This window comes from Lutimaribacter pacificus (assembly GCF_900142185.1).
Lineage (GTDB): Bacteria > Pseudomonadota > Alphaproteobacteria > Rhodobacterales > Rhodobacteraceae > Lutimaribacter > Lutimaribacter pacificus.
The window spans coordinates 1-55,846 of the sequence record NZ_FQZZ01000005.1; the positions used below are offsets into that span (position 1 = coordinate 1).

The following is a 55,846-nucleotide window of genomic DNA, read 5'->3' on the forward strand; positions in this document are numbered from 1 at the left end:
CCGCCCTCGGTGCCGATGATCCTTTATGGCGTCATCACCGAGACCTCGATCGGCGGGCTGTTCCTGGCCGGTATCCTGCCGGGCCTGATGATGGCCACGCTGCTGTCGGCCTCGGTCATCCTGCAGGTGGTGATGAACCCCGCCAAGGCCCCGCCGCTGACCGGGCGCGTCAGCTTTACCGAACGCATGAGCGCAAGCGCCGAGGCGCTGCCCACGGTGCTGATCGCGCTGATGATCATCGGGACGCTTTATGCCGGCGTTGCCTCGCCCTCGGAAACCGGGGCGTTCGGCGCGGTGGCGGCGGTGATCGTCGCGGTGGCGATGGGGCGGCTGAAATTCCGCTCCCTGCGCACGGCGCTGGAAAAGACGGTGCGCACCACGGGCATGTTCATGCTGCTGCTGGTGGGCGGGCTGTTCAGCTCGTTCATCCTGACCCGGCTGGGCGTGCCGCAGGAGATTTCGAACTACCTGACGGGGCTGGACGTCGCGCCCTGGGTGATCATCGTGATGATCAACGTGCTGCTGCTGATCATGGGGATGTTCCTCGATCCGCTCAGCATCCTTGTCATCATCGTCCCGATCTTCGTCGATACCATCGTGGGGCTTGGCTATGACCCGATCTGGTTCGGCATCGTCGTCACGATCCAGATCGAGATCGCGGCGATCACGCCGCCCGTGGGGCTTAACCTCTTCGTGCTGCGCACCGTGGTGCCGGACCTGTCGCTGGCCGACACCGCGCGGGGGGCGCTGTCCTTCGTGCTGCCGATGCTGGTCGGGATCGTGCTGCTGATGGTGTTTCCCCAGATCGCGCTGGTCCTGCCGGAACTTGCGTTCGGCAGGTGAGAAAATACCGCACGCGCCATGACGGCGCGTGCGGCACGGATATCGAAAACCGGAGAGCCACCGGCGCCGCGCCATGTGCCGCCCCGGCAAAACACACGAGGAGTGCACCATGAGTTTCGTTCATCCCGCTCTGAGAGAGTTCCTGGAAGCGTCGAAAGGCAAATCCGCGCTGGCCGACGCGCCGGTGCACGAGGTGCGCGCCGCCAATGACGAACGCGCACGCGCCCGGCCGCCCGGCCCGCAGATCGACACCGTCCGCGACATGACGATCACCGGGGATGACGGCCACCAGATTCCGGTCCGCCTTTATATCCCCGACGGGGCCACGGGCGTCATCGTTGCCTTTCACGGCGGCGGCTGGGTGGTCGGAAACCTTGATACGTTCGACGACACGGCGCGGAACATCGCCAACGATTCCGGCCAGGCCGTCGTCAGCGTCGATTACCGGCTGACCCCCGAGCACCGCTTTCCCGCCCAGATCGACGACGCCTGGGCGGTGACCCGCTGGGTGGCCGAACATGGCCACGAGGCCGGTCTGCCCGGCGACCGGCTGATGCTGATGGGCGATTCCGCCGGCGGCAACCTGGCCGCGGTGGTGGCGCTGATGGCGCGCGATGCCGGCGGGCCGGACATCCGGTTGCAGGTGCTTGTCTACCCGGCGGCGGATGCCCGGATGCAGGGCGACACGCTGGACATGTATGGCGACGATTTCTTTCTCACCCGGCGCGATATCTCTTACACGCTGGCCAGCTATGGCATCGGTTCGATCGTTTCGGCCGACGACTGGCGCGTGTCGCCGGTGCTGGCGGCCTCGCACAAGGGGGTTGCGCCCGCGCTTATCATTTCGGCCGAATGCGATCCGATCCGGTCGGACGGGGCCGCCTATGCCCGCAAGCTGCTGGAAGATGGCGTTTCGGCTGTGCACGTGACATATTCCAGCGTAACGCATCTGTTCTTCGGTATGCGTGGCGGGCTGGATGCGGCGGCCTACGCCCAGCGGCAGGCGGCCGACGCGCTGCGCGTTGCGGCAGAGTCCTGATTTTCGGAGGGGAAACCGATGAATACACATGTCAAAGACGCCGTGGGCAGCAATGTCAGGCGCGCCCGCAGCCAGCAGCTTGGCGACCTGTTGCGCCGCAGCGCCGCGCGGTCCCCGGACAAGCTGGCGCTGGTCTTTCGCGATCACCGCGACACGTTCCGCGACCTCGACGCGGTGGTGAACAGAACCGCGAACGCGCTGGCTGCCATGGGCATCGGCAAGGGCGAGCGGATCGCCATCCTGTCGCGCAACAGCCGCAGTTTCGTGATCCTGCGCTTCGCGCTTGCGCGGATCGGCGCGGTGACGACCCCGGTCAACTACATGCTGAACGCGCAGGACGTCGCCTATATCCTGGAACATTCCGGCGCGCGGGGGCTGATCTGCCAGGATTCGCTGTGCGCCACTGCCGATGCCGCGCTCGACGGGATCGCGGGCGGGCCCGATATCCTGCTGTCGATCCATCACGGCGGCGAGGCGGTGTCGGGGCGCTGGCAGCCGGTGGAGCCGCTGTTCGACCATCCCGACAGCACGGAGCCCTGGGCCGATCTGGGCGCCGGCGATCCGATCCAGATGATGTATACCAGCGGCACGGAATCCCGCCCCAAGGGTGCCATGCTGACCTCCGAGGCGCTTTACGCGCAATACATGACCGTCATCACCGATGGTGAGATGAATTCGGATACAATCGAACTGCATTGCCTGCCATTGTTTCACTGTGCGCAGCTCGACTGCTTCCTGACCGCCGACCTTTACCTTGGCGCGACCAGCATCCTGCATGACGGGGCCGATCCCGTGGCGATGTTCCGCACCATCCAGGAGGAAAAGGTTACCAAGCTGTTCTGCCCGCCGACGGTCTGGATCGCCCTGCTGCGGCATCCCGATTTCGACAAGTACGACCTGGGCAGTCTCAGGCAGGGCTATTACGGCGCTTCGATCATGCCCACGGCGGTGATCGAAGAACTGTCGCAACGCCTGCCGGACATGCGGCTCTATAATTTCTACGGCCAGACCGAGATGGCGCCCTGCGCCACCATCCTGCGGCCCGAGGAGCAGCTGACCAAGCTGGGCTCGGCCGGCCGGCCGGGGCTGAACGTGGAAACCCGCGTGGTCGACGACGAGGGCAACACCCTGCCGGTGGGCGAGGTGGGCGAGATTGTGCACCGCAGCCCGCACCTGATCCAGGGCTATTACAACGATCCCGAAAAGACCGCCGAATCCTTCCGCAACGGGTGGTTCCACAGCGGCGATCTGGGCCGGTTCGACGAAGACGGCTATCTTTACGTGGTCGACCGCAAGAAGGACATGATCAAGTCCGGTGGCGAGAACGTGGCCAGCCGCGAGGTGGAGGAGGCGATCTTTCGCCATCCCAAGATCGCCGAGGTCGCGGTGTTCGGCATCCCCCATCCGAAATGGATCGAGGCGGTGACCGCCGTTATCGTGCCCAAGGACGGCGAGACCCTGACGCTGGACGAGGTCGAGGCCTATTGCCGCGAAACCCTGAGCCATTTCAAATCGCCCAAGCATGTGGCGATCCGCGAGGGGCTGCCGAAAAACGCCAGCGGCAAGATCCTGAAGCGCGAGTTGCGGCTGGAATTCGCGGAGATTTTCGAGGTCTGACTGCAGGGATGATTAGGTAAATCAGTGGGTTGCAACGTGTTGCTCAACCAGTGCATCCGCCTGCAATAGTTGCGCGACAGAGGGCACCGCACGGTCGCGGTCGGGCGATCCGACGGCTGTGGCTGGCAGTTTATCGTGCCGCCACATCCTCCCTCAAGGCAGAGTGCTTGCGGCAGCCAATCGCCCGGCCGGGGGCGACCGTGCGATGCCCGGGCCGCTGCGCGGCTGCTCCGGGCAAGGTGCACCGTTCGAATTTCAGGTCGCGCGTTCAGCCCTTGCCCGGGATATTGCGCCGCATCGCCCATTGGTAAAGCCGGGGCGAGGCGCGCATGACCAGCGATGACAGCCGCGCCACCCGGCCCACCGGAATGAACTCCTGCCGCCGGTCGACGCCGCGCAGGATGGCGGTGGCGGCATCCGCGGGCGTCATCAGGTCCAGCCCGTCGGCGGCCGCGCCGGGGCGCATGATCCCGTCCGCCCCGCGCCCCGGCCGGCCGGTATTGGTCGCCACGAAGCTGGGCGCGGCAATCAGCGTGCGCACCCCGAAGGGCGCCTCTTCCGAGCGGAGCGAGCCGAAGAACCCCTCCATCGCGTGTTTCGACGCGGCATAGGCGGTGCGGTGATGCAGCGGCGCGAAGCCCGCGACCGACGAGATCGCCAGATGCGTTCCGCCGCTGTCCCGCAGGGCCAGCAGGAAGGCGCGGGCCATGTTGACGGCGGCGAAATAGTTGATTTCGAACACCCGCCTGTGGCTGGCCTCGTCGGTATCCGCGAAGGCGGCGATCTGCGTCACCCCCGCGTTATAGATCACCATGTCGATCGACGGGCGGGCCGCGATCACGCTGTCGGCGGCCTCGTGCAGCATCGCGGCATCGGTCAGGTCGAGCTGCACCGGCGTGCGGCTTTCCGACGCCTGCAGCCCGCCGGTATCGAGATCCATCAGCACGCAATGCCAGCCCCTTGCCTCGAGCGCGTCCGCCAGTGCCCGGCCCAGCCCGCCATTGCCGCCCGAAATCACCGCGGTCTTCACAGCCCGGCCTCCTTTTTCCACAGGTCGAACACACCGGCCGAGGTCAGTTCGGGGGTATAGCCGAATTCCTGTTTCAGCCTCCCGTTGTCCAGCACCGGCCGGTATTGCAGGAACCGGACCTGTTCGGGCCCATAGCGCGACAGCCGCAGGGGGCGGGCCAGAGCCAGCGCCAGTTTCAGCGACCAGGCCGGCAGTCTGAGCACCGGCTTGCCAAGCGCGCGCGCCAGTTCGTCCACCCCCATCCAGCCGTCGCCGGCCACGTTGTAGATCCCCGGCGGGCCGTCGCCTGCGGCCCGTTTCAGGATGCGGGCCAGGTCTTCGGTCCAGATAAAGACGAAGGGGCTGTCGCTGCCGCGGATCGCCAGCAGGCGCGTGCGGCGGAACAGGGCGGTGATCTGGTTCTCGACCCCGGCACCCAGCACCGTGCCCACCCGCAGCACCACCTGTTCCAGCCCGGGATGGGCCGCGCGCGCAGTGGCCAGCATCTCTTCGACCCGGCGCTTGTGGTCGGAATAGGCGAATTCGGGATTGCCCCGGCAGGGATCGGTTTCGCGCAGGGGCACCGGGTTGTCCGGGTGATAGCCATAGGCGGCGCCCGAACTGGTCACCACCAGCCGTTTCACCCCGTGCGCCACGCAGGCCGCCAGCACGTTGCCGGTGCCCGTGACATCGACCGCGAAGGTATCGGCGCGCGTCATCCCCGGCGGCGGCGTGACGATCGAGGCCAGGTGCACCACGGTGTCCGGCGCCGCCTCGCCGATGATCCGCGCCACGTCCGGGCCGGTCACGTCCAGCGGCACGAAGGGCACGCCGTCGGGGATCGCGCCGCGCGACAGGTCGGTGGCGATGACATCCTGCCCGGGCAGGTGCGCCAGCAGCGCGCGGCCCACCATGCCGGCCGCGCCGGTGACCAGGATACGGCTCATGGTGCGGCCACGGTGCGGCGCATCAGCGTGGCCAGCGCGATCCCCGAAATGGCGTGCCAGATGCCCCAGAAGGCCGCGACCACCGCCATGCCGCCCAGCCCGCCGAAGAACCCGAAGATCAGCGCCAGCCCCAGCCCCGAATTCTGGATGCCGGTCTCGATCGTCACCGCGCGCCGGTCGAAGGGGGACAGCCCGGTCAGCATGGCCAGCCCGTAACCGCCGCCGAGCGCCAGCGCGTTGTGCACGATCACCAGCCCGGCAATGCCGCCCGCATATTGCAGGAACTGCGCCCAGTTCGCCGCCAGCGCCACGGCGATGAAAGCCACGAAGATGCCCATCGACAGCCATTGCAGCGGCGGCCGCAACCGCCGGGTCAGGTCGGGGCGGCGGATGTTCAGCGCGACGCCCAGCACCAGCGGCAGCACCAGCATCAGGCCGACGGTGACGGCGATCTGCAGCGGGTCGATATGCGTGGCCCGCAGGATGCGGGCCGAGGGCTCGTACAGGCCGCCCCAGAAGGCGATGTTCAGCGGCGTCAGCACGATCGCCCCGATCGTCGCAAAGGCGGTCATCGACACCGACAGCGCCGCATTCCCGCCGGCGCGGTAGGTGATGAAGTTCGAGATGTTGCCGCCGGGGCAGGCGGCCACCAGTATCAGCCCCAGCGCGACCGACGGCTGCGGCCGCACCGCCAGAACCAGAAGGAAGGTCAGCGCGGGCAGCAGCACGAATTGCGAGGCCAGCCCGACCACCAGCGGCCTTGGCGCCTGCATCAGCAGCTTGAAATCCCTCGGTTTCAGATCGATGGCGATGGAGAACATCACCACCGCCAGCACCGCGTTCAGCACCATCAGCGAACCGGGCGTGAAATCCAGAACCGCGTCGTCCATCATGACCGCGCCCCGGCAAGCCGGCCGATCCATGCGCCGACGGCCCGGCGATAGGTGGCCTTGTCGACGTAATAGGCCATCCGGGGCAGGTCGATATAGCGCATGCCGCCGGTCGCGCGGGAGAACCCGCCCGCCTTTTCCGCCTGCAGCGCGCGGGCGGCCCCGGTGCCCCGGCGTATCCCGTCGATATAGCGCACGACCATCTCGGCCTGTTCGTGCCGCCCCTGCCAGCCCAGGCCCGACGCCTCGACCATGCCCAAAACGAACAGGTCGTCACGCTCGGGGTGCATGGCGTTGAGATAGAGATGCGGGGCGTCGCCCTGCCAGTTCAGCAGCGCGTTGTCGATAAAGGGGTAATCCAGCCTGTAGCCGGTGGCGGCAAGGATCATGTCGTAATCGGCGGACGTGCCGTCCCGGAACCGCACGGTCTTGCCCTCGAACCGCGCGATATCCGGGCGGATCGTGATGTCGCCGTGTCCGGCATGGTAAAGCACCAGCGAGTTCACGACCGGGTGGCTTTCGTAGAGCCTGTAATCGGGTTTTGGAAAGCCGTATTTCTGCGGATCGCCGACAAACCATTTCAGGATCGTCCCGTCCACGATCCGTTTCAGGGCCATCGGCAGCCGGATCGCGCCGCCCAGCGTGTCGGCGGGTTTGCCGAAGACGTATTTCGGCACGAAGTAATAGCCGCGCCGCATCGACAGGTCGCAGGACAGCCCGTGATGGATGGCGTCCACCGCGATATCGCAGCCGGAATTGCCGGCGCCGATCACCAGCACGCGCTTGCCCGCGAACTGGCGCGGATCGCGGTACTCCGAGGAATGGATCAGTTCGCCGGTGAAATCCCCCTCGAAGGCGGGCATGTTCGGCGTGCTGAGCGTGCCGTTGGCGATCAGAAGCCCGGCAAACTCCTCGCTGTGCTCGCCCGCGGCGTCGCGCCATGTCACCCGCCAGCCATCGCCGGGCCCGCCCAGCGGTGTGCAGGACAGAACCTCGGCCCCGAACCTGTAGTGCCGGTAAAGGTCGAAATGACGCGCGAAATCGCGGAAATACTGCTTCATCTCGCGGTGCGAGGGGTAGTCGGCCACCTCGTCGCGCATCGGGAAATCGGTGAACTCCGTCATCCGCCTGGACGAGATCAGATGCGCGGTCTCGTACATGGTCGAGCGGGGGGCGTCGATATCCCACAGCCCGCCGACATCGGAATGCAGCTCGAACCCCTGAAAACCGAGCCCGTGTTCGGCCAGCAGCCGTGCCGCTGCCAGCCCCATCGGTCCCGCCCCGATCAGGGCGAGCCGGTCGCGCGTTTCACTCATGCGTTCCTCCCGTTGCCGGCTTAGCTTGAACAAACGTTCGAAATAAGGCAAGATTATTCCATGCCTGTCAGCGAACTCATTGAAACGGATAGAAAAAGGGCCCCGTCCAAGCGGGCGCTCGCCACCCGGAACCGGGTGTTCGACGCGGCCGAAAAGCTGTTTGCCGAAAAGGGATTCGATGGTGCGACGATCCGCGACATCGCGGCCGAGGCGGGCGAACCCGTCGGCACGATCCATCACCACGGCGGCGGCAAGGAGGCGCTGTTTCACAAGGTCGTCGCACGCCGCGCCGGGGCGCTGTCGCAATCGCGCCTCGACGCGCTGGAGCGGCTGAGGGCCGGGGGGCAGGTGACGCTCGACACCGTGCTTTCGGCCTTTGTCCGCCCGTTTTTCGAGCTGTCGCGCGAAGAGCCGCGCTGGCGCAACTATGCCCGCCTTGTCGCCTATGTGTCGGCCGATGACCGCTGGCGCGCGATTTCGGCCGAGTGGTTCGACCCCACGGCCGAGGTCTTTCTGGCCGAGATCGTCGGCCTCGTGCCCGAGGCGCCGCGCCACGAGATCGCGGGCGGGTTCGTCTTTTGCGTCGCGTCGATGCTGGCCCTGCTGACCGCCCGGGGCCGTATCGCGGTGCTGGCGGGCGGGGATGCGGCGGAAGAGGCGCAGCTTGACCACCTGATCCGTTATTGCGCCGCGGGGATGGCGGCCGGGCAGGGCCGGTGAGGGCGGTTACAGCGATACGATATGGTTGTCCCACGCGCAGTCGAACCGGCCGAGTGCCGCCGGCGTGCCCGATCCGACCGAGATAAGCCCGCCCAGCCCGTCGCTGGCCAGGTAACCGCCCGGCCGCGGGGCGAGGCCACAGATATCTGACCGCGACACCGCACCCAGGAAATCCCCCCGGTCCGAGAACCTGTGCATCCGCCCGCCGCGCGGCGAGGTGATGGCGAATTCGCGCCCCTCGCCGTCGAAGGCGATGCTGCCGGCATAGCCCTGCATCGCCAGTTCGTCGGCCAGCGGCGCCTCGGCCAGAACCGGGGCCGCGCCCCTGCGGTGCAGCCCGGCCAGCGGCGGCGCGGCGCCCTGCGCGCCCTCCCACTGCATGGCGAAACCGACCAGCCCGTCGGCACGCACCGCAAGGTGGCGGATGGAATTCTGCCTGAAATCCGGCGCCATCTCGACCTGGTCGAGAACCGTGCCGGACAGGTCCAGGTAGGTCAGGTTCGGCCGCATCGTCGGGATGTTCAGCTTGGTGCGGTCGGTGGGGTCGGTGGCGATGCCGCCATTGGCGACGACCAGCGTTTCGCCGTCGGGCATCAGCCGCAGATCGTGCGGCCCGATGCCCGAGGACGCCATTTCGCCGATCCGGGCATATCCGGCACGGGTGTCCCAGACCCCGATCACGCCCCGGCTGTCCCCGCTCATCTGTTCGCAGGTGAACAGGGTATCGCCCCCGTTGGCAAAGACGCCATGGCCGTTGAACTGCCGCCCCCCGGGGGGAGCAAGGCGGTGCAGGATGTCGCCGCGCGCGCAGTCGATGACAAGGGCATAGGTGCCGGGCCTGCGGGCAAAGGCGACGGCCTCGGCGCGGCGGGGGTGGCCCGCCCCGGCATGGCCGCGGGCGGGCAGCGGCACGCGGAAGGTCGCGGCCCCGCCGGCATCGAGGCCGTAGAGCGCGAAACCGCCATCCGCGCCCTTCGCGGCGGCGATATAGGCCGGGCTGCCCGCCGCCGCCCAGCCCAGATGCGGCGCCGTTCCGGCGGCGAGAAGGGCGGCAAGAAAGCTTCGGCGGGTGGTCATGGGTCAGTCTCCGTCCTGGGAATTGAAACCGGGTGCGATGCCGAGCCGCACGCCGATCCCGGCCTCGATGGCGTCGCGCAGGCTGCGGATTGCCTGTTGCAGGATCTCGACATGCAGCCGTGCCTGCGGGTCGGTCACGGTCTGAAATGCCGGGTCGTCGATGACGGTTGCGGCCTCGTGCACGCGGGCCAGCGCGGCGTCGGTGGCGGGCAGCTCCCAGTCGGCCAGCGCCGCGGCAAGGTCGCGTGCGGCACCTGCGGCCAGAACCGCGTTGCGCAGGCTGCGCCCGGACCTCCATGCCTCGGCCCGCGCCGGGCGGGGGCGGTCGAACGTGCCCATCGGCCGCCCGAGCCGCTGATCGGCGGTAAACTCCAGCGACGACAGGATTTGCGTGTAAAGCGCGCGGATCGCCTCGTCGCCGGTCAGGTAGGTGGCGTTTCCGGCCTCTCCGGCGGTGCGGAGGGTGTCGGCGAACAACCCGGCCCAGCCGTCGGACAGGGCGCCGGCCTGGCGGTTCAGGTCCGCCGCGATGGTGGTGACCAGCGCGCAGGTATAGCTGCCCGCCGCGTAATCGGCGAAGGCGGGGTCGTATAGCAGCATTTCGATGGCGAAAAGCCCGCGCGCGGCGATCGACACGTCGGCATAGGATTGCGGGTCATGCGCGACCGGATCTTCGTCGGCGATCAGCCGGGCAAGGGTGCGGCCGGTGAACCCGCGCGCGTCGGGCCAGAACGCGACCGAAAGCGCGCCGGTCTCGGACGGGCCGAGCCGCAGGTCGGCAACCGGCATCCACGCATCGAACGCCGCCTGAAAGGCGGGCCGCACCGATGCGGCGCGGCAGTCGGCCTCTGCGCTTTGCGCCAGCGCCCCGGCGGCGGCGGCGAACGTGTCGAACCCCGGCAGGATATGCCGGTCAAGCGCCTCGTCCACACCGGCGGCGGCGGGTGTGGACAGGCCAAGGACAAGCGCCATGGCGGCAAGATGTTTCATAGGCTCTCCAGGTATCGGATCAGGGCGGCGCGGTCCTCGGGCGGCATGTCGACCACGGTATCGCGGGCCGCCTGCGCCTCGCCACCATGCCACAGCACCGCTTCGAGAAGCGAGCGCGCGCGCCCGTCATGCAGGAAAAAGCTGTGCCCCGAAACGGTTTGCGTCAGCCCGATGCCCCAAAGCGGCGCGGTGCGCCATTCCCGGCCGTTCGCGCGGCCCTCGGGCCGGTTGTCGGCCAGGCCGTCGCCCATGTCGTGCAGCAGCAGGTCGGTATAGGGCCAGATCAGCTGGAAACTGGCGGGATCGCCGCCTTCCAGCCGGTGGGTCACATAGGTCGGGCGATGGCAGGCGGTGCAGCCGGTGCCATAGAACACTTCCCGTCCGCGCAGCACCTCGGGGTCGTCCAGGTCGCGCCGCGCGGGCACGGCCAGCGTGCGGCTGTAGAACGCCACGAGGTCAAGGCCCGTCCGGTCGATCTCGACCCCGCCATGCTCGGGGTCGCCACCGTCGAGTGCCGCGATGCATGCGGTCTGCGCCGCGGTGCATTCGCCCGACCCGGCCGGGTGCAGCGGGTTCGAGATGCCGATATCGCCGGCGAAGGCCTCGGCCGTCTGTTCCAGGACCGTCGGATTGCCCGCCTTGTGCCCGAACCGGCCCAGCATCGGGCGGTCGTGGACAGTGGACCAGACGATCTGGGGATGGCCGGAAATCCCGTCGCCATCGGTATCGTCGGGATCGGCCCAGGCCAGGATATCCCCGGTCGGGATCGCTTCGAGCAGGCCCATGCCGATCATCTGCGGCGCCACGCGCGGGCTGAGCATCGCACCGGGATGGAGCGGGCCATAGCCCAGGTCGGCGGCGGTATAGGTGGGGCGGCGGAGCGTCGCCACCTCGCCGCCCGACAGCTTCACCTCGACCTCGTCATAGCGGATGTCGAGCCGGTATTCGGGCGTGTGGCCGGGCAGGCTGAAATCCTGCAACTGCCCGCCATAGACCGGATCGGGCGCGGTGGCGTGGGTGCCGGCGATATAGCGTTCGATCGCGTCCGCATCGGGGGCGGGGACCGAGATGCGCAGGAACATCGACACCGCGCCGTCCTTGGGGCCTTCGGGCGGATGGCCGCGCCCGTCCTTCAGGTGGCAGCGCTGGCAGGAGCGCGCGTTGTAGAGCGGCCCCAGCCCGTCCGACGCGATGGTCGAGGCGGGCGGCGACACCCAGAGCCGGCGGAACATGCCGTTGCCGACGCGGAAATCGAGCTCCTGCTCGAAGCTGAGATTGGCGGCGGGTTGCGAAAACGCGTCCGCCGTGTCGCGTGCACGCACCGTCTGGGCGCCGCCGGGGTTTTCCTCGAACGGCCAGGGGGCCGAGAAATCGCCGGGCGGGGCGGTGACGGCGGCGATGCGTTCGCGTTCGGCATCGGTGCGGGGCACCACGTTCAGGTGCGGGTCTTCGAGACCGGCCCAGGGCGGCGGGTCGATGGCCCCGGCCTTGCCGGCAAGGGTAAGGGCGGCCGCCAGCGCGACGGCCGCGACAATGCCGTTACTCGGCTTCATCCATTCGGGACGCATTGAGATGTGCATAGTTTTCCGCGCCGACGCGCTCGTGCAGGTCAAGTTGGGTTTCAAGGAAATCTATGTGGCCTTCCTCGTCGGCCAGCAGCTCTTCGAACAGGGATTTCGACACCCAGTCGCTGACCGAGGCGCAATATTCCCGCGCCTCGCGGTAAAGCGCCGCGGCCTCCTGTTCGGCGGCAAGATCGCATTCCAGCGTTTCCTTCGGTGTCTGCCCGATCCGCAGCGGGTCGAGCTTTTGCAGGTTCGGGTGCCCCTCCAGAAAGATGATCCGCTCGATGATCTTGTCGGCGTGGTTCATCTCTTCGATGGATTCCTCGCGGCTCTTGCCGGCCATGTGGCCGAGGCCCCAATCCTCCTGCAGCTTGTAGTGCAGCCAGTACTGGCTGATCGCGGTCAGTTCGCTGCGCAGCGCGCGGTTCAGATAGTCGATGACCTTAGCGTCGCCCTTCATGTGTCGTCTCCTGTGTGGCCGCGCGGCGCAGGCCGCGCAGGTGCATGGGTACCCCAAGATTGTCGTTCTTGCGCATGACATCGACGAACAGCGAGATACATCCGCCGCAATCGGCCGCCTTGCCCAGGGCGCGATAGACCTTCCTTGGTGTGATGATCGTATCGGAGTCGGACGCCCGCATCCAGTCGATCGCGGCGTGTATGTCGTGGTCGGTGATGTTCATGCAGTGGCAGACGATCATAGGCGACTCCGGGTCAGGGTGGGCCGGGGCGGCGTTGCGCCCCGGCCAGGCAGGTCATTCAAAGACGGCGGAGGGGTTGTCGAGGCTGTCGGAGCCTTCGAACTCGATCCCGCCGAGATCGAGCGCGGTGACGACCCGCTCGATCGAGCGGGTCTGCGCGATCAGCGCGTCCACACCGCCCATGATCAGCGCCTCGCCCGCGGCGTTGCCGCGCTCCAGCATCTCGTCATAGGCGAAACCGGCCTCGGCGGCGGTCTTGATGCGGCCAAGCGCCATCATCGTGCCGGACAGGCGCTGGCGCATTTCGGCATCCAGCGCGCCATCCTTCGCCGCCACCAGGTCGGACAGCGACGCGCCCGAGACCACGCTGCCGTCGATCCGCACGTAATTGCCGAGATAGACGTTCTGGATGCCCAGCCCGTCATAATAGTGGCTGTTATGGGTGTTGTCCGAGAAACAGTCATGTTCCTCTTCGGGGTCGTTCAGCATCAGCCCAAGCCGCATCCGCTCGCCCGCCTGTTCGCCATAGGACAGCGAGCCCATGCCGGTCAGGATCGCAGACAGCCCGGCCTGTTCGTCCTGCGTCAGTGCCGCGCGGGCCTCGCCGTCGCCGGCCCATTGCGCGGCCATCCATTCCAGGTCCGAGACCAGCAGCGCGGTGGCCGCCTTCAGGTATTCGCTGCGCCGGTCGCAATGGCCGCCGGTGCAGGCGTCGCCCTGCGCGAAATCGGTCCAGGGCCGGTTGCCGGCCCCGTCGTCATGGCCGTTCAGGTCCTGCCCCCAGAGCAGGAACTCGATGGCGTGATAGCCGGTGGCGACATTCGCCTCGATCCCGTCGGCCTCGTGCAGGGTGTCCTGCAGCAGGGCGGGGGTGATCTGCGATGCGTCGATCTCGGTGCCCGACAGGGTGAATGCCGGGTTGGCGATGACGTTCAGCGCGGCAAGCTGGTTCTCGCCGCCCGGCCTGCCATAGGTGCCGTCGACATAGTCGATCAGCCCTTCGTCCAGCGGCCAGGCGTTCACGCGGCCTTCCCAGTCGTCCACGATGGCGTTGCCGAAGCGGTAGACCTCGGTCTGCTGATAGGGCACGCGGGCCTCGAGCCACGCCTCGCGGGCCGCCTGCAACGTCGCGGCCGAGGGCGTGGCGATCACGGCGTCCACTGCATCCTGCAGGGCGCGCGCGGCGGTCAGGCTGTCCTGGTATTTCGCCTCGGCGATATCGGCATAGGTGCCAAGCACCTCGGCGGCGGATTGCGCCTGCGCCATGCCGGCAAGCCCGGCGGTAAGGGCCGTCGTGGCCAGAAATGTGCGGATCATGGTGAAGTCCCTTCGTTCATTCGTGTGTGCGCGCCACGGCGGCCCCGAAGTGGCCTGTCTGCCGGAATGAGCGATTGCCAGGGGCCATGACGTTTTCCCGACTCGGTTGCTGCCTGATATCTCTGACTTAAATAATCGGATATCGCAATACCAGACAAATAAACTCGGCTTTATTGTCGCGCCCCCCGGTGACGGGGGCGGGGGCTCGTTTTTCGTGTGTTTGCGTCATGGAAAACAACCGAAGACAGGGCGCGCGCAACTAAAACGCCGATATCGGCAAAAAATTCTTACCAATTCCGCCATGTTGCGCTAGATTTCGCTCGACCGGGGCGGCCACGCGGCTATCCGCCTGCGCCGCCCGGTTCTGAAAAGGGAGGAAAGTCATGAGCAACAGAACCACCACGCGGCGCGGCGCGCTGCGGGCTTTTGCCGGTGCAGGGGCCGCGACGCTGGCCGCACCGCATCTTGCGACGGCGCAAGGGCAGACGACGACGTGGAAGATCCAGACCAGCTGGCCCGGCGGCGCCGGCTTGCAGATCTTCAAGGACTGGTGCGCCACCATCGTCGAAAAGACCGGCGGCGAACTGGCGTTCCAGCCGTTCGGCGCGAATGACGTGGTCGGCGATTTCCAGCTTTTCGACGCGGTCAAGAACGGCGTGCTGGAGGCGGTCAACCCCTTCACCATCTATGCGCAGGGCATCATTCCGGCGGCCACGTTCCTGACCTCGATCCCGCTGGGGCTGCGTAACCCGCACGAGTTCGACGTGTTCTATTACGGGCTGGGCGGCATCGACATCGCGCGCGAGCTTTATGCCGCGCAGGGGATGCATTTCGTCGGCCCCGTGCATCACGGCGCGAACATCATCCACTCCAAGGTGCCGATCCGGTCGATCGACGATTTCGGCGGCCGCAAGATGCGCCTGCCCGGCGGCATGGTGGCGGAAATCTTTACCGCCATCGGTGCCGAAACCACGGTTCTGCCCGGTTCGGAAATCTTCCCGGCGCTGGAAAAGGGCACGATCGACGTGGCCGACTATGTCGGGCCGGCGGTCAACTATGCGCTCGGCTTCAGCCAGGTGACCGATTACATCGTGATGGGCCCCCCGGGGTTCATGTCGCTCTATCAGCCGGTCGATACCATGGACATCACCGTGGGCACGGCCGCGTGGGAGGCGCTGAGCCCGCAGATGCAGCAATTCGTCGAGATGGAAACCCATGTCTATTCGGACATGCACCATGCCGCGATCCAGGCCGCCGACCAGGAAGCCTGGGCCAAGTTCGAGGCCGACGGCACCGAGGTCACCCGCCTGAGCCAGGACGACGTGGAACTGATGACCGAGGCCGCGGTGCCGATCTGGTTCGACTACGCCAACCGCGACCCGCAGGCCGCGCGCGCGTTCAAGCTGCAGCTCGATTACATGATGTCCGGCTCGCTGGGCTATGTGGACCCGGCGCTGACGCAGGGGCTGGAACTCAAGCTCTGAGCGCCTGACCGCCGCAATCGTCCGACCCGCCCGGCGCCCGAACGCGCCGGGCGGTTTTCCCGAACTCCCAAACAACGAGGACCGCAATGCCGGGTCTCAGCTTTACGCTGCCGCATTGGCTGTACTGGGTGGGGCTGATCGTCTTTCCCATCGTCGCGATGGTTCTGTCGCGCCGCCCGCAGCCCGAGGAAAAACGCTATACCCTGCCGCTGGCCTACATGATCGCCGTCACCGGCGGGATCATCGGCCTGCACCGCTTTTACCTGAAAAGCCTGTGGGGCTTCGTCTTCATCCCGATCTTCCTGTTCGTGCTCTACGCCAACAGCCAGACGCAGGAGGCGCGTTCGGTGCTGTCGGACTATGCCAACCAGATGCGGGTGGCCGAACGCACGCTGGACCGCGAAGAGGGCCGCGTCGCCGAGGCGCGCGCGGGGCTGGCCGGGTTGCAGCAGGGCCTTGCAGAGGCGGAGGAGGGCAGCTTTGCCCAACGCAGCGCCGAACGCCGCCTGCAGCGCGCAGAGGAGACCATCGCCAAGGGCGAGGAGCGGCTGGCCGAGGCGCGCGCCACGGTAAGCGAGACCGGCCCGCTGCGCGACCAGGCCGCGGCGACGCGGGCATTCTGGAGTCAGGCGGCGGGATATGCCTTTTACCTGATCCTTGCGCTGGTGGTGATCGACCTCGTGCTTTTGCCGGGGCTGGTGCGGCGTGCCAATGCCAACCTGCCCGCGCATGAGGAACTGTCGGACGCCGAACGCGCCCTGCGCGCCGCCGAGGCCGAGGAAGGCCCCCGCCATGACAGCGACTATGCCGAGAACTGGATCGACCGGCTGTCGCTGTTCTGCGGCGAGTTCGTGGCCTACTGGGCCGTGATCGCCGTGTTCGTCTATTATTACGAGGTGATCGCGCGCTATGTCTTCGGCAGCCCGACGAACTGGGCGCACGAGGCGATGTACCTGATGTTCGGGATGCAGTACCTGATCGCGGGCGCCTATGCGATGCTGACCGAAAGCCATGTGCGCGTCGATATCTTCTATGCGCCGCTGCCGCCGAAGCGCAAGGCGTGGGTCGACCTGCTGACCTCGGTCTTCTTCTTCATCTTCGCGGGCACCTTGCTGGTGACCTCGTGGATCTTCGCGATGGACGCGATCGCCGTGCCCTCGGGCAATTCGGTCCTGTCGGACTGGGCGCGCGGGCAGATCGGGTTCGGCGAGATGCTGGCGGGCTTCGGCCTGAACCAGTGGACCAACCCCAACATCCGCTGGGGCGAAATCAGCTTTAACGAATGGGAGGTGCCGCTGTGGCCGATGAAATGGGTGATGGTCATGGGCGGCGTCCTGCTGGTTCTGCAGGGCATCTCGAAACTGTCGAAAGACATCCGTGAAATCGCGCGGGGGAACTGAGGCATGGGTATCGAAATCGAAATCGGGTGGCTGACACTCATCATGTTCGGCTCGCTTCTGGCGCTGCTGATGGCGGGGCTGCCGCTGGCCTTCGTGACCGGCGGGCTGGCCTGCGTGTTCCTGTTCATCCTGGGCGATGCGCGGGCGCTGAACATCGTGCCCAGCCGGATCTTTCCGCTGATGACCAATTACCAGCTATCGGCCATTCCGCTGTTCATCTTCATGGCGGCGATGCTGGAAAGGGCGGGTATCATCAACGACATGTTCGACGTGATCTACAAGGTCATGGGCGGGCTCAAGGGCGGACTGGCGGCGGCGACGATCATCGCCTCGACCATCCTTGCGGCGATGGTGGGCGTGATCGGTGCGGCTGTGGTGACGATGGGGATCATCGCGTTGCCGGCGATGCTGAAGCGCCATTACGATCCCAAGATCGCCATGGGCTCGATCATGGCCGGCGGCACGCTGGGCATCCTGATCCCGCCCTCGATCCTGGCGATCATCTATGCGGTCGTGGCCGAGCAATCGGTGGGCGAGCTGTTCATCGGCGCGGTCATTCCCGGCCTGCTGCTGTCGGGCATGTATATCGCCTATGTCGTCGCCCGGTCCTATATCAACCCGGCGCTGGGGCCCGCCATCCCGGTCGAGGAGCGCGTCAGCGGCGCCGAAAAGCTGCGCCTGATCAGCAAGATGGCCGCGCCGATCACGCTGGTCGTGGTGGTGCTGGGGATCATCTTTTCGGGCGTCGCCACCCCGGTCGAGGCCGCCGGCATCGGCACCTTCGGCGCCTTCATCGTCGCCGCCATCCACCGCAAGCTGGACTGGCCCACCGTGCGCGAGGCCTGCACCACCACGCTCAAGGCCAGCGCGATGGTGATCTGGATCATGTTCGGCGCCACGATCTTTGTCGGGCTCTATGTGCTGGAGGGCGGGCAGCAATTCGTGCAGGACGCGCTGGCCGCGACGGGGCTGGGGCCGTGGGGCATCCTGATTTTGATGCAGATTCTTCTGGTGATCCTTGGGATGTTCCTGGACTGGGTCGGTATCCTGCTGCTTTGCGTGCCGATCTTCGTGCCGATCATCAAGGCGCTGGGTGCGGCGGCCTTCGGCCTGAACAGCCCCGAGGACCTGGTGCTGTGGTTCGGGGTGCTTTACCTGGTGAACATGCAGATGTCGTTCCTGTCGCCGCCCTTCGGCTATGCGCTGTTCTACCTGCGCGGGGTGGCGCCGGACGAGATCCCGATGACGGATATCTTCAAATCCGCGCTGCCGTTCCTGGCGTTGCAGATCGCCGGGCTGGTGCTGTGCATGGTCTTTCCGCAGATCATCACCTGGCTGCCAAGGCTGGTTTACGGCTGACGGGCAGAACATGAGCGCCCCGCCGATCCGGCGGGGCGCTTCGGTTCGGGAGGGGCGGTGCAAAGCGAACGCTGTACCCCGCCCGGAACAGCCGCGCAGCGGCCCGGGCATCGCACGGCCGCCCCCCGGCCGGGCAATTGGCTGCGGTCTGCACTCCGTTTCGAGGGAGGAAGTGGCTGCGCGATAAATTGCCATCCACAAGCGTCGGATCGCCCGACCGCGGCCGTGCGCTGCCCTTCGGTTGCGCTCAGGTTGAAATGTCGGCCCGGGGCTCCGCGACGACCTCTGATTTTCGTGAAGCGGCTGTTCCGGGCAGGGCGCATCACCCACAGCCGCACCGCCTTAGCCCAGGTGCATCCCCGCATCCACCGTCAGCAATTCGCCGGTGACATGCCGCGAGGCATCGCTCAGCAGGAACAGGGCCGCGTCGGCGATGTCGTCGGGCCCCGAGGCGACGGACAGGGGCGTCGCGGCCTCGATCTTGCGCACGGTGTCGTCATAGCTGTCGGCGTCCATCGCATCCCTGAACCAGCGCGTGCCGATGAAGCCGGGGCAGATCGCGTTGACCCGGATCGCCGGTGCCAGCGCGCGGGCCAGCGACAGGGTCATGGTGTTCAGCGCCCCCTTCGAGGCGGCATAGGCCACCGACGACCCGGTGCCCTGAATACCCGCGATGGACGAGGTGTTGAGCACCGCGCTGGACCGGCCGCTGGCCTTGTGCGCGGCTTCGAGCAGCGGCCTGGCCGCCTGCAGCATCAGGTAGGGCCCGACCACGTTGACCGCGTAGACATCCATGAAATCGGCCTTGGTCAGCGCATCGAGATCGGCATGATCGCGTGCGTGCCGGGTGATGCCGGCGTTGTTCACAAGGATATCCAGCGCGCCCCGGTCCTGCGCCGCGCCAGCCAGGTCGCGGCAGCCCGCCGGGTCGGCCACGTCGGCCTGAACCACCGTGACCCGTGCCCCGGCCGCCCGGCACAGGTCGGCGGCCTCTTCGGCCTCGGTTGCGGAGCGCGCGTAGTTCACGATGACATCGGCGCCCCGTTCCGCCAGCTTGACCGCGATCGACCGTCCCAGCCCCGTGGCCGAGCCCGTCACCAGCGCCAGGCGCCCCTCCAGATCCGTCATCCTTCCCCCTCCGTTGCGATGCGGTTGCGGGGCCAGCTTGCCCCTTTCAGGCGCCGGATCAAAGTGCAAAGCGCCCTGGCGGTCCGGGGCAGGCGGGCAGGGGCGGGCTCAGGCGCTGCCATCGTCCCGGGCCAGATCGACCAGCGTGGTATGGGCGCTGGACCCCTGCCCAAGCCGCGAGGTGCCGGTGTCGCGCGTCAGCACGTTGGGGTTGCCATGCGGGTCGATATTGGTGCCCGGATCGCCGAACCACGCGCCGGTGGGCAGGGCGACGACGCCCCGCCGGATGCCGTCGGACAGGTGCGCGCGGGCACGGGCCGCGCCGCGGGCGTTGAAGACGCGGACCAGGTCACCCCCGGCGATACCGCGCGCCTTCGCGTCCTGCGGATGGATCACCACGGTCACGGGCCGCGCGCCGGGCCGGTCGGCCAGCGCGCATTCGAGCTGGCTGTGCAGCTTGTCGCCCGGCTGCGGCGAGACAAGGTGCAGCGGCGCGGCGTCGCCCGCACAGCCCAGCCATTCCGTCGGCGGCAGCCAGACCGGGTGGCCGGGGCAGTCGTCATAGCCGAAACCGTCAATGGTGTCGGAGAATATCTCGATCCGGCCCGAGGGCGTGCCCAGCGGCGCGGCATCGGGGTTTTCCCGGAACGGGGCGAACAGCGTCCGGTTCGGCCCCTCGGCCCGGATCGGCAGGCGCACCCAGTTTTCCCGTTTCAGCGTATCGAGATCCGGCACCTCGATATCCTGCGCCGCGGCAAGGGCGCGGAACTCGTCATAAAGTTTCGCAATCCACTCCCCGGCCTCCAGCCCGCCGGTAAAGACATCGCCCGCGCCCATGCGCCGGGCCAGTTCGGCAAAGATCGCGTAATCGTCGCGCGCCTTGCCCACCGGCGGGATCAGCTGGGGCATGTAGAACAGGTAATCGTCCAGGTTCGACCGCCCGATATCCTCGCGCTCATAGGGGGTGGTCGCGGGAAAGACGATATCGGCGCGTTTCGCCGTCGCCGTCCACCACGGTTCGTTCACGATCACGCAGTCGGGGTGCTGCCAGGCCTCGTGCAGCGCGTTCAGGTCCTGGTGGTGGTGATAGGGGTTGCCGCCCGCCCAATAGATCAGGCGGATATCGGGATAGGTGTCGCGCCGGCCGTTGAAATCGTAGGGCTGGCCGGGATGGCGCAGCATGTCGCCGATCCGCGCCACCGGGATCGTCTTTTGCACCGGGTTCTGGAATTGCGAAAAGGTCATGCCGCGCAGCCCGAGCAGCGATTTGCCCACCCCGCCGATCGCGCCATAGCCATAGCCGACACCGCCCCCCGGCAATCCGATCTGGCCCAGCATCGCGGCCAGAACGGCGGACATCCAGTAGGGCTGTTCGCCATGTTCGGCCCGTTGCAGCGACCACGCCACGGTGATGAAGCAGCGCGTCGCGGCCATGCGGCGGGCCAGTTCGCGGATCGTTTGCGCCGGCACACCGCAGATCGGCTCGGCCCAGTCGGGCGTTTTCGGCGTGCCGTCGACCTCGCCCATCAGGTAGGGGCGGAACCGCTCGAACCCGGTGGTGCAGCGATCGAGGAAGGCGTGGTCGGTCAGCCCCTCGCTTTCCAGCACATGCGCCAGCGCCAGCATAAGCGCCGTGTCCGAACCGGGCCGCACCGGCAGCCAGTCGCAGCCTTCGGGCGCATCCCCGCGCTGCGGCGCGATGTTGACGCAGCGCATCCCCTTCGCGGCGAAGCGATCGAACCAGCCTGCGGTTTCATGCTCGGTGACGCCGCCCATGCTGACCTGCGCGTTCTTGGGGTTGACGCCGCCGAACATCACCAGCGTTTCGGTATGGTTGTGGATCGTGGGCCAGCCGTCCTGGTGCTCGTAGAGCAACTGCAGGAAATCGACGCCGAACACATGCGGCATGATCGCCTGCGCGCAGCCCGTGGAATAGCTGCCGAAGGACGCGACATAGCCGCCGATACTGTTGAGAAAGCGGTGCACCTGGCTCTGCGCGTGGTGGAACCGCCCCGCCGATCCCCAGCCGTAGGAGCCGCCATAGATCGCCTCGTTGCCGTGGGTCTTGCGCACGCGGTCGATCTCGCGCGCGGCGATGTCCAGCGCCTCGTCCCAGGGCAGGTCGATGAACTCGTCCGCGCCGCGCCCGCTGCGGCTGCGGGTTTCCAGCCAGCCGCGGCGGATCGCGGGATGGGCGACGCGGCTGGCGTGATGCACGGCCTGCGGCAGGATGTCGGGAATGCCGGTCGGGTGGGGGTCATGCGCAAAGGGGCGGGTGGCGACGATCCGGCCATCGGCCACGTCGACCTCGAACGCGCCCCAGTGGCTTGAGGTGACTTTCGTTACGGTGCTGGCGTCCTTGGCCATGGGAACCCTCTTGTGTCCTGCCGCTGAGCGGCGCGCGCGAGGGCAGCGTAATCCTGTCGCGCGGGGAAATCCACGTCTCATGATACCGGCAGCGCGCCGTCGCCGGACGGAGCAGGGCAGGCGACGGCAATCCGGTCTGTATCCGCACATTTCGCTATCATGGCGGTATCTTTCCCGGCGGCGAGCGGCCGGGCGGCCGCCCGCTTCGCGGACCTGCGCGGGTTACGTCGCGTCGGGCCGGTTCCGGCACCGATTTGCCGGTATCGGATGTTGAAGGCGGGGCAAACTCGTCTATCCTGTTTGCCATCATGCCGGGCGATTGCCCGGGAAAACCAGGGAGTAACTCATGAAAAAGACAGCTTTTCTGGCGGCCGCGCTGCTGGCCGGCACCGCGATAGGTGCATCGGCCGAAACCCTGCGCTGGGCGCGGGCGGGCGATTCGCTCACCCTCGATCCGCACGCCCAGAACGAGGGCCCGACCCATGTGCTGGCCCACCAGATGTACGAGCCGCTGATCATCCGCGACATGACCGGCGCCTTCCAGGCCGCGCTGGCGACCGACTGGGCCCCGAAAGAGGGCGATCCGAACGTCTGGGTGTTCACCCTGCGCCAGGGCGTGACCTTCCATGACGGCGCGGATTTCACCGCCGAGGACGTGGTGTTCTCGATCAACCGCGCCAAGTCCGAGAATTCGGACATGAAGGAACTGCTGGGCTCGATCGCCGAGGTGCGCGCGGTCGACGACCACACGGTCGAATTCGTCACCGACGGGCCGAACCCGATCCTGCCTTCGAACCTGACCAACCTGTTCATGATGGACAAGGGCTGGGCCGAGGCGAACAACGCCGTCGACGTGCAGGACGTGGAAGGCGGCGAAAAGACCTTCGCCACCACCAATGTCAACGGCACCGGCGCCTACAGGCTGGTCAGCCGCGAACCCGACGTGAAGACGGTGCTGACGATCAACGAGGAGTACTGGGGCAAGGACGAGTTTCCGCTGGATGTGACCGAGATCGTCTATACCCCGATCCAGAACGCCGCGACCCGCGTTGCCGCGCTCTTGTCGGGCGAGGTCGATTTCATCCAGGACGTGCCGGTGCAGGATCTGGGCCGCGTGGCCGACACCGCCGGGCTGGTGGTCAAGACTGCGCCGCAGAACCGCACGATCTTTTTCGGCATGAACCTGGGCGCCGAGGACATCGCCAACGACAATGTCGAGGGCAAGAACCCGCTGGCCGACGTGCGCGTGCGCAAGGCGATGAACATGGCGATCAACCGCGATGCCATCAAGCAGGTGGTGATGCGCGGCCAGTCGCAGCCCGCCGGCATCATCGCACCGCCCTTCGTCAACGGCTGGACCGCCGAGATGGACGCGATCTCGACCGATGTCGAGGGGGCTAAGGCGCTGATGGAAGAGGCCGGTTATGGCGACGGTTTCTCGATCCAGCTCGACTGCCCGAACGATCGCTACGTCAATGACGAGGCGATCTGCCAGGCCACCGTCGGCATGATGGCGCAGATCGGTATCACCGTGAACCTGGATGCCAAGCCCAAGGCGCAGCATTTCCCGCTGATCACCAATGACCAGACGGATTTCTTCATGCTGGGCTGGGGCGTTCCGACCTACGATTCGGAATACATCTTCAACTTCCTCGTGCACACCCGCGGCCAGGAACGCGGCAGCTGGAACGCCACCGGCTTTTCCAACACCGAGGTTGACGGGATGATCCTGTCGCTGGCCTCGGAAACCGACCTGGACAAGCGTAACGCGGCGATCCAGTCGATCTGGGACGTGGTGCAGGAGGACACTCTGTACCTGCCGATCCACCACCAGGTGCTGAACTGGGGCATGAAGGAAAATGTCGGCATCGAGGTCAGCCCCGAGGACGACCCGAAGTTCAAGTTCTTCACCCTGAACTGAGCCGAACCCGGGCGGGCGCCGGTCCCGCCCGCGACGGCCGCGCCCGCAGCACATCGCAGGCGCGGCCTGCCGCCTTGAACGGGAGCGCCCGATGCTCGCCTATATCATCCGCCGCGTCTTTCAGTCGGTGCTGGTCCTTCTTGTCGTGGGGCTGGTGGCGTTCTCGATGTTCAGTTTCGTCGGCGATCCGGTCGACAACATGCTGGGGCAGGAACGCACCCAGGCCGATGTCGAACGCCTGCGTGACCAGCTTGGGCTGGACCAGCCCTTTGTCGTGCAATACTGGCGCTTTCTGGAACAGGCCGCGCAGGGCAATTTCGGGCTGAGCTACCGGCAGGGCCGTCCGGTGGCCGAAATCCTTATGGAACGGCTGCCCGCCACGCTGGAGCTGGCCTTCGTGTCGGGGCTGCTGGCGCTGGTCGGCGGCATTGCGCTGGGTATCTTCACCGCGATCCGAAGGCGCGGGGTATCGGCCAACGTGATCATGACCGCCTCGCTGATCGGGGTGTCTCTGCCCACCTTCCTGATCGGTATCCTGCTGATCTATGTCTTTTCGGTCGAACTGGGCTGGCTGCCCAGTTTCGGCCGGGGCGAGGTGACGCGGATCGGCGGCTGGACCACCGGGTTCCTGACCGAAAGCGGGCTCAAGGCGCTGATCCTGCCGGCGATCACACTGGGGCTTTACCAGATGACGCTGATCATGCGGCTGGTGCGCACCGAGATGCTGGAGGTGCTGCGCATGGACTACATCCGCTTTGCCCGCGCGCGCGGGCTGCGCGAGAAATCCATCAATTTCCGCCACGCGCTGAAGAACACGCTGGTGCCGGTCATCACCATCACGGGGCTGCAACTGGGGTCGATCATCGCCTTCGCCATCATCACCGAAACGGTGTTCCAGTGGCCGGGCGTGGGGCTGTTGTTCATCAACGCGATCCAGTTCGTCGATATCCCGGTGATGGCGGCGTATCTCATGATGATTTCGGTGATGTTCGTCGGCATCAACCTGATCGTCGACATGCTGTATTTCGCGATCGACCCGCGCCTGCGCGTCGACCGCACCGCCGGGGGGCACTGACATGGCCGAGATCCAACCCGAAATCCGCCCGTCGCGCCTGACCCGCGCATGGGACAGCGACCTTGCATGGTCGTTCCGCCACGCGCCGGTTGCGGTGGTGTCGGCCATCGTCGTGCTGGTGCTGATCGCCGGCGCGCTGCTGGCGCCGCTGATCGCGCCGCACGATCCGTTCAACCCCGCCACGCTGAACCTGATGAACGGCTTTACCCCGCCGGGGCAGGCCAACCAGTTCACCGGCGATCTGTTCCTGCTGGGCACCGACGACCAGGGCCGCGACGTGTTCTCGACCATCCTTTACGGGATGCGCATTTCGCTGTTCGTGGGCTTTTCCGCCGTGTTCCTGGCGATGGTGCTGGGGGTGATCCTCGGGCTGCTGGCGGGTTATCTCGGCGGCTGGACCGAAACCATCATCATGCGCATCGCCGACGTGCAGCTGACCTTTCCGGCGATCCTTGTGGCGATGCTGATCTTTGGCATCGCCAAGGGCATCACGCCGCCCGCATACCGCGACCAGATGGCGATCTGGGTGCTGATCCTGGCCATCGGTCTGTCCGACTGGGTGCAGTTCGCGCGCGTGGTGCGCGGCGCCACGCTGGTGGAAAAGAACCGCGAATACGTGCAGGCCGCCAAGCTGATCGGCCGCTCGCCCTTTGCCATCATGCTGCGCCACATCCTGCCCAACGTGCTGAACCCGGTGCTGGTGATCGCCACGATCAGCCTTGCGCTGGCCATCATCGCCGAGGCGACGCTCAGCTTCCTCGGCGTGGGCGCGCCGCCCACCAAGCCCAGCCTCGGCACGCTGATCCGCATCGGGCAGGAGTTCATGTTCTCCGGCGAGTGGTGGATCCTGTTCTTCCCCGCTGCGACCCTGCTGGCGCTGGCGCTGTCGATCAACCTGCTGGGCGACTGGCTGCGCGATGCTTTGAACCCGAGGCTCAGATGACAGACACACCCGTTCTTTCCGTCCGAAACCTCGTCGTGGAAATCCCCACGCGCCGCGGCATCCTGCGCCCGGTGGATAACGTCAGCTACGATATCCATGCCGGTGAAATCCTTGGCGTCGTCGGCGAATCCGGCGCCGGCAAGTCGATGACCGGCAACGCGGTGATCGGCCTGCTGGACCGGCCCGCGCGCATAACGTCGGGGGAAATCCTGCTGTCGGGGCAGCCCATCCACAATCTGAAGGGCGAGGCGCTGCGCCGCCTGCGCGGCAAGAAGATGGGGATGATCTTTCAGGACCCGCTGACCTCGCTCAACCCGCTTCTGACGGTGGGCGACCAGCTGACCGAAACCATCCTCGAACATCTGGGCGTCAGCCAGCAGCAGGCGCGCGAACGCGCCATCGCCGCGCTGGAAGAGGTGGGCATTCCCGCCGCGCGCTCGCGCATCGACAGCTACCCGCACGAGTTTTCCGGCGGGATGCGGCAGCGCGTCGTGATCGCGCTGGCGCTCTGTGCCGAGCCCGACCTTGTGATCGCGGACGAACCCACGACGGCGCTGGACGTGTCGGTGCAGGCGCAGATCGTGGCGTTGCTGAAACGGCTGTGCCGCGAACGCGGCGTGGCGGTGATGCTGGTCACGCATGACATGGGCGTGATCGCCGAGGCCGCCGACCGCGTGGCCGTCATGTATGCCGGGCGGCTGGCCGAGCTTGGCCCGGTGCGCGAGGTGCTGACCGCCGCGCGCCATCCCTATACCTCGGGCCTGATGGCCTCGACCCCGCTGGCCAGCCAGGGCCACGAACGCCTGCGCCAGATCCCTGGCGCGATGCCGCGCCTGGGCAACCTGCCGGATGGCTGCGCCTTTCACCCGCGCTGCGACTATGCGCAGGACCGCTGCCGCCGGGACCCCGGCCCGACGCTTGAAACCTGCGACGGGCGCGCGGCCTGCTGGTTCCCGCTGGGTGCCGAACGCAAACAGGAGGTGGGCGCATGAGCGCGCTGATCAAGGTCGATCACCTGACCCGCGTGTTCGACGTGTCGAAACCCTGGCTCAACCGCGTGATCGAACGCCTGCCGCGGGCGCTGCTGACCGCCGTGTCGGACGTGAGTTTCGAGATCGAGGAAAACAGCGTCTACGCGCTGGTGGGCGAATCCGGTTCAGGTAAATCCACCATCGGCAAGATCGTGGTGGGGCTGGTGCCGCCCAGCGAAGGCGCGGTCGAGGTCGAGGGCGTGGACCTTGCCACCGAAACCGACGCGGCCCGGGTCGAGGCGGTGCGCGCCGACATCCAGATGATCTTTCAGGATCCTTACGCCTCGCTCAACCCGCGCTGGCGGGTGCGCGACATCATCGCCGAGCCGGTGGCGGCCAAGGGCGGCGACACGCGGGGGCTGGCCGAAAAGCTGCTGGAGCAGGTGGGCCTGTCGGCAAGGGATGCCGACAAGTATCCGCACGAGTTTTCCGGCGGGCAGCGGCAGCGCATCTGCATCGCCCGCGCGCTGGCCTCGGGGCCGAAGATCATCGTTTGCGACGAACCCACCTCGGCGCTGGACGTGTCGGTGCAGGCGCAGGTGCTGAACCTGATGTCCGACCTGCGCGAAGAGCTGGGCCTGACCTATCTCTTCATCAGCCACGACCTGACGGTGGTGCATCACATGGCCGACCGGATCGGCGTGCTGTATCTGGGCCGGCTGGTCGAAGAGGCGCCGCGCGACCGGCTGTTCGACGACCCCAAGCACCCCTATACGCGGATGTTGTTCGACGCCGCGCCGCGCATGGATGCCTTCGGGCGCGAGGTCGATCCGCCCAAGGGCGAAATCCCCGACGCGATCAACCCGCCATCAGGCTGCGCGTTCCACCCGCGCTGCCCGCTGGCGATCGACCGGTGCAGCCGCGAACGCCCCGAGATGCGCCGCATCGGAGATACCCGCGTCGCCTGCCACGTGGCGGAGTAGGGCGCGCTCAGCCGGCGGCGCCCGAAATCTCCTGCATCGCGTCGAGGAAGCGCGCCACCTCGTCGGGGCTGTTGTAATGCGCCAGCGACACGCGCACGCAATCGGGCCGGTCCAGCGGTGTCAGGATGTTACCCGAGTAATGATCGGCCTTGCGGATATGCACCCGCACGCCGCGCGCCTCGAGCCCGGCCACGATATCGGCCGAGGCCACCCCGTCCAGCCAGAAGCCGACCAGCCCCTCGCGCGCGGGGTTGTCGATGCCGCCGATGACATGGACGCCGGGCAGGGTGGTCAGGCCCGCGTGATTGCCGGTGCCGTGCAGCATCGCCTCGGTCAGCGCGTGCTCATGCGCGTGGATCGCCGCGCCCGCCGCTTCCAGCCGGGCGCGGGGGGCGGTGGCGTCGCTCACCTCGCCGCCCAGCCAGTCGAGATAGGCCACCACATCCGACAGCGTGGCATAGGCCCCGGTATCGCGCGTGCCCAGTTCCCAGTTCTCCGACGGGCCGCCGGTCAGCGCCTCGTGGGGCAGGGCGGTCAGCCGGTCCGACACCCAGGCCACGCCATAGCCGTGCCGCGAAAACATTTTGTAGGGTGAGATCGCATAGCCGTCGACGCCCGCCGCCGTCAGGTCGATGGCCCCGTGCGCTGCGTGCTGGATACCGTCGACGATGATCAGGCACTCGGGGGCGGCGGCGCGGATCGCGGCGGCGATGGTGCCCACATCCACCCCCATGCCGGTGACCGGGCTGGTGTGCAGGATCGTCGCCACCGCCAGGTCGGGCCGCAGATGCGGGCGGTAGTGTTCCGCCGTAACGGTGCCGGTCGCATCGTCATGGGCCACCGCGATATAATCGCGCCCCGAGCGCTCGGCCCAGTGCCGCGCCGCGCTGCGCGAGGCGGGATGTTCCAGCGTCGATCCGATCACCGCGCCGGCGCCTGTGCCCATGCAGGCGGTGCGGATCATGCGATACAGCATCTCGGTCCCGCTTTCGCCCAGGACGATCTGCCCGCCCGGCGCATTCAGCAGCAGCGCCATGTCGGCGCGGGCCTTGGCGATCACCTCCATCAGGTGCCGGCTCATGGCGTTGGCGCGGCCCTGGTTGTCGGGGATCGCGGCGAACCGGGCCGTGGTCTCGACCACCGAATTCAGCGTCAGCGCGCCGCCCGCGTTTTCGAAGAACACGCGCGGCCCGGTCAGCGGGCAGGCATCGACATGGGCGAAACGCGCGCGGATGGCGCTCAGCAGGTCAGGGGCGAACATGGGGGGCCTTTCGATTCTTGCAGCCGTCAGAGTGGCGCGGAAAACAGGCCGGGGCAATCGCCGCCCCGGCACGGAATTTCCCCGCAATGGCGCGATCTGCGCACCAAAAGCGCCGCAATTCAATGGCAGTTTTCCGGCCCATGGAAAACCGCACCAAGGTTCATTTCCCTGCACGCACGGGAACGGTGCCCGCCCCGCGCCATGCACGGCTGTTCGAATTGCTGCGGCAGGCCGACATGGCGGCGCAGGCGCGCGCACGGATCGCCGCGAAACGGCGCCTGTCTCAGGGCCCGGCACAGATACTGTCGCCCGACGCGCTGGCCGCCACGCTGAGGGGGCAGGCGGCCTGACCGGGCTCAGCCCCGGAACCCGGTCGCCACCACGAATTTCTCGGAACTGTCCGCCCGGCTGGCGGGCGGCTTGACGTTGGCGACCTTGGTGAATTTCTGCTTCAGCAGTTTTTGCAGATCGCCCTCGGCCCCGCCGGCCAGCACCTTGGCGACGAAAGTGCCGCCCTCTTCCAGCACGTCGAAGGCGAAATAGGCCGCTGCCTCGCACAGCGCCATGATCCGCAGGTGGTCGGTCTGCTTGTGCCCCGAGGAGGCGGCAGCCATGTCCGACATCACCACGTCGGCCTTGCCGCCCAGCCAGTCCTTGACCTTGTCGTCGGCGCCGTCCTCCAGGAAATCGAGCTGGTGGATCTCGGCGCCCGCGACCGGTTCGACCTCTTGCAGGTCGATGCCGATGATGCGGCCCTGCGCCTTGCCGGATTTCTCGCCCAACGCGTTGATGCGCGGCACCGCGACCTGAATCCAGCCGCCCGGCGCGCAGCCCAGATCCACCACCCGCGCCCCCGGCACGAGAAAGCGGAATCTGTCGTCCAGCTCCATGATCTTGAAGGCCGCGCGCCCGCGATAGCCCTCCTTGCGCGCCCGCGCCACGTAGGGATCGTTCAGCTGCCGCTGCAGCCAGCGCGTCGAGCTGAGCTTGCGGCCGCGCGCGGTCTTGACCTTGACCTTCAGGTCGCGCTGCCCGCGCCCGGATGTGTTCTTGCCGGTCGGTTTCTTCGCCATCGCCCCTGCAACCCCTCAGAAAGGCCCGTCTTCCAGCACCCCGTCGGCGCTCATCTGGGCATAAAGCAAACCCTCGCGCAGGCCGCGGTCGGCCACGCTCAGCCGGTCGGTGGGCCAGCAGCGCAGCAGCGCCTGCAGGATCGCCGCGCCCGACATGATCAGCGCGTGCCGGTCCTGCCCGATGCGCGGATCGCGCCGCCGCCCCTCGGGGCCGAGCGCGAGGTAATCGCGGATCACCAGGTCGATCTGGTCACTGGTCATGCGCAACCCGTCCACCTTGGTCCGGTCATAGCGTTTCAGCCCCAGATGCGAGGCCGCCACCGTCGTCACCGTGCCCGAGGTGCCGACGATCTGGAACCCCGCGCGCGCCTGTTCGTCCTTGTAGGGGGCGAACTCGGCCAGGTTCTCCTCGAAGAACCAGCTCATCAGCGCAAAGCGCGCGGCGTCGTCCTCGACATCGTTGAACTGGTCGCGCAGCGTGGCCACGCCCAGCGGCACGCTGATCCAGTCCACCACCTTGGCGGCGGGAAACGGGCTGTCGGTGGGGTGGAACCCGGCGTGCAGCCGCATGATCGCGCGCGGCCGTTCGCGGTGCGGGACCGAGCTTATGTCGATCCATACCAGCTCGGTCGAGCCGCCGCCGATATCCACCACCAGCAATTGTTCCGTCTTGGTGCTGACCAGCGGCGCGCAGGAAATCACCGCCAGCCGCGCCTCTTCCTCGGGCTGGATGATTTCCAGTTGCAGCCCGGTTTCGCGCTGCACTTGCCGGATGAAATCCGTGGCGTTGCGGGCCCGGCGGCAGGCTTCGGTCGCCACCAGCCGCATGCGGCGCACCTTGTGCCGCTTCAGCTTCTGCTGGCAGATGCGCAATGCCTGCACCGTGCGCCGCATCGACGCCCGGCTCAGCCGGCCGGTCTGTTCCAGCCCGGCGCCCAGTTGCACCGACTTGGAAAAGCTGTCGACCACGTGGAACTGACTGCCCTTGGGCTGGGCGATCAGCATCCGGCAACTATTGGTGCCAAGATCCAGCGCGGCATAAAGCTCGGCCGTATCCGGCGGGGTCGGCGCGGGGGTTGCAACCGGTTTCGGGAACGCGCCCGCACCTTTGGGACGCTTGGGCGCCATGACTACACGCCCTCCATTTCGAGTTGGGTTCAAACTAGTGTCTTGCCGCGCGCCGTGCAAGCTCTGCCATGCGGGGCTCATAAAGATGTTGGCGATTTTGGGGGCGGCCCGCGGTGGCCAAAGCGGCGGCGCGCCTGCTATGTGCAAATGGTCGCAGAGTGGGGCGGGAATGTCGAAAACCGCCCTTATGTCGCAAACGCGCTGTCCTACAAGCGGATCACGGTAACAGGGGAATCACGCAATGCCCGAAGTCACGATCGTCTACTGGCGGGACATCCCGGCGCAGGTCATCGTCGGCAAGGGCCGTCGCGGGGCCAAGAAACCCTTGCCCGAACGGTTCGAACAGGCCATCGACCGCGCCGCCATGAAGGTGGGCGCCGCGGATACCGATGCCTACCTGGCCGAATGGCGCAAGGCGGCCCCCTATACCGTCGAGGGCGAGCCCGCTGAGGTCGCCGAGGCCGAGGCCGCGCGCCTTGAGGCCGAGTATGATCGGGACCGCATCAAGGCCCTGATCGCAAACGATGGTTGGGCATGAAACCCAAAGGCGTGTGGGAGGCCGCGATGGCTCTGCTGAATTTCAGGAAACGCGATGATGGCGCGAAACCCGTCAACCACGAGGTCGAGTCCTTTCTTCAGGGCTATTCGATCGAGGTGATGCCGCGCACCGCCGAGAAGGTCGATGATTTCCGCGAGATCCTGCCCGAAGGCACCCGCGTCTACATCGCCCATATCGAGGGCACGCCGATTGCCGACATGGTGGCCACCGCCAGGCGGCTGAACGCCGAGGGTTACAAGGTGATGCCGCATTTTCCCGCGCGCATCATCCGGGACGCGGCTGAGCTGGAAAACTGGATCGCCATGTACCAGGGCGAGGCCGATGTGAAACAGGCGCTGCTGCTGGCCGGCGGCGTGGCACAGCCGGTGGGCGATTTCCACTCTTCGATGCAGTTGATGGAGACCGGCCTCTTTGACAAGGCAGGCTTCGAGCGGCTGCACGTCGCGGGCCATCCCGAGGGCAACCGCGACATCGACCCCGATGGCGGCGACAAGGCCGTGATGGATGCGCTGCGCTGGAAACAGGCGTTTTCCGAACGCACCGATGCGCAGATGGCGCTGGCCACGCAATTCGCCTTCGACGCAAGGCCGATCATCGCCTGGTCCGACCGCCTGGCCGCCGAGGGCATCGCCCTGCCCATCCATATCGGCATCGCCGGTCCGGCCAAGCTGCAGACGCTGATCAAGTTCGCCATCGCCTGCGGGGTGGGGCCGTCGCTGAAGGTGCTGCAAAAGCGCGCGATGGATGTCTCCAAGCTGCTGCTGCCCTATGAGCCGACCGACGTGATCGCGGAACTGGCCGCGCACAAGGCCGCCAATCCCGGTTTCAACATCGAGCATGTCCATTTCTTCCCGCTCGGGGGTATCAGGACCAACGCCCAATGGGCCATCGACAATGGCGGCGCGGCAGCCGTGCCCGCCGCACAAACCCAAGGATAACAGGAAACATGACCCGCACCATCGTTGAGTCGAAAACCAAGACCGCCATCATCGGCTTCGATCAGCCGTTCTGCGTGATCGGCGAGCGCATCAATCCCACGGGCCGCAAGAAGCTGGCCGCCGAGCTTGAGGCGGGCGATTTCTCGACCGTAGAAAAGGATGCCGTGGCGCAGGTGGCGGCGGGGGCGAGCGTTCTCGATATCAACGCGGGCGTGGTTTACAATTCGAACCCCAACCCGAACGAAACCGAACCGCCGCTGATGACGAAGATCGTCGAGATGGTGCAGGGGCTGGTGGATGTGCCGCTTTGCATCGACAGCTCGGTGCCCGGCGCGCTCGAGGCCGGGCTTGCCGCGGCCGAGGGGCGTCCGCTGCTGAACTCGGTCACCGGCGAGGAAGAGCGGCTGGAACTGGTGCTGCCGCTGGTCAAGAAATACAACGTGCCGGTGGTGGCGATCTCGAACGACGACACCGGCATTTCCGAAGACCCCGACGTGCGTTTCGCCGTGGCCAAGAAGATCGTCGAGCGCGCCGCCGATTTCGGCATCCCGGCCCATGATATCGTGGTCGATCCGCTGGTGATGCCCATCGGCGCGATGGCGACCGCCGGCCACCAGGTCTTTACCCTGGTCCGCCGGCTGCGCGAGGAACTGGGCGTCAACACCACCTGCGGCGCCTCGAACATCTCGTTCGGGCTGCCGAACCGGCACGGCATCAACAACGCCTTCCTGCCGATGGCGATGGGGGCGGGCATGACCAGCGCCATCATGAACCCCTGCGCGCTGCCGGTGGGGGCCACGAAGATCGCCGAGAAACGCGCCGAGGTCGAGGCGGCGGGGATCGTGCTGCCGGCGGATATGGACGACGAGGCATTCTGCCAGATGTTCGGCCTGGGCAGCACGCAGTTCCGCGCCGGCAAGGAGATGGAGGCGATCCGCGCCGCCAACCTGCTGACCAATAACGACCCGCATGGCGGCGAGTGGATCCGCTTCAACAAGGCGCCGGGCGAAGACGCCGCCGGTGGCCGGGGCGGCCGCCGCGGGGGCGGGCGCCGCCGCCGCGCCTGATCTGCCGCGACGCTGACCGGAACGGCCCCGCCGACGCGCGGGGCCGCTTTGTTTCCGGTGTGCGATACCCGAACGCTTTACCCCGCCCGGAACAGCCGCGGCCCTGCGATGCCCTTCGGTTGCCGATCATCCGCACGATGGCGGTAAGCGACCGCAGGCCGGGCCGATGGCCCGTCGCCTCAGGCCAGGTCCAGGTCGCGCGCCAGCATCGCCGCGTGGGTGCGGTTGCGCGCCTGCAATTTGCGGCAGATCGTTTTCACATGCAGCTTGATCGTGACTTCCTGGATATTCAGGTCGCGGGCGATTTCCTTGTTGGACTTGCCCTCCATCACGCCGCGCAGCACGTCCATCTCGCGCGGGGTGATGTGCACCGCGCCGCGGGTCCGGTGTTCGCTGTCCAGGAATTCCTGCGGGCGATAGCTGTGCCCGGCCATCATGTGCCGCACCGCCGCGATCATCGTGTCGGGGTCGATCGACTTGGGCAGGAAGCCCTGCGCCCCCGCCGCCAGCGCCCGGCGGGCAACCTCGGGCGGGGCGGTGCCCGACAGGATCGCCACGGGGCCGGGGGCGTTGGCCTCGATCGCCCTGGTTAGGCCGGCCGGCAGGCTCATCCCCGGCATGGTGTAGTCCAGCAGCACAAGGTCGAACGGGCCGCCGCGCGCGATCGCGGCCAACGCCTGGTCCAGCGTGGCGGCCTCGACCACGTCATATCCGGTCGCGTCCTGCAGGTAGCTGACCAGGGCGGCGCGCACGAGATCGTGGTCATCTGCGATCAGAACCGTCGCCATGCCTGCCCCTCCCTGCCAATACGGTTCCCTATTCGTTAGCATAGGTATCTGGACGAACGCCGCAACACCCATGAATATCCTCCCCTATGTGGAACGGGTGACATTGTGAAGACGGGTAAAGTCATGCGGCTGATACTGGCATTCGCAATCATGGTGCTGGGTGCAACGGCGCCCCGGGCCGAGATGCCGGCAAAACTCCTGCTGTCCGCGCCCGAGGGGCGGATGCTGCTGGAAATCGTGATCACCGACCCGGCGCCGGGTGCGGGGGCGGCACGGACCGTGCGGCTGGACGAGGCGATGCTGCGGTTTCTGCCGTCCGAGGCGTTTTCGACCAGCACGATCTGGACCGAGGGCGTGCAGCATTTCCGGGGCGTGCGGCTGAGGACGCTGATGGATTGCCTCGGTATCCGCGACGGTGTGCTGACCCTGACCGCCAAGAACGAATACCTGGTCGAGATCCCGATGGCCGAATTGCGCGGCGACGGCGCGCTGGTCGCCTACGAGCGCAACGGCCGGCCGATGGAGACACGCGACAAGGGGCCGTTATGGCTGGTCTATCCCTATGATGCCGATCCGGCCTTCCGAACCGAAACCGTCTATGCCCAAAGCATATGGCAACTGGACCGGATCGAGGTGACGCCCTAGGCTGGGCATGGCGTGCGGAGGCTAGGATGCCCGATTTCAAGACACGCCTTCGGCGATTGCGACGCGGCTGGATGCCGATCTCGGTCCTGCTGGCCGGGATCGCGCTGCTCGTGGCGGTGGGGCTGAGCCTTGGCTGGCGCGGCACGCAGGAGATGCGGCTGCTGGCCGACAGCCAGAGCGACGAGCTGATCTGGACCGTGACGCAGGCCGAGGTCGAATTCCTGGAATTCGAACGGGTGATCCTGCGCCAGATGATGCGCGGCGATGGCGATGCCGCGGCGCTGCGCGACGCCTTCGACGTCTATTACAGCCGGCTGACGACCCTGCGGGTCTCGCCGCTCTATCGTGACTATATCGAGGCGGCGGGCCAGCGGGTGCGGCTGGCAGAGCTGGGCGTGCGCAGCGATGCGCTGCTGCCGCTGATCGACGCCGACGACGCGACGCTGTTGGCGGGCGCCGACAGGCTGCTGGTCTCGGTGGACGGGATGCGCCGGGATCTGCGCAGGCTCGGGTCGCGGGTCATGCAGACGGTGGCGCAACGCCGCGAGGAGATGCGCAAGGGGATCTACGCCGTGATGCGCGACCTGGCCATCGTGGTGGTGGCGCTGCTGGCGTCGATGGGCGTGCTCAGCCTGCTGGTCTGGCGGCTGTTCCGTTTCCTGCGCGCCCGCGCCCGCGAGATGCGCCAGACCAGCACGCGGCTGTCCACCATCGTCACCACCTCGCAGGATGCCATCGTGGTGACCGATGACGACGACCGCATCACCGAGTTCAACGCCGCCGCCGAGGCGCTGTTCGGCCTGGGCCGCGCCGTTGCGCTGGGGCAGCCGATCGGGCGGCTGTGCGATGTCGCGGCGCTGGACGGGCAGGTGCGGCGGCAGCGCGTCACCGGGTTCCGCCGCGAGGGGCGCGAGGTGCCGCTCGAAGCTTCGCTCGGGGTCGAGGGCACGCCCTTCGGCCGTATCCGGGTCTACGTGTTCCGCGACATCACGCACCGCCTGGCGATCGAGGAGGACCTGCGCCAGAGCCGCGACCAGGCGCTGGCGGGCGAACGCGCCAAGGCGCGGTTCCTGGCGGTGATGAGCCACGAGATGCGCACGCCGCTGAACGGCATCATCGGCGCGATCGGGCTGCTGCGCGACGAGGTGCGCGAACCGCGCGCGCGGCAATATCTCGATATCCTCGAAAGCTCGGGCGAAACGTTGCTGTCGCATGTCAACGACGTGCTCGACATCACCCAGCTCGAGGCGGCGAATGTCGCGCTGGCGCGGCAGGTTGTCGATCTCGACGCGCTCAGCCATTCGGTGTTGCGCGGCTTCGAACCGGCGGCGCGGGCCCGTGGCGTGCGGCTGGAGCGCATGGTGCACATGCCGGGATCGCCGCTGGTGCGCGGCGACCGGGCGCGGCTGCGCCAGATCCTGACGAATCTCGTGGATAACGCGGTCAAGCACACCTCGGACGGGACCGTCACGCTGGACGTGTCGGGCGGCGGCCCCGGCACGCCGCTGGTCGAGATACAGGTCTCCGACACCGGCACCGGCATCGCCCCCGGCGATCGCGGCCGGATATTCGAGGATTTCGTGCGGCTGGAACGCGACGACACCGTGGCGCCTGCCGGCACCGGGCTGGGGCTGGGGATCACCCGGCGGCTGGTCGAGGCGATGGGCGGCGAGATCGGTGTCGAAAGCGAGCCGGGCGAGGGCAGCCTGTTCTGGGTCCGCCTGCCGCTGCCCGCCATGGCGGCCGAGGCGGTGGCGGCCGATCCGGTCACGGAAAGCGGCGACAGCCGCATCGCGCCGCTGCGCGTTCTGGTGGTCGAGGACAACCCGGTCAACCGCTTCATCCTGCGCGAGATGCTGGAAAAGGACGGCCACCTTGTCGACGAGGCCGAGAACGGCGCCGCCGGGCTGGAGCTGGCCGACCGGAGCGGTTTCGACCTGATCCTGATGGATATCGCCATGCCGGGCATGGACGGCGATGCGGTGACGCGCCGCATCCGGGCGGGTGGCGGGCCCAACGCGGCAACGCGGATCGTGGCGCTGACCGCCCATGTGCAGGCCGCCGAGAACCCCGAAACCCGCGCCGCCGGTTTCGACCAGGTGGTGACCAAGCCGGTGACATGGCCGGTGCTGCGCGCCGTCCTGCGCGGGCAGGCGGCACCCGTCACCCCGCCACCCGGCACCCTGCCGCTGCTCGACACGCAGGCACCGGTGGCGCTGCAACGCAGCCTGGGGCCGGGGAAATACGCGGCGTTCCTGCGCGATTTCCGGGCCGGGGGCGCGGAGCTGCTGCGGATGCTCGACAGCGGCGACACCCCGCCGGACCCGTTGCGCCGCAAGATCCACGCGCTTGCGGGCATGGCCGCGATCGTCGGCGCGCGGCGCCTGCACGGGGCACTGTCGGATCTCGAAACCGCGCTGGCCGGGGGGCAGGATACCGCCGCACCCGCCGCCGGGATCGCGCCGCTTTTCGCCGACACCGCCGCCGCCCTGCCGGATTGAGGGGGCAGTTGGCGTCCCGGTCGCATTCCGTTTTGGTCGTTGCGTCGGGTATTGGCGTGATCGGGCGCTCGAACGCCGCACCCGGCCCGGAACAGCCGCGCAGCGGCCCGGGCATCGCACGGCCGCCCCCCGGCCGGGCGATTGGCTGCCGTCATCGCTCCGCTTTGAGGGAGGATGCGGCTGCACGATAAAATGCCAGTCACAAATGTCGGATCGCCCGACCGCGGCCCTGCGCTGCCCTCTGTCGGGAAAGGCCCGAACGCCGCTGAATGCTTGCTGTCGTCGCGGATCTTGAAACATACCGGATCTAGAGCAGAACCGACACTTTCCCGCACCGCCTGGCGACATGCACGGATCGGCGGCAATACCGCATCGTCACGACGGCAGAGAAATCGGCCATAAGTGGCGGAGAGACAGGGATTCGAACCCTGGGACCCCGTGAAGGGTCAACGGTTTTCGAGACCGCCCCGTTCGACCACTCCGGCACCTCTCCGCGGGGGTCTGGGGGGTGCGTTTAATCGGCTTTGCCACGGGGTTCAAGGGGCGTTTTGACATTGCCTGCGATTTCAAATGCCTTACCCTTGTCACCATGCGTTCAACACATGGCGGACACCCCATGATCCATCGCCTTTCCTCACTCTTTCCGGTGCTTTTTCTGGCTGTCGCGCTGACAGGCGCGGCCCTTGCCGGGCCCGCGCGGGCCGCCGACCGCGACCGGATTGAGGCGTTCCTGACCACCACCGGCTTCGACGTAGCGCTCGATTCCATCGCTTTGTCGGCGGAAAGCGCCCCGGCGATGCTGGGCCGCGACGCGGGCGATTTCGGCGCCCAGTGGACGCGGCTGGCCGACCGGGTGTTCGACACCGGCGCGATGCACGAGATGGCGGTCGGCATCCTGACCGAAACGCTGGACCAGGAGGATCTGGCCCATGCCGTCGAATTCTACGCCGGCGATCTGGGTCAGCGGCTGGTCGTGGCCGAAAATGCCGCACATATGATGCGCGAGGGCGAGGGCAAGCTGGACCAGGGGCAGGAGATTTTCGCCGCGCTGGTGGCCGATGGCAGCCCGCGTGTCGGCCTGTTCCAGCGCATGAACGACGCGATCAGCGGCGACGACAGCGCGGTGCGCGCGATCGAGGAGATACAGGTGCGGTTCCTGATGGCGGCCTCGGCTGCCGGGGTGCTGGACCGGCCGCTGGACGAGGGCGCGCTGCGCGCCGCGCTGGCCGAAGGGCGCGATGCGCTGCGGATCGAGCTGCGGGCCAACTCGCTGGCCGGGGCGGCCTTTACCTATCGTGACTTTTCCGACGACGACCTGCGCGCCTATGCCGAGGCGCTGGAACATCCGCGGATGCGGCGCGTCTACGAATTGCTGAACGCCGTGCAGCACGAGATCATGGCCAACCGGTTCGAGGTCCTGGCCGCCCGGATGGCCGATCTCGATCCCGGGCAGGAGCTTTGATGTCACGCGCCGCGGGGGTTCGCCTGCTGTTGCTGGCGATCCTGGTCGCGCTGCCGCTGCGCGCGATGGCGGCGGATATCGACCGGCTGTTCGCCGCGATGCAGGTCGACCGGCTGATCGACGTGATGCGCGACGAGGGGCTGGCCTATGGCGACAGCCTCGAGCAGGACATGCTCGGGGGCCACGCCGGGCCGGGTTGGGCGGGGCTGGTCGGGCGCATCTACGACACCGATAAGATGCGCGCGGTGGTGCGGGCGCATTTCGCCGACAGTTTCGGCGATGCCGACAGCGCGCCGCTGATCGCCTTTTTCGAAAGCGAGGCCGGCCGCGCGCTGGTCGAGGCCGAGATCGAAACCCGCGAGGCCTTCATGCTGCCCGGCGTCGAGGAGGCGGCCCGCGCGCTCTGGCGCGAGGCGGACAAGGCCACGCCCCGGCAGCGGCTGATCGCGGATTACGTCGAGGTGAACGGCCTGCTGGAATACAACGTCGCCGGCGCGCTGAACGCCAATTACCTGTTCTTCCTCGGCCTCGTCGAAGGCGGCGCCGTGGACATGAGCGAAGAGGATATCCTTGCCGATGTCTGGGCGCAGGAGGACGAGACGCGCCACGACACCCGCGAATGGCTGTTCGCCTACCTGTCCATGGCCTACGAGGATCTGCCGCCCGCCACGCTCGAGGCTTATGTCGCGCTGTCGCGCAGCGCGCCGGGCCGGGCGCTCAACCACGCGCTTTTCGCGGGGTTCGACCGGATGTATGGCGAGCTGTCGCTGTCGATGGGCCTGGCGGTGGCCAGCCGCATGGCCACCGGCGAGGAGTTGTGAGGCCGGCGCCGGTACTCTGCCGATAATCCCTTGACTCGATCCCGGCGATAGGGGACAAGCGCGCATCCGGGCAGGGGCGACTCTGCCCGTATCTCTTTTGACGATGCCCACAAAGGGCACGCTGTCCGCGGCGGCACGAGTGCCAGAAACGCCCGCAAGGGGGCCCCAGGACGCGGCTAATGAAAGGAAGAAACCGATGTTTGCGGTTATGAAAACCGGCGGCAAACAATACAAGGTCCAGTCGGGCGATATGCTCCGCGTGGAAAAACTTGCCGCCGATGCTGGCGAAACCGTCCAGTTCAACGAAATTCTGATGCTGGGTGGCGACAAGACCGTTGTCGGCGCCCCGCTGGTCGACGGCGCCGCCGTCCAGGCCGAGGTGATCGACCAGGTCAAGGGCGACAAGGTCATCAACTTCGTCCGCCGCCGTCGTAAGCATTCGTCCAAGCGCACCGTGGGTCACCGCCAGAAGCTGACCCTGCTCAAGATCACCGAGATCCTGGCATCGGGCGCGGACAAGACCGGCGTCAAGGCCGCCGTGGGCGCAGGCTCGGTCGCGGGCGTTGCCGCCGCTGCCGCAGCCCCCAAGAAGGCCGCGCCGAAAAAGGCTGAAAAGCCCGCCGCGAAAAAGGCCGCTGCCCCCGCCGCTGCCGGTGCGGACGACCTGAAGCAGCTGTCGGGCGTCGGCCCCGCGCTGGAAAAGAAACTGCACGAGGCAGGGGTGACCACCTTTGCCCAGATCGCGGCCTGGACCGAAGAGGACATTGCCGCGATGGACGAGAAACTGTCGTTCAAGGGCCGGATCGAGCGCGAAGGCTGGGTCGATCAGGCCAAGGAACTGACCGGGAAATAAGGAGACAGACCCATGGCACACAAGAAAGCAGGCGGTTCGTCCCGTAACGGGCGCGACTCGGCAGGTCGTCGCCTCGGCATCAAGAAATTCGGCGGTCAGGACGTGATCCCGGGCAACATCATCGCGCGCCAGCGCGGCAACAAGTGGTGGCCGGGCGAAGGCGTCGGCCAGGGCAAGGATCACACCATCTTTGCCACCGCCGAGGGCCGCGTGAAGTTCCACAAGGGACTCAAGGGCCGCACCTTCATTTCGGTACTGCCGGAAGTGGAGGCCGCAGAGTAAGCCGACCTTAACGGTTCAATCATTAGGGGATCGGCTGACCGGCCGGTCCCCTTTTTCGTTGCAGGAGGCAAGCGACCCATGGGCGTTGCCGTGATGAATTTCCTGGTCTTCGGCGCCAGCCAGGTCGGCACGCCGGGCCCCGCCAACATGGCGCTGATGGCGACCGGTGCGCGCTTCGGCCTGCGCGCCGCGCTGCCTTTCGTGGCCGGCGTCGCGCTGGGAAAACAGATCATCATATGGCCCATCGGGTATGGCCTGATGGGGGTGGCCGCGCGCTATCCGTGGGCGTTCACGGCGCTGAAATGGGCCTCGCTGACCTATATCTGCTGGCTGGCCTGGAAGGTGGCGAACCTGCGCCTTGCCCCCGGCGTGCAGGCCGACACCGCGCCGGGCTTTCTGGCCGGTCTTGCCGTGCATCCGCTGAACCCCAAGGCATGGGCGATGATCGTCACCGGATTTACCAATTTCGTGACACCGGGCACCGGCACCTTGCAGGCCACGGCGACAATCGCCATCTGTCTGTTATCGTTGCAGATTATCCTGCACCCGATCTGGACATTCGCGGGCGACCGGATCGCCCGCACGGTCGCGGGCACCCCCGCGGAACGGTATTTGATGTGGACGCTTGCGGCGCTGACCGTCGCCTCCGTCCTTGTGGTGCTTTTCGGAGGAGAAAGCGCATGAATATGGAGCTTACCCCAGACCAACCCCGGATCGACGCCGACGGTTTCGTGCTGCGCCCGCTGCGCCGCTCGGATGCCGGGCTGATCGCGCTTTATGCCGGCGATGCGCGCGTGGCGCGGATGACCCGCTCGATCCCGCATCCGTTTCCGCCCGGCGCGGCCGAGGCGCTGATCCAGCGCGCGCAGGCGCCCGACCGGGCCGAGGATGTGTGGGCGCTGGACGCCAGCGCCTCGGGCGGGGCCGAGGTGATGGGCCTGTTCGGGCTGGAACGGCTCGACCGCGCCCAGTCCGAGGTCGGGTTCTGGGTCGCGCCCGCGTTCTGGAACACCGGGGTCGCCTCGGCGGCGCTCAAGGCCGTGATGGCGGCCAATCCGCATCAGTCGCAGACCCTGTTTGCCGAGGTGTTCCAGGACAACCCCGCCTCGGCGCGGGTGATGACGAATGCCGGTTTCGCCTATCTGGGCGACGCCGAAACCTTCTCGGTCGCGCGGGGGGCCAAGGTGGCCACCTGGACCTATACACGAAAACTCAGTTGAGCAGGGCACGGCCTTTGCGATAGACGCCGGACACGAAGGAGTGTTCCATGAAGTTCCTCGATCTCGCAAAGGTCTATATTCGCTCAGGCTCGGGCGGGAACGGCTGCGTGTCGTTCCGGCGCGAGAAATATATCGAGTTCGGCGGCCCCGATGGCGGTGACGGCGGCGATGGCGGCTCGGTCTGGGTCGAGGCGGTGGACGGGCTGAACACGCTGATCGACTTTCGCTACCAGCAGCATTTCTTTGCCGATAACGGCCGCCCGGGCATGGGCCGCCAGCGCACCGGCGCCGATGGCAAGGACGTGGTGCTGCGTGTGCCCGTCGGCACCGAGATACTGGACGAGGACCAGGAAACCCTGATCGCCGACCTGACCGAGGTGGGCGAGCGGGTGCTGCTGGCCAAGGGCGGCAACGGCGGCTGGGGCAACCTGCATTTCAAGACCTCGACCAACCAGGCCCCGCGCCGCGCCAATCCGGGGCAGGAGGGCGTCGAGCGCACGCTGTGGCTGCGGCTTAAGCTGATCGCCGATGTGGGGCTGGTGGGCCTGCCCAACGCGGGCAAGTCGACCTTCCTCGCCGCCACGTCGAACGCGCGGCCCAAGGTGGCCGATTACCCCTTTACTACGCTGCACCCGAATCTCGGCGTCGTCGGCATCGACGGGGTGGAATTCGTCGTGGCCGACATCCCCGGCCTGATCGAAGGCGCAAGCGAAGGCAGGGGGCTGGGCGACCTCTTCCTCGGCCATGTCGAACGCTGCGCGGTGCTGTTGCACCTGGTCGACGGCAGCTCGGGCACGCTGATCGAGGATTATCGCACCATCCTGGACGAGCTGGCCGCCTATGGCGCGGGGCTGGCCGACAAGCCGCGCGTGACGGTGCTGAACAAGATCGACACGCTGGATGACGAGGAACGCGCCTTTTTGCGCGACGAATTGCAGGCGGCGGGCGCCGGGAACGTGCTGCTGATGTCGGGTGTCTCGGGTGAGGGCGTCGATGCGGTGCTGCGCGCGCTACGCAGCCATATCGACGCGGGCCGCCTGCGCCAGACACCCGCCGCGGAGGATGCGCCGTGGCAACCCTGAGCGACGCGCGCCGCATCGTGATCAAGATCGGCTCGGCCCTGCTGGTCGACCGGGCCACCGGCGATCTGCGCGCCGACTGGCTGCGCGCGCTGGCGCAGGATGTCGCCCGGATCAAGGCGCGCGGCACCGATGTCGTGCTGGTCTCGTCCGGCTCGATCGCGCTGGGGCGCGGGGTGCTGGGGCTGAACGCGCGCGACCTGCCGCTGGAGCAAAGCCAGGCCGCCGCCGCCGTCGGCCAGATCCGCCTGGCCCGCGCCTACGAAGAGGCGCTGGCCCCTCACGGCCTGACCACCGCGCAGGTTCTGGTGACGCTGGAAGACAGCGCCAACCGCCGCCGCTACCTCAACAGCCGCGCGACGATGGAAACGCTCTTGTCTCTGGGCGTGGTGCCCATCGTGAACGAAAACGACACCGTGGCCACCGACGAGATCCGCTATGGCGACAATGACCGGCTGGCCGCGCAGGTCGCCGTCACGGTCGAGGCCGACCAGCTGATCCTGCTGTCGGATGTCGACGGCTTCTATTCCGCCAACCCCCAGACCGACCCGGCCGCCCGCCGCTATGACGTGATCGACGCCATCACCCCCGAGATCGAGGCGATGGCCGGCGAGGGCGTGTCGGGCCTGTCCAAGGGCGGCATGGTGACCAAGCTGATGGCCGCCCGGATGGCCACCGCCGCGGGCTGCGCCATGGCGATCACCGAGGGATCGGTCATGCACCCGCTGAGCGCGCTGGAAAACGGCGCCAACGCCACCTGGTTCCGCCCGCAGGGCGATCCGCAGGCCGCGCGCAAACGCTGGATCGCGGCGATGAAACCGCGCGGCCAGATCACCGTGGATGCGGGTGCTGCCCGTGCGCTGGCGCAGGGGCGCAGCCTGCTGCCCGCCGGCGTGGCGCAGGTCTCGGGCGAGTTTGGCCGGGGCGATCCGGTGGCGATCTGCGACGCCGGCGGGCGCAAGCTGGGCCAGGGTCTCAGCCGCTATACCGCGACCGAGGCGCGGGCGATCCGCGGCCTGCGCTCGGACGCGATCGAGCCGGTGCTGGGCTACCCGGCGCGCGCCGCTTTGATTCACCGCGACGATATGGCACTTTAAGGCGCCTTCATCGTTCCCGAAATACTCCCGCCGGAGGCGTCCGGCACCAGACGCAAGGGCCCGAGCCATGAAAGACCTTGAAAACATCCCCGCCCTGATGGCCGATATCGGCCGCCGCGCGCGCGCCGCCGCGTCCGAGCTGGCCTTTGCCCCGGCCGAGGCCAAGCGCGCCGCGCTGATGGCCGCCGCCGATGCGGTCTGGGCGCGGCGGGACGAGATCGTGACCGAGAACGCCCGCGACCTCGATTATGGCCGCGACAAGGGCCTGAGCCCGGCGATGATGGACCGGCTGATGCTGGACGAGGCGCGGATTTCCGGCATCTGCGACGCGCTGCGTTCGGTCGCGGCGCAGGACGATCCGGTGGGCGCGGTCCTGGCCGAATGGGACATGCCCTCGGGGCTGCATATCCGCCGCGTGCGCACGCCCCTGGGCGTGGTCGGCGTGATCTATGAATCGCGCCCCAACGTGACGGCGGATGCCGGGGCGCTCTGCCTCAAGGCCGGGAACGCGGTGATCCTGCGCGGCGGCTCGGAAAGCTTCCATTCCTCCGCCGCGATCCATGCCTGCCTGGTCGAGGGGCTGCGCGCCGCCGGCCTGCCCGAGGACGCGATCCAGCGCGTGCCCACCCGCGACCGCGCGGCGGTGGCCGAGATGCTGACGATGACCGATTACATCGACGTGATCGTGCCGCGCGGCGGCAAGGGGCTGGTGGGCCTCGTGCAGCGCGAGGCGCGCGTGCCCGTCTTTGCCCATCTCGAAGGGATCGTGCATGTCTATGTCGACAAATCCGCCGATCCCGAAAAGGCGATGCGCGTGGTGATGAACGCCAAGACCCGCCGCACCGGCATCTGCGGCGCGGCGGAATGCCTGCTGATCCACCGCGATATCGCCGACGGCCTGGGCGCCGAACTGATCCGAGCGCTGATGGAGGCGGGCGTGCGTGTCCACGCGGGCGACGGGTTGCCCGGCACCGACCGCGCCACCGATGCGGACTGGGGCCGCGAATACCTGGACATGGATATCGCCGCCCGGATCGTCGACGACGTGGACGGTGCGATCGACCATATCCGGCGCTACAGCTCGCACCACACCGAATGCATCATCGCCGAGGATGCCGCCGCCGTGGCGCGGTTCTTTGAACGGATCGACAGCGCGATCCTGATGCACAACGCCTCGACCCAGTTCGCCGACGGGGGCGAGTTCGGCATGGGCGCCGAGATCGGGATCGCCACCGGCAAGATGCACGCGCGCGGCCCCGTCGGGGCCGAGCAGCTGACCAGCTTCAAGTATCTTGTCGACGGCGACGGCACGACCCGCGCCTGAGCCGGTGGTTCAGAACCTGATCGCAATCTCCTCGGGCCCGATGCGGGTCCGGGGGCGGGCGCCGATATCGTCCAGCAGCAGCGGCAGCAGCGCGAACTGCACCTCGGACGGGGCGACATCCGCGCCGGGGCGGTTCAGCGCATCCCACAGTTTTTCGTCGATCAGCAGCTTGTCCGACCGCCCGGTGACCGCCCATGTCGCCCCCTCGCGGGTGACGGTGATCGTGCCGCCGAAGGGCAGGGCGTTTTCCAGGCACATGATCGCCAGGAATACCAGCCGCACCTCGGCCCGCGCCACGTCGCCCGCCACCTGCCAGCGCAGCTCCTGCCGCGCGGCGCCTGCCAGATCGCCGAGGATGCCGCGCAATTCGGTTTCACCGATGGTCTGGCCGTCCTCCGCCGCGCCAAAGGCCACGCGAAAGAACCGGATACGCGCCTGCGCGTTGGCCAGGCTGTCATTGACCAGCGACATCTCGGGCCCCTGGCCGCCGCCCATCCGCATCAGCTCCAGCCCGTTGCCGATCGCGCCCACCGGGCTGATCAGGTCATGGCAGATGCGCGAGCCTACCAGGGCCGCCAGTTGCGCGCTATGTTTCGACATTATGCACCTCCGGGGAAAGGCATGGCCATGGACGACCTGAATGGATTTCTTGAACCGGGAATGCTTGTCCGCCACCCACAATGTCCCGACTGGGGCGTGGGGCAGGTGCAGTCACGGATCGGCACTCGCATAACCGTCAACTTTCCAGACGCGGGCAAGGTGGTGATCGACGGTGCCCGCGTCGCACTCGAACCCGTCCTTGATGACTGAACCGGGTTAACAAAGGGTTAGCATTTTCGCTTTGCAGGGCAAGACCCTTGCCGATGTTGCGTTTCAACGGGGTCTTGCCTACACACGCGCAGATATCTCCGCAGGACCCGCACCCGACATGCCAATATCGCATGAGCCCCGCTTTGCCGTAACCCTTGCCGCCGACGAGGCCGATCTGCGCGCCGCGCAGCGCCTGCGATACGAGGTGTTCGTTGCGGAACTGGGCGGCGGCGGCGCGATGGTGGACCACGAAAACCGGCTGGAGCGGGACAGGTTCGACCCCTTTTTCGACCACCTGATCCTGCGTGACGACGCGCGCGCGCCGGGTGATCGGGTGATCGGCGTCTATCGCCTGCTGCGCGACGATCAGGCGGCGCGGATCGGGCAGTTCTATTCCGAGGACGAATACGACCTGTCGGTTCTCAAATCCTCGGGCCGGAAACTGCTGGAACTGGGCCGCTCCTGCCTGCACCGCGATTATCGCGGGGGTATGGCGATGTTCCACCTTTGGAATAGCCTTGCCTCGTATGTATCTGATCATGAAATAGAAATCCTGTTCGGCGTGGCCTCGTTCCACGGCACCGACCCGGATGCGCTGGCGGCGCCGCTGTCGCTTTTGCATCACGGCCACCTGGCCCCGCCCGACCTGCGCGTGCGCGCCCGGCCCGAGCATTTCACCGCGATGGACCGGATCGCGGCGGAGGCGCTGGATCGCAAGGCGGCGGTGCTGGAAATCCCCGCATTGATAAAGGCTTACCTGCGGCTCGGCGGCTTCGTGGGCGAAGGTGCGTGGATCGACCATGCGTTCAACACCATTGATGTCTGCCTGATCCTCGACACCGCACGGATGAGCGACCGCCAGCGCGCGATCTATTCCAGGGGTCGGGGTGCGTGATGCCGGAATGGGACATGCCGCCCGAGCCGGCGTTCGGGCCGATCCCTGTCACGGGCTGGGTCAGGGTGGTGCTGCGCGGTGCGGCGCTGATCGCGGTGATCGGGGTCAGCCTGCTTGTGATGCTGGTCGGGCATCACCTGGTCGAACGGCCGTTCTACGGTAAGAAACGCCCGCTAACCCCTTATATAACAATGTTTGTTTCCCGATCCGCCCTTGCCATTCTCGGCATCGGCTACAGCCGCCGGGGCGCGCGGATGGACAAGCGCGGGGCGGTGGTGGCGAACCATTCCTCGTGGCTGGATATCTTCACCCTGAACGCGGGCAAGCGGATTTATTTCGTGTCCAAGGCCGAGGTCGCGGGCTGGCCGGGGATCGGCACGCTGGCAAAGGCCACCGGCACGGTGTTCATCAACCGCGACCGGCGCGAGGCGCGCAGGCAGCAGGATATCTTCGAGGAAAGGCTGCTGGCCGGGCACAAGCTGCTGTTCTTCCCCGAGGGAACGTCGACCGACGGTATGGTGGTTTTACCTTTTAAAACAACGCTTTTCCAGGCGTTCTTTTCCGATCACCTGCGCCATGAGATGCATATCCAGCCCTGCACCGTGGTCTATCGTGCGCCAGATGGGGCCGATCCGCGATTCTATGGCTGGTGGGGCGAGATGGATTTCGGGCCGCACCTGCTGCGGGTGCTGGCGGCGGCGAAACAGGGCTCGGTCGAGGTGATCTATCACGATCCGGTGCGGGTGGACGATTTCCCGGACCGCAAGTCGCTGGCCGCCCATCTGGAAGAGGTGGTTCGCGGCGGGATGCCGCCCGACAGGCGTTAACCTGCGCGATCCGGCGTCGAAACCGCGCGGTTCCTGACGGAATGTTAACGGGAATCGCGCGGTTCTGGGGGGAAACTGCGCGGTTTCGGGTCGCGAGTCCGTGGTTTCGGGTGACAAAACCGGCCCGCTGGCCGCGTTTTAGGGAAAACCGCGCGGTTCCTGACGCAAACCGCGCGCCCCGGTCAGCCCATCGCCGCCTTCAGCGCCGCCAGTTCCGAGGCCGGATCGCCCGCGCCCCAGATCTCGCTGCCGATGGCAAAGAAATCGGTGACCGGGGTCAGGTCGCGGATGATGTCGGGCGTCAGCCCGCCCTCGGCCACCACGGGCAGTTCGATCATCAGCGACCACCATTCGAAAAGCTCGCGTTCGGCAAGCCGCCCGTCGCCGAGGCTGGCGCCGGAGAGCGGGCCGAAGCTGATGTAATCGGCCCCGGCCTCGCCCGCGTTCATGCCGTCATGGCGCGAGGCGCCGCAGAAGGCGCCGACGATGGCATCCTCGCCCAGTTCCTTGCGGGCCTTGCGCATGTTGCGCGCGCCATCGGGCAGGTGCACGCCGTCGAGGCCCAGCCGTTCCACCATCAGGATATGGCTGTCGATCACCAGCGCCACGTCGCGGGCATGGGTCACCTCGCGCAGCGCGTCGGCGGCGCGGGCGATGCGATCCTCGTCGCGGGTGGCGAGGGCCAGGCGCACGCAGGCGATATCGTGGCTGTCCAGCACCCCGGCAAGCTGGTCGGGAAACCGGCTGAGTTCGAATTCGGGCGGGGTGACGAGATAGATCTGCGGTTGCTCGGCCTGGGCCATGATGCGCTCCTGCACTGGGTCTGGCCCCTATAGCGCGGAAAAGGCAGGTGCGCCAAGGGGGTTAGGCCGATGCACGGCGGCGGGGTCTTTTCACCCGCGCGGCTTTCCCCTAACAGGGCGCGTGACCCCGATGACGGAGCGAGAGATGCCCACCGATCCACAGCAACCCGCCTTTGTGCTCGTGCGCCCGCAGATGGGCGAGAATATCGGCGGCGCGGCGCGGGCGATGTGGAATTTCGGGCTGGACCGGATGCGCATCGTCGCCCCGCGCGACGGCTGGCCCAACCAGCGGGCCGTGGCGATGGCCAGCGGCGCGGGTCGCCTGCTGGACGAGGCGATGCTGTGCGCCGACCTGCCCGGTGCGCTGGCCGACCGCACCTATACCTATGCCACCACCGCGCGGGTGCGCGGGCTGACCAAGCCGGTGTTCAGCCCCGAGGCCGCGATGAAGGACGCCGCCGCCCGGATCGCGGCGGGCGAAAAGGTGGCGGTGATGTTCGGGCCGGAACGCGCGGGGCTGGAGAACGAGGATATCGCGCAGGCCAATGCCATCGTCTCGGTCCCCGTGAACCCGGAATTCCCGTCGCTTAACCTGGCGCAATGCGTGTTGCTGACGGGCTATGAATGGCGCCGGCAGGTGGCCGATATCGCGCCGGTCAGCGACGACATGGGCCGCACCGACTGGGCCACCGGGCTGGAGGTGGAAAAGCTGGCCGCCCATTACGAGGAGCGGCTGGAAGAGGCGGGGTTCTTCTTTCCCGAGGAAAAGGCCGAGGGCATGAAGGTGAACCTGCGCAACCTGTGGTCCCGGATGCGGATGACGCGGGCGGATGTGCAGATGATGCACGGCATCATGCGGCAAATGGTGCGCTGGAAAGAGCGCGGATAAGGCGCATCGCACTGGACGGCGCGGGGGCCGCGCCTTACCTTGCGCGCAAGTCACTCGGAGGCAGGGAATGAGCGGAAAACGCAGCATTTTCGAAGAGGTCGAGAGCCGCGAGGCGGTGACCGAACCGCAGGGCGGTTTCATCGACAAGGCCGCGCGGCGCGGCGCGCGCGGGGCGATCCGCGCGTGGCTGATGGTGTTGTTCGCGCTGGTCATGGTGATGATCGCGGTGGGCGGGCTGACCCGGCTGACCGACAGCGGGCTGTCGATCACCGAATGGGCGCCGATCCGCGGCGCGATCCCGCCGATGACCGAGGCCGACTGGATGGCCGAGTTCGAGAAATACAAGGAAATCCCGCAATTCCGTATCCAGAATCAGTGGATGGAGCTGCACGATTTCAAGATGATCTACTGGTGGGAATGGGGCCACCGGCAGTTGGGCCGGGTGATCGGGCTGGTCTGGGCGCTGGGATTCCTCGGCTTTCTGCTGGCGCGCAGGATACCGGCGGGCTGGACCGGGCGGCTGCTGTTCATCGGCGTGCTGGGCGGTGCGCAGGGGGCGATCGGCTGGTGGATGGTCGCCTCGGGGCTGAGCGGGTCGATGACCAGCGTGGCCAGCTATCGCCTTGCCACGCACCTGGGGCTGGCCTTCGTCATCCTGGGGTTCATCGCGTGGTACGTGTTCCTGCTGGGCCGCGAGGAGCGCGAGTTGATGCAGGCGCGGCGGCTGAAAGAGCCGCGGCTGTGGGGGATGGCGACCGGCTGGCTGCATTTCGCATTCCTGCAGATCCTGCTGGGGGCGCTGGTGGCGGGGATCGACGCCGGGCGGTCCTATACCGACTGGCCGCTGATGGGCGGGCAGGTGCTGCCGCCCGATCCGTTCCTGTTCGAGCCGGTATGGCGCAACTTTTTCGAAAACCCCGGACTGGTGCAGTTCATTCACCGGATGGTGGGGTATCTTCTGCTGGCGTTTTCCGTGGCGGTCTGGCTGCGTGGCCGCAAGAGCGCGCATGGCGTCACGCGCACGGCGTTCAGCGCCGCCTTCATCGCGCTTTGCGCGCAGGTGGTGCTGGGCATCTTCACCGTGGTGACGGGCGCGCCCTGGCAGGTTGCGATCGTTCATCAGGTGCTGGCGGTGATCGTCTGGGTGCTGATCCTGCGGGCACGGTTCCTGTCGGGCTATCCCGTCGCACAATCCATCCGGGGGTAATCCATGACCGCATTCGACGATCTGATGGCGTATGAGCGCCAGACGCAGGCGCTGGCACAGGTGGCCGGGCGGCTGGGCTGGGACCAGGAAACCGTGATGCCGCGCGGCGCGGGCGCGCAGCGGGCCGAGGAGACGGCGGCGGTGGCCGCCATCCTGCACGAGCGCCGCACCAGCCCCCGGCTGGGCGATTGGCTGGCGGCCGTCGACGACACGGCGCTGGATGCGGTGGGGCAGGCGCAGATGCGCCATATCCGCCGCGACTATGCCCGCGCGACGCGGTTGCCATCCGATCTGGCGGCCGAGATCGCGCGCACCCGGAGCCTTGCGCATCAACGCTGGGCCGAGGCGCGCGAGGCCGAGGACGTGGCCCATTTCCTGCCGATGCTGGCGCGGATGATCGACCTCAAGCGGCAGGAGGGCGCGGCGTTGTCGGCGGGGAGCGATGCCTATGACGCGCTGTTGCAGGATTACGAGCCGGGCGCGACCGCCGCCGGGCTGGAGGCGATGTTCGGCGCGCTGCGCCCGCGGCTGGTGGACCTGCGCGCGGCCTGCCTGGACAAGCCCGCCCCGGCGGGGCTGGCGGGCGATTATGACGAGGCCGCGCAGATGCGCCTGTCGCGGGTGCTGGCCAAGACCTTTGGCTATGACATGGCGCGCGGGCGGGTGGACAAGGCGGTGCATCCTTTCAGCTCGGGCTCGGGCGACGATGTGCGTATCACCACGCGCACCAACCCGGCCGATCCGTTCAACTGTTTCTATTCCACCATCCACGAAGTCGGCCACGCCGCCTATGAGCAGGGGATCGACCCGGCCTATGGGCTGACGCCGCTGGGGCAGGGCGTGTCGATGGGGGTGCACGAATCGCAATCGCGCATCTACGAGAACCAGCTTGGCCGCTCGCGCGCGTTCACCGGCTGGCTGTACGAGCGGATGCGCGAGGCGTTCGGCGATCTGGGGCTGGCAGATGCCGATGCGTTCTATGCCGCCGTGAACGCGCTGCAACCGGGGTATATCCGCACCGAGGCCGACGAGGTGCAGTATAACCTGCACGTGTTGCTGCGTTTCGATCTTGAGCGTGACCTGATCGCCGGAAAGCTGGAAGCGGCGGATCTGGAAGAGGCGTGGAATGCCCGGTTCGCGACCGATTTCGGCTATGCGGTGGACAGGCCGTCGAATGGCTGTTTGCAGGATGTGCACTGGTCCGAGGGGCTGTTCGGGTATTTTCCGACCTACACACTGGGCAATGTCTATGCCGGGTGCCTGATGAAGGCATTGCGCGTGGCCGTGCCCGACTGGGAGGGGCACCTGGACGAGGGGGATCTTGGTGCGGTGACCGGCTGGCTGCGCGAGGCGGTGCAGCGCCACGGCGGGCTTTACGAGCCGCGCGAGGCGATCGCGCGGGCCTGCGGCGAGGAACCGAACGAGGGGCCGCTGCTGGATTACCTGGAAGAGAAGTTCGGCGCGCTTTACGGGCTGTGAGGGGGTAAATGGAGCACCCGGCCCGGAACAGCCGCGAAGCGGCCCGGGCATCGCACGGTCGCCCCCCGGCCGGGCGATTGGCTGCCGCAGGCGCACCGCTTTGAGGGAGGACGTGGCTGCGCGATAAAGTGGCAGCTACAGAGGCAGGATCGCCCGACCGCGGCCGTGCGATGCCCTTCTGTTGCGCGGCTGTTCAGGGCAAATGACGGATACGGCGGTTTATTCCTCGCTTCCGCCTTCGCCCTCGTCCTCGTCGCCCTGATCGGCGATCCAGGCGACGCTGACCACCTCTTCCTTGCGGCCGAGGTTGAACACCTTGACCCCGCCCGCGCTGCGCGAGCGGAAGGAAATCCCGTCGACAGGCACGCGGATCGACTGGCCCCTGGATGTCGCCAGCATGATCTGGTCGTCCATTTCCACAGGGAACGACGCCACCAGCGGGCCGCCGCGCATCGCCTTGTCCATCGCCGCGACCCCCATGCCGCCGCGCCCGCGCACCGGGTAGTCGTGGCTGGAGGACAGCTTGCCTGTGCCGCCGGCGGTGATGGTGAGGATCAGGTTCTCGGCCGCCGACATCTCGGCATAGCGTTCCTGCGGCAGCAGAGTGTCGGCATTGCCTTCCTCGTCGTCGGCCTCGGTCTCGTCGGTGACGCCGGCCATCAGGCGGCGCATCTTGAGGTAGGCCGCGCGCTCGTCGGCCTCGGCCTCGAAATGGCGGATCACCGACATCGACACGACCCTGTCGCCGCCCGACAGCCGGATGCCGCGCACACCGGTGGATTTGCGGCCCTTGAACACGCGCACCTCGGTCGTCGGGAAACGGATCGCGCGGCCGGAATCGGTGACCAGCATCACGTCGTCATCCTCGGAACAGATGCGCGCGTTGACCATTTCCACCCCCTCGGGCAGGTCCATCGCGATCTTGCCGTTGGATTTGACGTTGGTGAAATCCGACAGCGCGTTGCGGCGCACGTCGCCTGCCGTGGTGGCAAAGAATATCTGCAGGTCGGCCCATTCGTCCTCGGGACGGTCCACCGGCATGATGGCGGCGATCGAGGTGCCGGGCTGGATCGGCAGGATGTTGACGATCGCCTTGCCCTTGGAGGTGCGCCCGCCCAGCGGCAGGCGCCAGGTTTTCAGTTTGTAGACCATGCCATCGGTGGTGAAGACCAGAAGCTGCGTATGGGTGTTGGCCACGAACAGGCTGGTCACCACGTCGTCGTCTTTCAGCGTGCCGCCCGACAGCCCCTTGCCGCCGCGTTTCTGGGCGCGGAAATCGGCCAGCGGGGTGCGCTTGATATAGCCACCTTGAGTGATCGTCACGACCATGTCTTCGCGTTCGATCAGGTCCTCGTCATCCATGTCGCCCGACCAGTCGACGATCTCGGTCCGGCGGGGCACGGCGAACTGGTCTTTCACCTCGCGCAGTTCGTTGGCGATGATGCCCATGATGCGCTCGCGCGAGCCGAGGATTTCCAGGTATTCCTTGATCTTGCCGGCCAGTTCCTCCAGCTCGTCGGTGACTTCCTTGACGCCCAGTTGCGTCAGGCGCTGCAGCCGCAGATCGAGGATCGCGCGGGCCTGAATCTCGGACAGGTTATAGGTGCCGTCCTCGTTCGCGGTATGGGTCGGGTCGTCGATCAGCGCGATATAGGGCAGGATGTCGCCCGCGGGCCAGCGGCGCGTCATCAGCTTTTCGCGGGCCTCGGCGGCGTCGGCCGAGGCGCGGATCGTGGCCACGACCTCGTCCACGTTCGACACGGCAACGGCAAGGCCGCACAGGATATGGCTGCGTTCGCGCGCCTTGCGCAGGTCATAGGCGGTGCGCCGGGCGACCACCTCTTCGCGGAAGGAAATGAACGAGGTCAGGAACCGCCGCAGCGTCAGCGTTTCGGGCCGCCCGCCATTGAGCGCCAGCATGTTGCAGCCGAAATAGGTCTGCATCGGGGTAAAGCGGAACAGCTGGTTCAGCACCACGTCGGGGGTGGCGTCGCGTTTCAGTTCGACCACCACGCGCACGCCGTCGCGGTCGGATTCGTCCTGCACATGGGCGATGCCCTCGATCTTCTTCTCGCGCACCTGTTCGGCGATCTTTTCGATCATCGTCGCCTTGTTCACCTGATAGGGGATCTCGTCGATGATGATGGCGTAGCGGTCCTTGCGGATTTCCTCGACCCGGGTCTTCGAGCGGATGATGACGCTGCCGCGCCCTTCGAGATACGCCTTGCGCGCGCCCGAGCGGCCCAGAAGGATGCCGCCGGTGGGAAAATCGGGGCCGGGGATATACTCGATCAGCTGTTCCGAGCTGAGGTCGGGCTCGTCTATCAGCGCCAGCGTGGCATCCACCACCTCGCCCAGGTTGTGCGGCGGGATGTTGGTGGCCATGCCGACCGCGATACCGCCCGCGCCGTTGACCAGCATGTTGGGGAACCGCGCGGGCAGGACGGTGGGCTCGCGGTCCTTGCCGTCGTAGTTGTCCTGGAAATCCACCGTCTCCTTCTCGATATCGGCGAGAAGCGAGGCGGCGGGCTTGTCCATGCGCACCTCGGTATAGCGCATGGCGGCGGGGCTGTCCCCGTCCATCGAGCCGAAGTTGCCCTGGCCGTCGAGCAAGGGCAGCGACATCGAGAAATCCTGCGCCATACGCACCAGCGCGTCGTAGATCGCGCTGTCGCCGTGCGGGTGGTATTTACCCATCACGTCGCCGACGGGGCGGGCGGATTTGCGGTAGGACTTGTCGTGGGTGTTGCCGCTTTCGTGCATCGCATAGAGGATGCGGCGGTGCACCGGTTTCAGCCCGTCGCGCAGGTCGGGGATGGCGCGGCTGACGATCACCGACATGGCGTAATCGAGATAGGACGATTTCAGCTCGTCCGTGATCGAGACGACGGGGCCGTCATACGCGGGACGCGCGGGGCCGTTTTCGTCTTCGTTTTCAGGGGTTTCCGGCGTGTCGTTCACGTGCTCTGCCCGTTCTTTTCTGGCGCTCAAGATATTGTTGCCCGGACTATATCAGAGCCACGATATGGGGTGCAATCAAAGACCGCCCGACATATTGGCAGCCAGCCAGGGGCACTGATAACACACTGTTTTTGTTGAAAAACAATTTCCTTCAGGCATCATTTCCCTACAATAACAGGTTATTGAGGTCGAAGATGGATCACAGGGAAACCGAA

General features: G+C 67.2%; 53 protein-coding genes and 1 tRNA gene (1 of these 54 cut by a window edge). 34 read left to right on the forward strand and 20 right to left on the reverse strand.

Going from position 1 to position 55,846, the window contains the following annotated elements; all coding sequences use genetic code 11:
- From F3H87_RS13350 to F3H87_RS13360, 3 genes are all read left to right on the forward strand, one after another.
- On the forward strand, window positions 1-843 hold an 843-nt coding region (locus F3H87_RS13350), incomplete at its 5' end, for a TRAP transporter large permease (RefSeq protein WP_149792001.1).
- 109 nt (window positions 844-952) lie between these two features.
- Complete coding sequence (locus F3H87_RS13355; protein WP_149787401.1) at window positions 953-1,882, forward strand: alpha/beta hydrolase; 930 nt, start codon at window positions 953-955, stop codon at window positions 1,880-1,882.
- A gap of 18 nt (window positions 1,883-1,900) precedes the next feature.
- On the forward strand, window positions 1,901-3,499 hold the full coding sequence (locus tag F3H87_RS13360; protein WP_149787402.1) for an acyl-CoA synthetase: 1,599 nt from the start codon (window positions 1,901-1,903) through the stop codon (window positions 3,497-3,499).
- Window positions 3,500-3,767: 268 nt separating this feature from the next.
- On the opposite strand, the gene F3H87_RS13365 is transcribed toward F3H87_RS13360, so the two are convergent.
- From F3H87_RS13365 to F3H87_RS13380, 4 genes are read right to left on the reverse strand one after another with little or no spacing between them, the layout of a single operon-like run.
- Window positions 3,768-4,529, reverse strand: a complete 762-nt coding sequence (locus tag F3H87_RS13365; protein ID WP_149787403.1) for an SDR family NAD(P)-dependent oxidoreductase — start codon at window positions 4,527-4,529, stop codon at window positions 3,768-3,770.
- Window positions 4,526-5,455, reverse strand: a complete 930-nt coding sequence (locus F3H87_RS13370) for an SDR family oxidoreductase (RefSeq protein ID WP_149787404.1) — start codon at window positions 5,453-5,455, stop codon at window positions 4,526-4,528. Before F3H87_RS13370 ends, F3H87_RS13365 begins: the two co-directional genes overlap by 4 nt.
- Window positions 5,452-6,348 carry a bile acid:sodium symporter family protein gene (locus F3H87_RS13375; RefSeq protein WP_149787405.1) on the reverse strand — a complete coding sequence of 299 codons (897 nt, stop codon included), beginning with the start codon at window positions 6,346-6,348 and terminating at the stop codon, window positions 5,452-5,454. Before F3H87_RS13375 ends, F3H87_RS13370 begins: the two co-directional genes overlap by 4 nt.
- A complete protein-coding gene (locus tag F3H87_RS13380; RefSeq protein ID WP_149787406.1) occupies window positions 6,345-7,661 on the reverse strand; it encodes a flavin-containing monooxygenase in 1,317 nt (438 codons plus the stop codon). The genes F3H87_RS13375 and F3H87_RS13380 overlap by 4 nt, the downstream gene beginning before the upstream one ends.
- Window positions 7,662-7,721: 60 nt before the next feature.
- Between F3H87_RS13380 and F3H87_RS13385 the strand changes: the two genes are divergently transcribed.
- Window positions 7,722-8,381: a TetR/AcrR family transcriptional regulator gene (locus F3H87_RS13385; RefSeq protein ID WP_149787407.1), complete on the forward strand. Its 660-nt coding sequence runs from the start codon at window positions 7,722-7,724 to the stop codon at window positions 8,379-8,381.
- Window positions 8,382-8,387: 6 nt separating this feature from the next.
- On the opposite strand, the gene F3H87_RS13390 is transcribed toward F3H87_RS13385, so the two are convergent.
- The 6 genes from F3H87_RS13390 to F3H87_RS13415 are packed head-to-tail and all read right to left on the reverse strand — an operon-like array spanning window position 8,388 to window position 14,031.
- Window positions 8,388-9,458, reverse strand: a complete 1,071-nt coding sequence (locus F3H87_RS13390) for a DUF1513 domain-containing protein (protein WP_149787408.1) — start codon at window positions 9,456-9,458, stop codon at window positions 8,388-8,390.
- A 3-nt stretch (window positions 9,459-9,461) separates the two neighbouring features.
- Window positions 9,462-10,448, reverse strand: a complete 987-nt coding sequence (locus tag F3H87_RS13395; RefSeq protein ID WP_149787409.1) for an imelysin family protein — start codon at window positions 10,446-10,448, stop codon at window positions 9,462-9,464.
- Entirely contained in the window at window positions 10,445-12,016 is a 1,572-nt protein-coding gene (locus F3H87_RS13400) for a di-heme oxidoreductase family protein (protein ID WP_407657181.1), read from the reverse strand. Before F3H87_RS13400 ends, F3H87_RS13395 begins: the two co-directional genes overlap by 4 nt.
- Entirely contained in the window at window positions 11,988-12,473 is a 486-nt protein-coding gene (bfr, locus tag F3H87_RS13405) for a bacterioferritin (RefSeq protein WP_149787411.1), read from the reverse strand. The genes F3H87_RS13400 and bfr overlap by 29 nt, the downstream gene beginning before the upstream one ends.
- Complete coding sequence (locus tag F3H87_RS13410; RefSeq protein ID WP_149787412.1) at window positions 12,457-12,714, reverse strand: (2Fe-2S)-binding protein; 258 nt, start codon at window positions 12,712-12,714, stop codon at window positions 12,457-12,459. The genes bfr and F3H87_RS13410 overlap by 17 nt, the downstream gene beginning before the upstream one ends.
- A 54-nt stretch (window positions 12,715-12,768) precedes the next feature.
- Window positions 12,769-14,031, reverse strand: coding sequence for an imelysin family protein (locus F3H87_RS13415; RefSeq protein WP_149787413.1), 1,263 nt, complete (start codon window positions 14,029-14,031; stop codon window positions 12,769-12,771).
- A gap of 383 nt (window positions 14,032-14,414) precedes the next feature.
- On the opposite strand from F3H87_RS13415, the gene dctP reads away from it, so the two are divergent.
- The 3 genes from dctP to F3H87_RS13430 all read left to right on the forward strand — a co-directional run bounded on the left by dctP (window position 14,415) and on the right by F3H87_RS13430 (window position 18,274).
- A complete protein-coding gene (dctP, locus tag F3H87_RS13420; protein ID WP_149787414.1) occupies window positions 14,415-15,515 on the forward strand; it encodes a TRAP transporter substrate-binding protein DctP in 1,101 nt (366 codons plus the stop codon).
- 86 nt (window positions 15,516-15,601) lie between these two features.
- Window positions 15,602-16,915, forward strand: a complete 1,314-nt coding sequence (locus F3H87_RS13425) for a TRAP transporter small permease subunit (protein WP_149787415.1) — start codon at window positions 15,602-15,604, stop codon at window positions 16,913-16,915.
- 3 nt (window positions 16,916-16,918) lie between these two features.
- Window positions 16,919-18,274, forward strand: a complete 1,356-nt coding sequence (locus F3H87_RS13430) for a TRAP transporter large permease (protein WP_149787416.1) — start codon at window positions 16,919-16,921, stop codon at window positions 18,272-18,274.
- A 342-nt stretch (window positions 18,275-18,616) separates the two neighbouring features.
- On the opposite strand, the gene F3H87_RS13435 is transcribed toward F3H87_RS13430, so the two are convergent.
- Window positions 18,617-19,402 (reverse strand): SDR family NAD(P)-dependent oxidoreductase, encoded by a 786-nt coding sequence (locus tag F3H87_RS13435; RefSeq protein WP_149787417.1) that lies wholly within the window; start codon window positions 19,400-19,402, stop codon window positions 18,617-18,619.
- Between the two features lie 108 nt (window positions 19,403-19,510).
- Window positions 19,511-21,769, reverse strand: a complete 2,259-nt coding sequence (locus F3H87_RS13440) for a molybdopterin-dependent oxidoreductase (RefSeq protein WP_149787418.1) — start codon at window positions 21,767-21,769, stop codon at window positions 19,511-19,513.
- Window positions 21,770-22,115: 346 nt separating this feature from the next.
- On the opposite strand from F3H87_RS13440, the gene F3H87_RS13445 reads away from it, so the two are divergent.
- From F3H87_RS13445 to F3H87_RS13465, 5 genes are all read left to right on the forward strand, one after another.
- Window positions 22,116-23,690 (forward strand): ABC transporter substrate-binding protein, encoded by a 1,575-nt coding sequence (locus F3H87_RS13445; protein WP_149787419.1) that lies wholly within the window; start codon window positions 22,116-22,118, stop codon window positions 23,688-23,690.
- A gap of 91 nt (window positions 23,691-23,781) precedes the next feature.
- A complete protein-coding gene (locus F3H87_RS13450) occupies window positions 23,782-24,765 on the forward strand; it encodes an ABC transporter permease (RefSeq protein ID WP_149787420.1) in 984 nt (327 codons plus the stop codon).
- A 1-nt stretch (window position 24,766) separates the two neighbouring features.
- Window positions 24,767-25,708 (forward strand): ABC transporter permease, encoded by a 942-nt coding sequence (locus F3H87_RS13455; RefSeq protein ID WP_149787421.1) that lies wholly within the window; start codon window positions 24,767-24,769, stop codon window positions 25,706-25,708.
- Window positions 25,705-26,700, forward strand: a complete 996-nt coding sequence (locus tag F3H87_RS13460) for an ABC transporter ATP-binding protein (RefSeq protein ID WP_149787422.1) — start codon at window positions 25,705-25,707, stop codon at window positions 26,698-26,700. Before F3H87_RS13455 ends, F3H87_RS13460 begins: the two co-directional genes overlap by 4 nt.
- On the forward strand, window positions 26,697-27,662 hold the full coding sequence (locus F3H87_RS13465) for an ABC transporter ATP-binding protein (protein ID WP_149787423.1): 966 nt from the start codon (window positions 26,697-26,699) through the stop codon (window positions 27,660-27,662). Before F3H87_RS13460 ends, F3H87_RS13465 begins: the two co-directional genes overlap by 4 nt.
- Before the next feature lie 7 nt (window positions 27,663-27,669).
- Here F3H87_RS13465 and F3H87_RS13470 read toward each other — a convergent pair whose 3' ends face one another.
- Window positions 27,670-28,923 (reverse strand): aminotransferase class V-fold PLP-dependent enzyme, encoded by a 1,254-nt coding sequence (locus F3H87_RS13470; protein WP_149787424.1) that lies wholly within the window; start codon window positions 28,921-28,923, stop codon window positions 27,670-27,672.
- A gap of 122 nt (window positions 28,924-29,045) precedes the next feature.
- Between F3H87_RS13470 and F3H87_RS13475 the strand changes: the two genes are divergently transcribed.
- Window positions 29,046-29,273, forward strand: a complete 228-nt coding sequence (locus F3H87_RS13475; protein WP_223228063.1) for a hypothetical protein — start codon at window positions 29,046-29,048, stop codon at window positions 29,271-29,273.
- 6 nt (window positions 29,274-29,279) lie between these two features.
- Here the strand turns inward: F3H87_RS13475 and F3H87_RS13480 are convergent, their stop codons facing one another.
- Both F3H87_RS13480 and F3H87_RS13485 read right to left on the reverse strand, forming a co-directional pair.
- Window positions 29,280-29,996, reverse strand: coding sequence for an RlmE family RNA methyltransferase (locus tag F3H87_RS13480; protein WP_149787426.1), 717 nt, complete (start codon window positions 29,994-29,996; stop codon window positions 29,280-29,282).
- 15 nt (window positions 29,997-30,011) lie between these two features.
- Window positions 30,012-31,124 (reverse strand): Ppx/GppA phosphatase family protein, encoded by a 1,113-nt coding sequence (locus F3H87_RS13485; RefSeq protein ID WP_149787427.1) that lies wholly within the window; start codon window positions 31,122-31,124, stop codon window positions 30,012-30,014.
- A 241-nt stretch (window positions 31,125-31,365) separates the two neighbouring features.
- Here F3H87_RS13485 and F3H87_RS13490 point away from each other — a divergent pair, with 241 nt between their 5' ends.
- From F3H87_RS13490 to F3H87_RS13500, 3 genes are read left to right on the forward strand one after another with little or no spacing between them, the layout of a single operon-like run.
- A complete protein-coding gene (locus F3H87_RS13490) occupies window positions 31,366-31,662 on the forward strand; it encodes a virulence factor (RefSeq protein ID WP_149787428.1) in 297 nt (98 codons plus the stop codon).
- Window positions 31,663-31,688: 26 nt separating this feature from the next.
- Window positions 31,689-32,621, forward strand: coding sequence for a methylenetetrahydrofolate reductase (locus F3H87_RS13495; protein WP_149787676.1), 933 nt, complete (start codon window positions 31,689-31,691; stop codon window positions 32,619-32,621).
- Window positions 32,622-32,629: 8 nt separating this feature from the next.
- Entirely contained in the window at window positions 32,630-33,688 is a 1,059-nt protein-coding gene (locus F3H87_RS13500) for a methyltetrahydrofolate cobalamin methyltransferase (protein WP_149787429.1), read from the forward strand.
- A gap of 179 nt (window positions 33,689-33,867) precedes the next feature.
- Here the strand turns inward: F3H87_RS13500 and F3H87_RS13505 are convergent, their stop codons facing one another.
- Window positions 33,868-34,476, reverse strand: coding sequence for a response regulator transcription factor (locus F3H87_RS13505; protein ID WP_149787430.1), 609 nt, complete (start codon window positions 34,474-34,476; stop codon window positions 33,868-33,870).
- Between the two features lie 123 nt (window positions 34,477-34,599).
- Between F3H87_RS13505 and F3H87_RS13510 the strand changes: the two genes are divergently transcribed.
- Entirely contained in the window at window positions 34,600-35,121 is a 522-nt protein-coding gene (locus F3H87_RS13510; RefSeq protein ID WP_149787431.1) for a molybdopterin-dependent oxidoreductase, read from the forward strand.
- Between the two features lie 26 nt (window positions 35,122-35,147).
- Window positions 35,148-37,622 (forward strand): ATP-binding protein, encoded by a 2,475-nt coding sequence (locus F3H87_RS13515; protein ID WP_149787432.1) that lies wholly within the window; start codon window positions 35,148-35,150, stop codon window positions 37,620-37,622.
- A 403-nt stretch (window positions 37,623-38,025) separates the two neighbouring features.
- Here F3H87_RS13515 and F3H87_RS13520 read toward each other — a convergent pair.
- Window positions 38,026-38,115 (reverse strand) — tRNA-Ser (locus F3H87_RS13520).
- 123 nt (window positions 38,116-38,238) lie between these two features.
- Between F3H87_RS13520 and F3H87_RS13525 the strand changes: the two genes are divergently transcribed.
- The 9 genes from F3H87_RS13525 (at window position 38,239) to F3H87_RS13565 (ending at window position 45,760) form a co-directional block, all read left to right on the forward strand.
- Window positions 38,239-39,084 (forward strand): DUF2059 domain-containing protein, encoded by an 846-nt coding sequence (locus F3H87_RS13525; RefSeq protein WP_149787433.1) that lies wholly within the window; start codon window positions 38,239-38,241, stop codon window positions 39,082-39,084.
- Window positions 39,084-39,905 carry a DUF2059 domain-containing protein gene (locus F3H87_RS13530; RefSeq protein WP_149787434.1) on the forward strand — a complete coding sequence of 274 codons (822 nt, stop codon included), beginning with the start codon at window positions 39,084-39,086 and terminating at the stop codon, window positions 39,903-39,905. Before F3H87_RS13525 ends, F3H87_RS13530 begins: the two co-directional genes overlap by 1 nt.
- A 196-nt stretch (window positions 39,906-40,101) precedes the next feature.
- Window positions 40,102-40,758, forward strand: a complete 657-nt coding sequence (locus F3H87_RS13535) for a 50S ribosomal protein L21 (protein WP_149787435.1) — start codon at window positions 40,102-40,104, stop codon at window positions 40,756-40,758.
- Window positions 40,759-40,770: 12 nt separating this feature from the next.
- Window positions 40,771-41,040, forward strand: coding sequence for a 50S ribosomal protein L27 (rpmA, locus tag F3H87_RS13540; RefSeq protein WP_149787436.1), 270 nt, complete (start codon window positions 40,771-40,773; stop codon window positions 41,038-41,040).
- 78 nt (window positions 41,041-41,118) lie between these two features.
- Complete coding sequence (locus F3H87_RS13545; protein ID WP_149787437.1) at window positions 41,119-41,724, forward strand: LysE family translocator; 606 nt, start codon at window positions 41,119-41,121, stop codon at window positions 41,722-41,724.
- Window positions 41,721-42,260, forward strand: a complete 540-nt coding sequence (locus tag F3H87_RS13550; protein ID WP_149787438.1) for a GNAT family N-acetyltransferase — start codon at window positions 41,721-41,723, stop codon at window positions 42,258-42,260. The genes F3H87_RS13545 and F3H87_RS13550 overlap by 4 nt, the downstream gene beginning before the upstream one ends.
- 47 nt (window positions 42,261-42,307) lie before the next feature.
- On the forward strand, window positions 42,308-43,342 hold the full coding sequence (gene obgE / locus F3H87_RS13555; RefSeq protein ID WP_149787439.1) for a GTPase ObgE: 1,035 nt from the start codon (window positions 42,308-42,310) through the stop codon (window positions 43,340-43,342).
- The gene (gene proB, locus F3H87_RS13560) at window positions 43,330-44,436 is read left to right on the forward strand and encodes a glutamate 5-kinase (protein WP_149787440.1); all 1,107 of its coding nucleotides are present in this window, start codon (window positions 43,330-43,332) and stop codon (window positions 44,434-44,436) included. Before obgE ends, proB begins: the two co-directional genes overlap by 13 nt.
- 67 nt (window positions 44,437-44,503) lie before the next feature.
- Window positions 44,504-45,760, forward strand: coding sequence for a glutamate-5-semialdehyde dehydrogenase (locus F3H87_RS13565; RefSeq protein ID WP_149787441.1), 1,257 nt, complete (start codon window positions 44,504-44,506; stop codon window positions 45,758-45,760).
- A gap of 9 nt (window positions 45,761-45,769) precedes the next feature.
- Here the strand turns inward: F3H87_RS13565 and F3H87_RS13570 are convergent, their stop codons facing one another.
- On the reverse strand, window positions 45,770-46,360 hold the full coding sequence (locus tag F3H87_RS13570; RefSeq protein WP_149787442.1) for a histidine phosphotransferase family protein: 591 nt from the start codon (window positions 46,358-46,360) through the stop codon (window positions 45,770-45,772).
- A gap of 27 nt (window positions 46,361-46,387) precedes the next feature.
- Between F3H87_RS13570 and F3H87_RS13575 the strand changes: the two genes are divergently transcribed.
- The 3 genes from F3H87_RS13575 to F3H87_RS13585 all read left to right on the forward strand — a co-directional run bounded on the left by F3H87_RS13575 (window position 46,388) and on the right by F3H87_RS13585 (window position 48,292).
- Window positions 46,388-46,570: a DUF3553 domain-containing protein gene (locus F3H87_RS13575; RefSeq protein WP_149787677.1), complete on the forward strand. Its 183-nt coding sequence runs from the start codon at window positions 46,388-46,390 to the stop codon at window positions 46,568-46,570.
- A gap of 118 nt (window positions 46,571-46,688) precedes the next feature.
- Window positions 46,689-47,465 carry a GNAT family N-acetyltransferase gene (locus F3H87_RS13580; protein WP_149787443.1) on the forward strand — a complete coding sequence of 259 codons (777 nt, stop codon included), beginning with the start codon at window positions 46,689-46,691 and terminating at the stop codon, window positions 47,463-47,465.
- Window positions 47,465-48,292, forward strand: coding sequence for a lysophospholipid acyltransferase family protein (locus F3H87_RS13585; protein WP_223228064.1), 828 nt, complete (start codon window positions 47,465-47,467; stop codon window positions 48,290-48,292). The genes F3H87_RS13580 and F3H87_RS13585 overlap by 1 nt, the downstream gene beginning before the upstream one ends.
- Before the next feature lie 182 nt (window positions 48,293-48,474).
- Here the strand turns inward: F3H87_RS13585 and F3H87_RS13590 are convergent, their stop codons facing one another.
- Entirely contained in the window at window positions 48,475-49,095 is a 621-nt protein-coding gene (locus tag F3H87_RS13590) for a thiamine phosphate synthase (protein ID WP_149787445.1), read from the reverse strand.
- 145 nt (window positions 49,096-49,240) lie between these two features.
- Between F3H87_RS13590 and F3H87_RS13595 the strand changes: the two genes are divergently transcribed.
- The 3 genes from F3H87_RS13595 (at window position 49,241) to F3H87_RS13605 (ending at window position 52,670) form a co-directional block, all read left to right on the forward strand.
- A complete protein-coding gene (locus F3H87_RS13595) occupies window positions 49,241-49,984 on the forward strand; it encodes an RNA methyltransferase (RefSeq protein WP_149787446.1) in 744 nt (247 codons plus the stop codon).
- 67 nt (window positions 49,985-50,051) lie between these two features.
- Window positions 50,052-51,191: a heme A synthase gene (gene ctaA, locus F3H87_RS13600; RefSeq protein ID WP_149787447.1), complete on the forward strand. Its 1,140-nt coding sequence runs from the start codon at window positions 50,052-50,054 to the stop codon at window positions 51,189-51,191.
- A gap of 3 nt (window positions 51,192-51,194) precedes the next feature.
- Window positions 51,195-52,670 carry a carboxypeptidase M32 gene (locus F3H87_RS13605; RefSeq protein WP_149787448.1) on the forward strand — a complete coding sequence of 492 codons (1,476 nt, stop codon included), beginning with the start codon at window positions 51,195-51,197 and terminating at the stop codon, window positions 52,668-52,670.
- A gap of 219 nt (window positions 52,671-52,889) precedes the next feature.
- On the opposite strand, the gene gyrA is transcribed toward F3H87_RS13605, so the two are convergent.
- Window positions 52,890-55,631, reverse strand: a complete 2,742-nt coding sequence (gene gyrA / locus F3H87_RS13610) for a DNA gyrase subunit A (RefSeq protein ID WP_149787678.1) — start codon at window positions 55,629-55,631, stop codon at window positions 52,890-52,892.
- A 194-nt stretch (window positions 55,632-55,825) separates the two neighbouring features.
- Here gyrA and F3H87_RS13615 point away from each other — a divergent pair, with 194 nt between their 5' ends.
- A protein-coding gene (locus F3H87_RS13615) for an usg protein (RefSeq protein ID WP_149787449.1) crosses the window boundary here: on the forward strand, window positions 55,826-55,846 show its start. 249 nt of this gene lie beyond the right edge of the window; 21 of the gene's 270 nt are visible here — the first part of the coding sequence; its start codon is at window positions 55,826-55,828; its stop codon lies beyond the right edge, outside the window.

Bases quoted from the DNA above. Each gene is read 5' to 3' on its own strand.
- F3H87_RS13355 (WP_149787401.1), top strand. From the start codon at position 953: ATGAGTTTCGTTCATCCCGCTCTGAGAGAGTTCCTGGAAGCGTCGAAA.
- F3H87_RS13360 (WP_149787402.1), top strand. From the start codon at position 1,901: ATGAATACACATGTCAAAGACGCCGTGGGCAGCAATGTCAGGCGCGCC.
- F3H87_RS13370 (WP_149787404.1), bottom strand. From the start codon at position 5,455: ATGAGCCGTATCCTGGTCACCGGCGCGGCCGGCATGGTGGGCCGCGCG.
- F3H87_RS13375 (WP_149787405.1), bottom strand. From the start codon at position 6,348: ATGATGGACGACGCGGTTCTGGATTTCACGCCCGGTTCGCTGATGGTG.
- F3H87_RS13380 (WP_149787406.1), bottom strand. From the start codon at position 7,661: ATGAGTGAAACGCGCGACCGGCTCGCCCTGATCGGGGCGGGACCGATG.
- F3H87_RS13385 (WP_149787407.1), top strand. From the start codon at position 7,722: ATGCCTGTCAGCGAACTCATTGAAACGGATAGAAAAAGGGCCCCGTCC.
- F3H87_RS13390 (WP_149787408.1), bottom strand. From the start codon at position 9,458: ATGACCACCCGCCGAAGCTTTCTTGCCGCCCTTCTCGCCGCCGGAACG.
- F3H87_RS13395 (WP_149787409.1), bottom strand. From the start codon at position 10,448: ATGAAACATCTTGCCGCCATGGCGCTTGTCCTTGGCCTGTCCACACCC.
- F3H87_RS13400 (WP_407657181.1), bottom strand. From the start codon at position 12,016: ATGCGTCCCGAATGGATGAAGCCGAGTAACGGCATTGTCGCGGCCGTC.
- bfr (WP_149787411.1), bottom strand. From the start codon at position 12,473: ATGAAGGGCGACGCTAAGGTCATCGACTATCTGAACCGCGCGCTGCGC.
- F3H87_RS13410 (WP_149787412.1), bottom strand. From the start codon at position 12,714: ATGATCGTCTGCCACTGCATGAACATCACCGACCACGACATACACGCC.
- F3H87_RS13415 (WP_149787413.1), bottom strand. From the start codon at position 14,031: ATGATCCGCACATTTCTGGCCACGACGGCCCTTACCGCCGGGCTTGCC.
- dctP (WP_149787414.1), top strand. From the start codon at position 14,415: ATGAGCAACAGAACCACCACGCGGCGCGGCGCGCTGCGGGCTTTTGCC.
- F3H87_RS13425 (WP_149787415.1), top strand. From the start codon at position 15,602: ATGCCGGGTCTCAGCTTTACGCTGCCGCATTGGCTGTACTGGGTGGGG.
- F3H87_RS13430 (WP_149787416.1), top strand. From the start codon at position 16,919: ATGGGTATCGAAATCGAAATCGGGTGGCTGACACTCATCATGTTCGGC.
- F3H87_RS13435 (WP_149787417.1), bottom strand. From the start codon at position 19,402: ATGACGGATCTGGAGGGGCGCCTGGCGCTGGTGACGGGCTCGGCCACG.
- F3H87_RS13440 (WP_149787418.1), bottom strand. From the start codon at position 21,769: ATGGCCAAGGACGCCAGCACCGTAACGAAAGTCACCTCAAGCCACTGG.
- F3H87_RS13445 (WP_149787419.1), top strand. From the start codon at position 22,116: ATGAAAAAGACAGCTTTTCTGGCGGCCGCGCTGCTGGCCGGCACCGCG.
- F3H87_RS13450 (WP_149787420.1), top strand. From the start codon at position 23,782: ATGCTCGCCTATATCATCCGCCGCGTCTTTCAGTCGGTGCTGGTCCTT.
- F3H87_RS13455 (WP_149787421.1), top strand. From the start codon at position 24,767: ATGGCCGAGATCCAACCCGAAATCCGCCCGTCGCGCCTGACCCGCGCA.
- F3H87_RS13460 (WP_149787422.1), top strand. From the start codon at position 25,705: ATGACAGACACACCCGTTCTTTCCGTCCGAAACCTCGTCGTGGAAATC.
- F3H87_RS13465 (WP_149787423.1), top strand. From the start codon at position 26,697: ATGAGCGCGCTGATCAAGGTCGATCACCTGACCCGCGTGTTCGACGTG.
- F3H87_RS13470 (WP_149787424.1), bottom strand. From the start codon at position 28,923: ATGTTCGCCCCTGACCTGCTGAGCGCCATCCGCGCGCGTTTCGCCCAT.
- F3H87_RS13475 (WP_223228063.1), top strand. From the start codon at position 29,046: ATGGCAGTTTTCCGGCCCATGGAAAACCGCACCAAGGTTCATTTCCCT.
- F3H87_RS13480 (WP_149787426.1), bottom strand. From the start codon at position 29,996: ATGGCGAAGAAACCGACCGGCAAGAACACATCCGGGCGCGGGCAGCGC.
- F3H87_RS13485 (WP_149787427.1), bottom strand. From the start codon at position 31,124: ATGGCGCCCAAGCGTCCCAAAGGTGCGGGCGCGTTCCCGAAACCGGTT.
- F3H87_RS13490 (WP_149787428.1), top strand. From the start codon at position 31,366: ATGCCCGAAGTCACGATCGTCTACTGGCGGGACATCCCGGCGCAGGTC.
- F3H87_RS13495 (WP_149787676.1), top strand. From the start codon at position 31,689: ATGGCTCTGCTGAATTTCAGGAAACGCGATGATGGCGCGAAACCCGTC.
- F3H87_RS13500 (WP_149787429.1), top strand. From the start codon at position 32,630: ATGACCCGCACCATCGTTGAGTCGAAAACCAAGACCGCCATCATCGGC.
- F3H87_RS13505 (WP_149787430.1), bottom strand. From the start codon at position 34,476: ATGGCGACGGTTCTGATCGCAGATGACCACGATCTCGTGCGCGCCGCC.
- F3H87_RS13510 (WP_149787431.1), top strand. From the start codon at position 34,600: ATGCGGCTGATACTGGCATTCGCAATCATGGTGCTGGGTGCAACGGCG.
- F3H87_RS13515 (WP_149787432.1), top strand. From the start codon at position 35,148: ATGCCCGATTTCAAGACACGCCTTCGGCGATTGCGACGCGGCTGGATG.
- F3H87_RS13525 (WP_149787433.1), top strand. From the start codon at position 38,239: ATGATCCATCGCCTTTCCTCACTCTTTCCGGTGCTTTTTCTGGCTGTC.
- F3H87_RS13530 (WP_149787434.1), top strand. From the start codon at position 39,084: ATGTCACGCGCCGCGGGGGTTCGCCTGCTGTTGCTGGCGATCCTGGTC.
- F3H87_RS13535 (WP_149787435.1), top strand. From the start codon at position 40,102: ATGTTTGCGGTTATGAAAACCGGCGGCAAACAATACAAGGTCCAGTCG.
- rpmA (WP_149787436.1), top strand. From the start codon at position 40,771: ATGGCACACAAGAAAGCAGGCGGTTCGTCCCGTAACGGGCGCGACTCG.
- F3H87_RS13545 (WP_149787437.1), top strand. From the start codon at position 41,119: ATGGGCGTTGCCGTGATGAATTTCCTGGTCTTCGGCGCCAGCCAGGTC.
- F3H87_RS13550 (WP_149787438.1), top strand. From the start codon at position 41,721: ATGAATATGGAGCTTACCCCAGACCAACCCCGGATCGACGCCGACGGT.
- obgE (WP_149787439.1), top strand. From the start codon at position 42,308: ATGAAGTTCCTCGATCTCGCAAAGGTCTATATTCGCTCAGGCTCGGGC.
- F3H87_RS13565 (WP_149787441.1), top strand. From the start codon at position 44,504: ATGAAAGACCTTGAAAACATCCCCGCCCTGATGGCCGATATCGGCCGC.
- F3H87_RS13570 (WP_149787442.1), bottom strand. From the start codon at position 46,360: ATGTCGAAACATAGCGCGCAACTGGCGGCCCTGGTAGGCTCGCGCATC.
- F3H87_RS13575 (WP_149787677.1), top strand. From the start codon at position 46,388: ATGGACGACCTGAATGGATTTCTTGAACCGGGAATGCTTGTCCGCCAC.
- F3H87_RS13580 (WP_149787443.1), top strand. From the start codon at position 46,689: ATGCCAATATCGCATGAGCCCCGCTTTGCCGTAACCCTTGCCGCCGAC.
- F3H87_RS13585 (WP_223228064.1), top strand. From the start codon at position 47,465: ATGCCGGAATGGGACATGCCGCCCGAGCCGGCGTTCGGGCCGATCCCT.
- F3H87_RS13590 (WP_149787445.1), bottom strand. From the start codon at position 49,095: ATGGCCCAGGCCGAGCAACCGCAGATCTATCTCGTCACCCCGCCCGAA.
- F3H87_RS13595 (WP_149787446.1), top strand. From the start codon at position 49,241: ATGCCCACCGATCCACAGCAACCCGCCTTTGTGCTCGTGCGCCCGCAG.
- ctaA (WP_149787447.1), top strand. From the start codon at position 50,052: ATGAGCGGAAAACGCAGCATTTTCGAAGAGGTCGAGAGCCGCGAGGCG.
- F3H87_RS13605 (WP_149787448.1), top strand. From the start codon at position 51,195: ATGACCGCATTCGACGATCTGATGGCGTATGAGCGCCAGACGCAGGCG.